The following is a 57,671-nucleotide window of genomic DNA, read 5'->3' on the forward strand; positions in this document are numbered from 1 at the left end:
TGATTTCATTTCAAATGATTTATTCAAAAAAGTAAAAACCAAACAAGACTGGGAAGATTATCAGAAGAAATTCAGATCAAAAATAAAAGAATAATCATTCTGAAATATAGAATTAAGGCTTCCATTTTTTTGGAAGTCTTTTTTATTTTACCGAAATTCGAGCTTTTATTTTTTCATTCAAAACACGGATAAAAAACTCGAAAGCGATATCTCGAAAGCCGGAAAATGACTTTAGAAACATCTATAGAATTCGTCAAAGGAATCGGTCCTGAAAGAGCCAAACTCATCAAAATTGTGTTGGGCATTTCTACAGTGGAAGATCTTTTACAATTTTATCCTATTCGCTACATCGACAAAAATAAAGTTTACAAAACCTCCCAGCTTCAGGAAAGCAATCTTGAAATTCAGCTGAAAGGAAAAATAAGCAACGTTCAGGAAATCCTTACCGGAAAGGTAAAAAGACTTACAGCCAAATTTAATGACGATACCGGAAGTATGGATCTGGTTTGGTTTCAATACTCAAAATGGTTGAAAGAACAGCTTCCCGTCAATAGAGAGGTTTTTATTTTTGGAAAGATCAATGCATTCAACAATCAATTTTCGATGCCACATCCCGAAATTGAATTAGATGAAAACAAAGAAAAAGACAATAGATTAAGACCTATTTATCCAAGTTCTGAAAAATTGACCAAAAGAGGTTTAAATCAAAAATTTTTTCAGGTAATTCTGAGAAACATCTGTAAAGAAATTCCGAATCTTATTCAGGAAAATCTTCCGGAATATTTGATTGGTTCGATGAAATTTCTATCAAGACAACAGACTTATTTAAATGTTCATTTCCCAGAAAACCTAGCGTATTTTGAGAAAGCAAATTTTAGATTAAAATTCGAAGAATCTTTCTTTTTTCAATTGGGTTTTGGCTTAAAAAAAGCACATCACAAAACAAAGTCACAGGGAAACCCATTTCCGATTGTTGGCGATTATTTTACAGGATTTTATGAAAATCATCTTCCGTTTGAGCTGACAAATGCTCAAAAGAGAGTTCTAAAGGAAATCAGAATGGATATGAAAAAGCCCATTCAGATGAATCGTCTTTTACAGGGTGATGTAGGTTCAGGAAAAACGATGGTAGCATTATTAACGATGCTGATTGCTTTAGACAACGGTTTTCAAAGCTGTTTGATGGCACCGACTGAAATTCTTGCCCAACAACATTACAACGGCATTAAAGACTTGCTGAAAGACACCGAAATTAAAGTCAATCTGCTCACTGGTTCGGTAAAAGCTTCCGCAAGAAAGATCATTCATGAAGAGCTTGAAAATGGCGAACTTTCAATTTTGGTGGGGACTCACGCTGTTTTGGAAGACAAAGTGAAATTTAAAAACCTTGGACTGGCAATTATTGATGAGCAACATCGATTTGGTGTCGCTCAAAGAGCTAAACTTTGGGCAAAAAATAAGATTCCGCCACATATTTTGGTAATGACCGCAACTCCGATTCCGAGAACTTTGGCAATGAGTTTTTATTCGGATCTCGACGTTTCTGTGATTGATGAAATGCCGGTTGGAAGAAAAGCCATCATTACGGCTCATCGAAGAGAAAAAGACAGAGGTTATGTGTATCATTTCTGTCATGAAGAAATTCGCAAAGGCAGACAAATTTATTTTGTTTATCCCTTGATTGAAGAATCTGAAACTTTAGATTATAAAAACCTGATGGAAGGTTTGGAGCATATCATGGATAATTTTTCCCATTACAACGTTACAATGCTTCACGGGAAAATGAAACCTGATGAAAAAGACGCTGCTATGAATTATTTTGCTTCGGGAAAATCGCAGATTATGGTTGCTACAACGGTAATTGAAGTTGGGGTCAATGTGCCTAACGCTTCGGTTATGGTTATTGAAAGTGCTGAAAGATTTGGCCTTTCTCAGCTTCATCAGCTTCGCGGAAGAGTCGGAAGAGGCGCCGAACAAAGCTATTGTATCTTAATGACTTCGGATAAAATGTCTGCCGAAAGCCGAACGAGAATAAAAACAATGACAGAAACTAACGATGGTTTTAAAATTTCTGAAGTTGATATGCAGCTGCGTGGTCCCGGTGATATTTTGGGAACTCAGCAAAGCGGTGTTGTCGATTTTAAAAGACTCGATTTAGTGAATGACTCCGCAATCATTAAAAACACTAAAAATATGGTTGAAAAGATCCTGGAAAAAGACCCATTACTTTCAAGACCAGAACATCAGATTATCAAAAATTACTATCTTCAATATTATAAAGGAAAAAATAAGTGGAGTAAAATCTCTTAATAACTTTTTAGAAAAAAATATAACGTTTGTCACTTCGTAAGAATCTAATTTATTTAGCATAGATGCTTCCGGCATGACAAAAAGGTTGCTTATTTAAATGTTCTTATAATTTTCTCCATTAAAAAATCATCCATTACATAACCTTTTCCAATATCAAAAACGCCTTCGTCGTAAACTTTATAGCCTTGAGACTCGTAGAATTTCTTCGCTGAATTGTATTTATTTACATTTAAAATAACTCTTTCATCACCAAATTCTTTTGCTTTCTGATGCAAAAACTCCAGCGTTTTTTTGCCTAAACCCTTTCCTTTGCTTTCCGGAATAAGATAAATTCTGTGAAGTTTTGTCGTATTTTCTTCATAATGGTTTTCATAGCCTAAAAACCCATCGAATACATTTGAATTTTCATCAAAAACCAGGAAATAATGATAATTTGGGCTTTTCAGGTGTGCTGAAATTTCATCTTCAGAATACATCGTATTGAGCATATATTCCATCTGTTCTTTTGAAAGTATTTCTGCGTAAGCTTTTTCCCACGATCTTTTTGCTAAATCCTGAATCAGCGGAATATCTTTTTCTGTTGCTTTAATTAATTTCATAATATTCTGTAATTAAAAAAGTGAAAAGCACTACACTTTTCACTTTAAATATTTATAGTTTAAGAATTCACAATTGACTGTTGACAATTCACCCTCTTAAATTTTTGCCATTTCAGCTTTTATTTTTGCATAAAGTCCTTCTGAAGCAGCAACCAATGGAAGTCTCAAATAGTTTTTGATAATTCCTTTTTCTGCTAAAACAACTTTAATTCCGCAAGGATTTCCTTCTGCAAAAATCAATCTTGTAATGTCAACAAGTTTGTTATGAATTTCGTACGCTTCTTTTACTTTCCCATCAAAAGCCAGCTGAACCATTGTAGAAAATTCTTTCGGATAACCTTGTCCGATTACAGAAATCACACCGTTTCCACCTGCTAAAGTTACAGGAAGTGTGTATTCATCATCCCCGGAAACCAGATTGAAGCCTTCAGGCTTTTTTCTAAGAATATCAAAATACTGAAGAATATTTGGTGCAGCTTCTTTAATTAAGAATAAATTCGGGAATTCATTTGCCAAACGCAAAGTAGTTTCCGCTTCAACGTTTTGTCCGGTTCGTGAAGGAACATTGTAAATGATAATATTCTTTCCGGTAGAAGCCAACATTTTATAATGCTGATAAAGCCCTTCCTGATTTGGTTTGTTATAATAAGGAGACACCGATAAAACTGCCGTAAAATCTGACAAATCGGTTTCTTCGATTTGCTGTTTGACTTCAAGAGTATTGTTTCCGCCAATTCCTAAAACCAAAGGAAGACGTTTATTATTCACCTTAATGATATGCTCAACTACCTGTTTCTTCTCCTCTGAAGAAAGTGTAGCCGCTTCCGCAGTAGTTCCTAATACCACCAAATAGTTGGTTCCGTTTTCGATATTAAACTCAACAAGTTTTGTCAAACTTTCGAAATCTACGGATAAATCTTCATTAAAGGGTGTTACCAAAGCAACACCTACTCCTTTTAAAATGCTCATCTGTTCGAATTATTTTCTCCAAATTTAATAATTTCATACAAGAATTTACAATATTTAATCCTGTTTTATTATACATATAATTATATTTGCATATACTAAAGATATTATGCAAAATAAATTCTTGTTATTAGGAATTGCCTTTTTTTCTCTCACGGCCTGTAAAACGACATCGTTGCAGGTTGCCAATGTGCAGACACAAAAGAATATTTCTATTAATAAAGACTTGAAGGACGATGAAGATTTTGCGAAATTTATCGAGCCTTATACAGAGAAACTCAACAAAGAGATGAATCAAAAAATCTCTTATACCCAAGTAGATTTAACTAAAGAAGGAGACAACAGCAATCTGGGAAATCTTTTAGCAGATTATACCTTTGACGGAGCAGACGTTTGGGTAAAAGCCAATCTTAATAAAAACGTAGACGCTGCCCTGATCAATATCGGGGGAATCCGTACAACGATCGGGAAAGGCGATATTCTTCTGAAAAATGTTTTTGAAGTAATGCCTTTTGAAAATGAAGTGATCATTGTAAAAATGAAAGGTTCAGATTTGCAGGGATTGTTTAATTATTATGCAAAAACTCAGGTAAATAATCCTGTTTCTCATTTATATATCGAAACCAACAACGGGCAATTAACCAGAACTTTGATTAATGGGAAAGAGGTAAATCCAACTCAGGATTATTATATCGCTACTTCTGATTATCTGGCTTTGGGTGGTGATAATATGAAATTTTTCAGCAAAGGAGAATCGATTCCTACAGGAATTAAATTGAGAGATTTATTTATCGATTATTTTAAGAAAAATACTGAAATCAATCCGAAGGAAGATATTCGTTTAAATTTTATTGGGAAGAAATAATGAACAGAAAGAGTTTTTTAAAAACAATAGGTGGCGGAACTTTAGCAATGACTTTAGCTCCCAATTTGATGATGGCGGAAGAATTAAGTTTAAATTCTTTCAAATCTGCTCACAAATTAACAATTCTTCACACCAACGATCAACACAGCAGAATTGAACCTTTTGACGAAAGCTATACCAAAAATCCTAATCAGGGTGGTTTTGCGAGAAGAGCAAGTTTAATACAGAAAATAAGAAGCGAAGAAAGTAATCTTTTGCTGCTGGATTCCGGAGATATTTTTCAGGGAACACCTTATTTTAATTTTTTTGGTGGTGAACTGGAGTTTAAGCTGATGTCGATGATGAAGTATGATGCGTCAACGATGGGAAATCATGATTTTGACAATGGTTTAGATGGTTTTTTAAAGGTTTTGCCTAATGCCGAGTTTCCTTTTATCTGTTCGAATTATGATTTTAAAAACACAATTCTTGACGGAAAAACTTCGCAGTATAAAATATTCAACAAGAACGGAATTAAGGTCGGAATTTTTGGCGTAGGAATTCAACTGGATGGATTAGTCGGCAAAAAACAATATGGAGAAACCGTTTGGTCTGACCCGATTGATGTGGCTCAGCATTATTCTAATTTCCTGAAAAATGAGAAAAAATGCGACCTTGTGATTTGCCTTTCTCACATCGGATATGACTACAAAGACGATCCTGAAAAAATAAACGATAAAATTTTAGCTTCAAAAACAGAAAATATTGACTTAATTTTGGGTGGTCACACCCACACTTTTTTACCGGAGCCCCAGACTTTTAAAAACAGACAAGGAAAAAATGTTTTAGTAAACCAAGTAGGTTGGGCGGGTCTACTTTTAGGCAGAATAGATTTCTTTTTTGATTCAAACAAAAATGTAAAACAGATTTCCTGGAATAATCAGGCAATCGACAGCAGTATAACAGTATAATATGAAAAAAATCTCATTACTTTCTTTTGGTATTTTCGCATCGGTGCAGTTTGTAAATGCGCAAAATATTTCTTCAAAAAAATGGTCAGACTTGTTTTCCTACAACAATGTTTTGGCGATGAAAGAAGATAACGGAAAAATCGTTGCCGCCACAGAAAACGGGATTTTTTATTATACAATTTCAACAGGGGAAATCACAAAACTTTCTAAAGCCAATGGCCTTCATGATGTGAAAATTTCTGCTTTTGATTATAATCCACAGACGAAAATTGGTTTGGTGGGTTACCAAAACGGAGCATTAGACGTCATCACTCCGCAAGGCGTAACGTATGTTGTAGACATTCCAATCGCAACAGGATACAACGGAAGCAAAAAGATTAATCATATCTCAATTACCGGAGACCGTGCAACGGTTTCTGTAGGGTATGGTGTATCTATTTTTGATTTAAAAAAGAAAGAATTTGGCGATTCTTCATTCTTTATCACCGGAGGCGTTTTTCAAGCAAGCAATGAAGCAACTATTTTGGGAAATAAAGTTTTTTCCGTTACCAATACCGGATTAAAAACTCATGAACTTAATACAACTTTTCCAGTTTTTTCAACCTGGACAACCGAACTGGCAGGAAACTTTACTGATATCGATTCGGAATCAGCTTTAGCTTTTTCATCTGCAACAGCAACTTATATTTATAATAACGGAACATCAACTCCTCTTGCGCAAACTTTTGGAGGTATCAATGATGTCGTTGTAAATTCAAATAATATTATCATTACAGATGGTAGCAGAATTTACACGTATAACACGAATGGGAATTTCGCTGGCAGCACAAGTGTAGGAGAAGCTTGTAATACAGCAACAACAATCGGCTCTAAAGTATACTGCGGAACTAAAGTATCCGGAGTTAAAACTGATGATAATATTTCATACAAACCAGATGGCCCTTATTTTAATGATTCTTATAAAATAAGATTGTTTAATGATAATCAGCTGTTAGTTTCAACAGGAATTAGAGCAAATGGATATAATGAGCCGCAAATAAACCCCAAAAATCCGGGATTCTATTATTTTACAGGAACAGAGTGGATTTATTCTTCCTATTTTGTAGGAAGCCCTACAGTATTTAATATAATCGATGCTTTTCCTGATCCTGCCAATCCTGGCGAGATATTTTTTTCAAATTATAATTTTAATCCTGGATACGGTATCTATAAAATGAAATATAATTCAAGTTCTAAAGATCTCGAATTTGTAAAACGTTATGATCTAGCTGCCGAAAATCAGTTTGTTCGTAGACCTGTCGGTTTTACTTCTGATGATCAAAATAATATTTTCGCAACAATTGGGTATTCAGGTCCTACAGCTGCGTTAGCGCATTATGACAGAGCAACAGATAATTTTTTATTAAAAGATTTAAATGTCAGTGCAGGTATTCAATATCCTGTTTTTAGTAATGATTTGTTGTGGATTCCCATCCCAAGAACAACTAATTTTTTAGTTTATGACACAAAAAAGACAGCAAGTTTTTCTGATGACACTCAATATTATTTAGAACAGTCAAACGGTCTTCCTGATCGTACAGTCTCTTTTGCGATGGACAAATCCGGAGATGCATGGATTGGTTGTCAAAGTGGATTAAGAATTTTACCAAATGCAGCATCTGAAGTAAAAAACAATCCGCAATTAGAACCTATCGTCGTTGAACAAGGTGGGCTTGCTGAAGAGCTTTTCAGAGACTCTCCAATTTTACACATTGAAGTAGATGGCGGAAACCAAAAATGGGTATCTGTAGAAGATGGAGGTGTCTATTATTTGTCTGCTTCAGGCGAACAAACCATCAAGCATTTTACAAAAGATAATTCTCCACTCCCAACGAATACCATTACAGATATTAAAGTTGATAAAAAAATCGGCAAAGTTTATTTTGTAACCTTTGACGGAATTGTTACCTATCAGGGTGATGTTGCAGACGTGACTTCAGATTTTGGAAATGTTCTCGTTTATCCTAATCCTGTTGTTTATTCTCAGTTTAAAGGAAATGTAACTATTAAAGGATTAGCTGAAAAAACTAATATCAGAATTACCGATGCTGCAGGAAACTTAGTACATTCTGCCATTGCAAGAACAGGATATTACGAATGGAATCTTAATAACCAAAAAGGCAAAAGAGTGGCTTCGGGAATTTATTTTGTTTTGATGACCAATGAAGATGGTTCAGATAAAGCTACGGCGAAAATAGCGGTAGTCAATTGATGATTTTACAAAGCGGATTTTTACTTTCATATATAAAATATGGAGAAAACGATGCCGTTCTCCATTGTTTCACCGAAGAAGATGGTTTTCAGACCTATTTTTTAAAAGGGATTTACAGTAAAAAGAATAAGAAGAAAGCATTTTTGCTGCCTTTAAATAAGCTTAATTTTTCTGTCAGCGCTGGAAAAAGCAGTGGAATTCAAACGGTATCTAGATTTGAAATTGTAGAAATAAATGATGTTTACACCGACATTAAAGCCAATACGGTTATATTTTTTATTGCAGATTTTTTGAATCAGATTTTAAGAAACGAAAATAAAAATCAGATCATCTTTCATACTATTGAAGAATTTATCCTTGAGCTCAGCCGGCAAAATTACCGTTCTCATATTATTCTTCTCATTAAGATCTTAAAAATTCAGGGAGTTGCACCACTTTTAGGAGAAGGAAACTATCTTGATCCCGAAACAGGAACTTTCTCAGATGTTGGAACACACCATTTTTTTGACAGTGAGAACTCTCTTTTATGGAAATTAATTTTATCCTCTAATGATCCTTATGAAATAAAGATTCCACAAGCCTTAAGGAAAAAGTTTTTAGACAGCCTGCTTATTTATTATCATTACCACATTACCGATTTTAAAACACCTAATTCACTCGAAATTATTCAGCAGATTTTCGAATAAATTATCCACCATTTGAGAAGCTTTCCAGGCTGGTCATTCCACCGTCTATGAAAATACTGGTTCCGGAAATATAATCAGCCAAATCGCTGGCTAAAAATGCAGCCAAATTTCCTACATCTTCAGGCTGGCCAATTCTGTTGTATGGAATAAGCTTCATCAAATCATTCATCGCTTCCGGAGTTTCCCACGCATCTTTATTAATTGGTGTCTGAATGGCTCCCGGACAAATTGAATTGACTCTGATTTTATCTGCACCATGCTCCTGAGCCAAAGTTTGCATCAACATTTTTATGGCACCTTTACTTGCCGCATAATTGGCGTGACCTGCCCAAGGAATAATCTCATGTACCGAACTGATGTGGATTATTTTGCCGCAGGCAACTGAACGTTTTGTATCTATTCCGCGACGGAGAAATTCTTTGATGGCTTCTCTGGAACATAAAAACTGGCCTCTAAGATTCACGCCCATTACGGTGTCCCAATCTTCCAAAGTCATATCGATAAATTTAGCATCTTTCTGAATGCCGGCATTATTAACCAGAATATCAACGGTTCCGTATTCTGAAATGACGTCTGCAAACATCTTTATCACCTGATCTTCTTTAGAAACATCACAACGATAAACCATTCCGTTTCCGCCGTTTTTTTGAATTTCGTCTAAAACTTTTTGAGCCTCATCTTTAGATTTTTCAGATGAATGATTGATAATTACTGTAGCTCCGGCCGAAGCGATAGATTTTGCAATTCCGGTTCCGATTCCGCTTGAGGCGCCTGTGATGATGGCAACCTGATTTTTTAGTGAAACTTCCATATTTTGATTTAATGATGTCTAAAATCAATTGAAAGTATCACGCCAAACTGAAGATTATATTTTTAAATTAATCTAAATTTTTAAACATTACAAACTGGGGACCGCTCCTCCCTTCGATCTTTTTACCATCAAAAATATATCCTGTTTTTAGATAAATCTGAAAAGCAAGATCATTTCTTTCATTAACAGATAAAACAACTTCATTGCAGTCTTTAAAATGTTCTTTGATAAAATGATCCAATACAATCATCACAGATTTGCCAATTCCATTCCCCTGAAATTCAGGATTTATAGACAATGATCGAAGCAAAACCGAATCAGCATTATCGGTAAGTGCCAATTTATCATCTCCAAAATCTAAGACACAAAAGCCAGCCACCCTTTCCTCATAGAAAATCGTAATTGGATAGGCAAAAAAATCATCATTTTGATTTCTTGCCTCAATTCTTTCTAATGCCTGTTTGGGTAAAGCTGAAAACTGCGCCTGAATTTCATCAAGTTCATAATTTAATTCAGGTAAATCTTTCGGTTCAAAAAATTGTAAGTCGACCATGGTTTAGTGGTGATAAATATCGTTATACATTACTCCCGCTCTTATCTCTACAGGCAGTTTATTTTCTTCGGGAACGATCGGACAATTGTAATCATAAGCGTTATATGCACAAAAAGGCTGATAAGATTGGTTAAAGTCTAGAACAATCGTATTTCCTTTCGGAATCTTTAAATCCATATATTTACCGCCACCATAAGTTTCTTTCTGATTGGTTTCGTCACGGAAAGGTAAGAAAAGATAATCTTTATATTTTTCCATTTTCATCAGATCTAAACTTTGATAAATGGTCAAAGTATAAGATTTTCCCTCAATTGTAAAGTGGGCTTTTCCAAATTCCTGATATGATTTTGATTTTCCAGAAGAAGTCGGCAGATCGAAGGGTTCAGGATTTTCATTTTTAACAAAATCAGCAGTTATGCGGTATTTCAAATCAATCGGAAAGAAAGGATGTGCCTTGAAGTTTTCAAAATTATCGCCTCGCAATGGTGTTTCTTTTTTGTTGAGGTATTCTTTATTTAAATCTGATTGAAACTTTTTGATTTCTTTAATTTCCTTTGAATTGTTTCCCAAAGAATTGTTTGTTTTCATTTTCTGAGAAAACATTAAAAGAGGAATAACAGCGAACAAGAACAATATAATTTTCTTCATTTTAGTTTAATTAAGTTGGCAAAAGACTCCAAATTACACTTCGGTTTTTAAATAGTAACCAAAATTTTATTCCGAAATTTTTATACGGTAAATATCAGATGAATTTCTTTTAATTGATTTCACAAAAAAACCTCCTTCTTCGGGAATTATTTCTTTAAAATCAAAACTTGTGCAATCTTTTGGCAAACCTGAAAAAACCAATGTAAACCAAAAATCTTTCATAAATGGAACGACTGTCCAATTGGGATAAATGGTAATATTTTCTGCGTGTATCAATTTGCTTTTGTGGCTGGAAGTGTTATCTACAAGGTAAGTCGTGTTCCAAATTCTGATTAAATTTCCCAAAAAAGGTGATGCCGGAAAACAGCAATGTACAATCACCTGCTTTTCTTCTTCAATTTTCGTCTGAAGAGATTCAAGGATTTCCTTTGCAATAATCGGTTTTGAGATAACTTCCATCGTGATATGAGTAATGGTTGATAGATAATGAATAATAAGTAACCTTGCAAAATTACTTATTACCCATTACTTATTGCTTATATTTAATGCTTAAGCTCTAATTTTTCTTTGCTGTACGCTCTGGTTTTTTTTGCCAACTCAGGATTTTCGGATAATTTTTGTCCGTATGAAGGAATCATTTCCATTAATTTATCTCTCCATTCTCCTTTAAGTTTTTCAGAAAAACATTTTTCTAAAACATTTAACATGGCAAAAACTGCAGTTGATGCTCCGGGAGAAGCGCCCAACAGAGAAGCAATAGTTCCTTTATCATTAACGACAACCTCGGTTCCGAATTCTAATTTACCACCCAATTTATCGTCTTTTTTAATAATTTGAACTCGTTGTCCGGCAACTTTCAATTCCCAGTCTTCTTCATTTGCATCTTTTATAAACTCTCTTAAATGCTGTATTCTCTGAGCTTTCGTCATCGCAACCTGCTGAACCAGATATTTTGTTAAAGGAAGATTATGCCACCAAGCTCCGAATAATGAGCGAAGATTTTTTGTATTGACACTTTCCGGTAAATCAAGATAGCTTCCTTCTTTCAAAAATTTAGTCGAAAATCCTGCAAAAGGCCCGAAAAGTAACGCTTTCTTACCATCAATTATTCTTAAATCTAAATGCGGAACAGACATTGGTGGTGCATCAACTGTTGCCTGCGTATAAACTTTTGCCTGATGTTGTGCTACTAATTCCTGATTGTGGGTAACCAACCACTGTCCGGATACAGGAAAGCCTCCATATCCTTCACTTTCTTTAATATCTGAGCTGTCGAGTAATGGCAATGCATAGCCTCCTGCTCCTATAAAAACAAAATCTGCAACAACTTCCTGTTTATGGCTTTTGATGCGGTCTTTTACTTTCATTTCCCACTTTCCATCTTCTCTTGGATCGACGTCTTTCACTTCATGATATAAGAAAACTTCCACATGAGAATCTTCTACAAGATGGCGACCCATTTTTCGGGTAAGACTACCAAAATTTACATCGGTTCCGAGATCCATTTTTGTAGCTGCTAAAACTTCAGACTGATTTCTTTTGCTCATCACCAAAGGAATCCATTCTCTCAATGTATCATGATCGGTAGAAAATTCCATTTCTGAAAACAAAGGCGAATTGATGAGTGCGTCATGTCTTTTGCGAAGATATTCTGCATCTTTCTCCCCAAAAACCAAACTCATGTGAGCACAAGAATTGATAAATTCCTGAGGATTCTGAATGTATTTTTTGTCAACCAAATAAGACCAGAACTGCTTTGAAATTTCAAACTGTTCTGCAATTTTTTCAGCTTTTGAAATATCTATACTTCCATCTTCATTTTCGGGTGTATAATTGAGTTCACAGAATGCAGAATGCCCTGTTCCCGCATTGTTCCATGCAGCGGTACTTTCTTTGGCAAACCTTCCCAGTCTTTCAAAAATAGCAATATCTAAATTGGGATCAAATTCGTGAAGTAAAGTTGCTAGCGTTACGCTCATAATTCCGCCGCCGATCAATACTACATCGTATTTTGGCTTTGGTGTTCTGTTTGTAATTGTATGTGGCATTGTGTGAATTTTAATACGAATTTCGGGAAAAGTTTTATATTAAAATAAGATTTCACTATTTAATTCAATCACAAAAATAAAATTATTAGCAACCGAATAATGATGATGGAAATTATCATTTCAAATCATAGAGATGATATATTTAGTAAAAAACATCAATGAATATCACCGATGCCTTATATTTTCTAAAATGAAATTGATCCTAATTCAATTTTGCCGTCAATTTTTTAAACTGTTTTTCAGCGTTTTTACCTTCATACAAAATCGCATAAATAGTATCAATAATTGGTAACTCCAGTTTTTTCTGTTTTGCTGTTTTGTAAATAGAATCTGCAGCGTAATATCCTTCAGCAACCATGTTCATCGACTGAATTGCAGATTTCACCGTATATCCTTTTCCGATAAGGTTTCCTAAATTTCGGTTTCTTGAAAACAATGAATATGCTGTAACCAGTAAATCTCCCAAATAAGCACTTTCGTTAACATCTCTCGGTGCCTCGTAAATCGCTTCAAGGAAAGTTTCCATCTCACGAATCGCATTTGATACAAATACAGCTGTAAAGTTATCTCCGTAACCCAAACCGCTTGCAATACCTGCTCCGATGGCAAAAATATTTTTCAGAATAGCACTGTATTCGTTTCCTAAAATATCTTTACTTGAATTTACCTTGATAAAATCTGAATTGAAAATATTAACCAGTTTTTGAGAAGTTTCATCTTCAACGGTGGCCACCGTAAGATAAGAAAGCCTTTCCATTGCGACTTCTTCAGCATGACAAGGTCCTGCAATTACTGCCTGATTTCTAAATCCTATCTGAAATTCTTCTTTCAAGTAATGGGCAACCACATCATTCACTTTAGGAATAATCCCTTTAATGGCTGAGACAAAAATTTTGTCTTTGTATTCGCATGTCATTTTATCTAAAGTATCTGAAAGATAAATAGACGGAGTCGCCAAAACAACAACATCACAAGCTGTAACCAACTCGTTGACATCGGTCGTCAGTTTTAAATTTTTAAGATTAAAATTAACTGCTGTAAGATAAGTCGGGTTGTGACCGCGCAGTTCGATTGCTCCTTTTACAAACTCATTTCTTACACACCAATGCACTGTTTTGCAGTTTTCGACAAGCATTTTTACAATAGCCGTTGCAAAACTTCCGCTACCTACAACGCCAACCGCAACGTCATTTTTGGTCTTTTTAGAAATAGAAGAATCTGAGTTGGTTTTCTTTTTCGCCATAATTGAAATCTGAAATGCAAATATATTAAAACCGAAAGATATCAAAACTTTCTCTCATCTAATATAAATCATTTTTGGAAACTTTATCATTGTCACACAATTAAACACTTAATCTTACGTTTATTACAAGTATTTCTAAATTTTCGTTAAGAATAATCCTGAAAGTTTATTTTTACTTAAATTTGCCCCCTTAAAACCTTTTTAAATTCTAAGAGAAAGAAAAATGAAGAAATTTTTAGGCAGCAAAAAGAAAGTAACAGTTCTTATCGGAGGACTTTCACTGGTCGTTTTTGCACAAAGTATTTTCATTGCCAAATTGTTTTCGGAGAAAGATGACAAAAACTATGAAGTAAATTTGGTGAAAATAAATACAGAAAAAGACAGCGTTGATTATCTGAAAATGAAAACAGATCTTGGTTTGGTAGATCAAACGGTATCTCAACTGAATTCTTTTCTAAAATCAAAAGATATTAAGAACGAAAAATTGATGGTTCTTGATAACGACAGTATTTCAAACTCAATTTATCTGGCAAAACAATCAAACAGATACAGCCAATATCTGATGGATTTGCAGAAAAAACTGATGCAGATACCTTTAGGAATGCCGACGGAAGGCTATATTTCATCAAACTTCGGGATCCGAAAAAACCCTATTCCTTTTAAAACCGTTTATGCATCTGTAAAACCTGCAACCTCTTCTCCAGCCGCCGTCGCAGCAACTCCCAAACCGGAAGTAAAAGCAGAACCGATAGAAAAAATTATAGAAGTAACCGACAGCTACGGAAATAAGAGAGAAATAAAAGTCATGGTGACACCAAAGACAGCAAGTACAGCTGCTCCTTCTCATACAGCGACTAAAAATGTAGCGGTATCTAAAGCTCCAACAGAAAAAAATAATCCTCCTGCAGAAGCTGATCAAATGCAGTTTCACAAAGGTTTAGACATTGCAGTTCCTTTTGGATCTGACGTTGTCGCAACAGCAGCCGGAACTGTAATTTTCTCAGGACAGAAAGGCGGCTATGGAAATTGCGTCATCGTGTCTCACGGAAATGGATTGGCAACACTTTACGGTCATCTTTCAAAATTGGTTGCAAAAACCAATGAAAAAATTAAAGTCGGGCAAGTGATTGCAAAATCAGGAAATTCCGGGCGTTCTACAGGGCCGCATTTGCACTATGAAGTACACAAAAACAATGCTCCGGTGAATCCGAAGTTGTTTATGAATCTGTAAATAATAATTTATTTGGATAAAAATTTCGGCGGCACCTTTGGTGCCGCCGAAATTTTGTCTTGCATTAAATTATATTCGTCGGATTTTATCCGACGCTTTGATAAGTCGTCCCTTTGGGACTTTCAAGATAATTAATAAGCTGCTGTGAACCTTTCACGGATGTGATTGTTTTGTTCTAATTCATCAACCAAAACCACGGCAACATCTTCTACAGAAAGTACACTTCTTCCTTCTTCATTGAATACAGGATTTTCAAGAGCAGTTCTGTATTTTCCGGTTCTGATTCCTGCTGTTCCGGGATGCATTTCAATTGCGGGGCTGAAAAAAGTCCAGTCTAAAGTTGTATTTTCTTTGATTTTATTTAGATAATCTCTTGCTGCAGTTGCTCCGGGTTTGATATCTGCCGGAAAATCCGGTCCGTCAACCAATTGATTTCCGTCAATGAATAAACTTCCTGCTCCACCAACCGTTATAAATCTCTTTACACCCGATTTTTCAACTGCTTTTTCGATATTGATTGATCCATTTAGGAAATCATTATAAAGATTAGGATTCGTCCAACCTGCGTTGAATGTGTTGATTACAGCATCATTTCCTTTCAAGGCTTCCGCTAAATCATCTACATTATTTACATCGACACTTTTTGCTTTTACCGTTTCAGTTTCGTTTACTTTAGATACGTCTCTTACGATTGCTTCTACTTCAAAACCTCTGTTTACCAATTCTTTTACTACTTGTGTTCCCACAAAACCGGTTGCACCGATTACTGCTACTTTTTTGCTCATACTTTTTTTATTTAAATTAATTGTAATACATTTTGTTACATTTTAGACTAAAAAATTTTAATCGAAATGACCGGTAAATTCTTTTAATGTTTTATCTCCCAAAAACTGACAAACCAACAGATCTGTTTCTGTAAAAAGCTGCCCCAAATGGGTGTTTATACTTTTACCGACAGGACAAGCCGGATTGGGATCGTTATTTTTTTTTCCTAAAACATCAGAGTTTTTTACCGCTGAATAAATCTCAGAAATACTGATCTCGGAAGCATTTTTCGCTAACTGGCTTCCTCCTTCTTTGCCTTTTCGACTGATAATCAATCCTGCTTTTTTTAAAACACCAATTTCTTTACGAACAATTACAGGATTTACATTGATGCTGCCTGCAAGCCAATCAGAAGTGATCCAATCCTGAGGGAATTTTGACAACAGTGTCATGATGTGTATTGCCGTAGCGAATCTTGTATTATTCATTCTAATTGTTCAGCAAAGATACAAATATTTTAATTGTAACAAAATTAATTACAATTAAAATTTAATTTAACTGTAATTAATTACCTGAAAGATCATTTGGTTTCAATCTCAACAATTCTTCTTCCGATATCGCCAAAGTATTGATTGATGATTGTTTCATAAATTTTGTAGCCGTCATCTACATTCGTAAAAATTACGAGACCTTTTTTCGTCTTTGGTAGAACGATCGCAAATGTGTTTACTCCTTTATCAGAACCGGTGTGCGAAAGTGAAATATCATTATTCCCCAAATCATAAATCTCAAAACCGAGCCCGTAATATTTATTTTTTTTAGTTTCGACCTGCTTGCTTTTCATCTCTTCAAAAACTTTACGTGACAGCAATTTACTATCCATTACGGCAATCAAAAAATTACTGTAATCTTCCACAGAAGTCATCAAATCATCTGCCGCATTGGGAGTTTTATTTTTTACAATATCGTAGGGTTTTCCGTTTTTGTCATACCCGATTACAATTCTGTCAGCATCTTTTTTATCGTTCCAGATATAACTTGTATCGTTCATATTTAATGGTTTAAAAACCATCTCCTTAGCTAAATCTTCCAGACTTTTACCGAATTTTTTTTCAATTGCTTTTCGCAGATATTCAAAACCTTCACCGGAATACTGATATTTTGTTCCGGGATCAAAATCAAAACTTAGCTTTTGATCTTTATTCGCCCACCTCCAATTTGCAAAGCCGGTCTGATGGCTTAAAACAAATCTTGTTGTTAATTTTTTGTGTCGAGGGTCTTTTGCAACATTAGGATCTGTAAAATATTTGTAAAGCGGCTCATCAAGATCCCATTTTCCGAGACTTACTAAATGTAAAACCGTCATTGCAGTTACAGGTTTAGTTAAAGATGCCACATTAAAAAGTGAATTGTAAGATGCAGAAATTTTATCATTTAATTTTCCATAAACTTTTATTTGTGTTAATTTTCCATTTTCAATAATACCCAATCCTAAAGTAGGGATATGATTATCTTTCAATAGCTTTTCCAAATTATCTGGAATTTTTGCCTTATTAGGATCACCATGATCGTAGCTCAAAACATCGCTCATTAACCAGTTTCCGTCTTTTTTTGTCCAAACCGATGTGAATTTTGCTTGTCCGCCCAAAACATCTTCTTTATTTTTTTCTCGCGTAAAAAACTGATGTTCTCCCGTTTGTATTGCACCATACAGTTCGCCATTATTATACAAAGGAAAAACTTCCAGACTGCTTTCGATAACTTTACGAATTGGTTTTTGATTTGGGTTGGAACAAATATTTTGTTTCGTTCTTTCCAAGAATAATTTTTTATCCTGAAAGCCACCATTATCATGATAGAATTTCAGATTATCATCAACCGATTTTTCCAGATATGCTATATCACAATTATTGAAACCACGTTCAAAAAAAAGACTGTCCTGTTTCTTTAATTCTAAAAATAATGGTGAATTTTTATCGATTTGAGCGTTTACAATTCCGAAGAAAAAGAAGAGAATAAAAATACTGATGCTGATCTTTTGTGTCATTGAATTATTTTTGACAAAGATTCAGAATAAATTGATTTTAAGTCAAAAAATAAACCCGACAAAAACCCGACAATCAACTGTAATTTTTATATAAAACTGAAATTCAACTTATAACGAAGGCCTTGTTTCTTATCGATTTCATAAGCATTTCTCAAAATAATATAAACGTTTGTCAATACTAAGACAATCATCGTGATCATAACAGAGACTGAACCTAATTTTAATAAGGCAATTAACATAAAAATAATCGGTGAAATAATCGCTAAAAATATTTGAAGAGAAATTATTTGTTTTATAATTGGAGATTTCTCTTTTGTGAAAAACATAATCAATAATGGCAGCAAAAAATTAGCAATCGGCAGCCATGCAAACGGAAGTGAAGAAAGATTAATTATTTTGATTAAACCAGAATTAAAAAGAGAGTGATTTTCTTCTGTCGTGTCGATTACTTCATCAATTACAATTTCTTCTTTTATCGTCTTTGAAGTCAATAAGTCATTCTCAGAAACATCAAGACTTTCTGCCAAAGTTTTTAATGTATACCCTTTTGGAGTGGTTCCAGCTTCAATTCGTTGAATGGTTCTTACCGAAATCCCCGACTTTTCGGCTAATTCTTCCTGAGTAAGGTTTCTCTTTTCACGGATTTTTTTTAATTCAGACATTATTTACAAGTAGATTACAGCAAATTTACAGATTCAAACTTTCATTCTGCTTTACAAAATCAGTTTATCTAAATCTAAAAGCAAATAATTAATCGTCTGATTAATCGTACGAGTTGCCGACTGCATCTGATTGAGCATTGCCGCACGATTGTGAAGATCATCAGCTCGATAAAGCCCTCCATCTTTGAAAATTACTGAATGATCTGCAGCATTTTTATCATCATCAAACTGATAATGCAGCCATCGTTGTTTCATGCTCGAAATAACTGAATGCTCTTCTTTATTTGAAAACCTCTTTTCGGTGTACATATACCAGATGAAAGGTGGGAAATTAGGTGATTCCAGCTTTTCGTTCCAGATGTCTCTCAATAAATTTCTTTGATGTATAAATTCTACTTTTTTACCTTTCGGATTTAAAGTTGCCAAACCAAAACCTGCTCCCAAAGCACCTCCGGAAATATCAATCGCACTACTCCACCCTTCATCTTTTACAATTCCACCTGCAATGGAGGCTACAGCTCCGGCTGCAATTGAATATAAAATGAGCTTATTATTCCTGGAATCATTTAAATTATCTACATAATTTCCAATTTGTGCGACACGTTCTCCTTCACAGTCAAATTCTGCAGCAACGGCGTCCAATTCGGTCAATGCAATGGTTATTTTACTATTGATTTTCATCTTCAGCTGTAAAACTTTTACCTGAGAACTCAATGATGAATCTTTTTTTAGTTTAACAATCTCATTTACTTCATCCAGATTATCCAAAGCATTTAAAATCAAAATACTCTGATCAGAAAAAATGCCTTTCAGCTGCCGATTGGCCGAAATAATAGAATCTGAATTATAAGAAGGTAATTTATTTTCATAATTATACTTAAAAGGCGCTTTGCAATAGCTGTCTCTCAAAGTAAGAATATTCTGCTTTATCGCCTGGTTTTTCTTTGAAACGCAGGAAGTCAATAAAATAAAAGCGGCAAAAATAAAATATAGTTTCTTCATTAAAACTCAATTACAAAAAAAATAACCTTAAATACTAAGATAAAACAAATAAAAAAAATCCACCTGATAACAGATAGATTTTAATTTATTTTTAAGGTTTAGATTTATTTAATATCTAATAATTCTACCTGAAATACCAATGTTGAATTGGGACCGATTTCTTTGCTAATTTGCTGATCTCCATATGCCAAATGCGGTGGAATAATCAATCTCCATTTGCTTCCTACAGGCATCAACTGTAGTGCTTCTGTCCATCCTTTGATTACTTTATTCAACGGAAATGAAGCAGGTGTTCCTCTTTTCACAGAGCTGTCGAATACTTTTCCGGCAATTGTTGTTCCGTGATAATGACATTTAACCATTGATTTTGGGCCTGGCTTCGGTCCATCGCCTTCAGTAATGATTTCGTACTGCAACCCGCTTGGTAATTGCACTACGCTTTCTCTTTTACCGTATTCAAACATATATTCCTGACCGTCTTTCAGGTTCTTTTCTGCCAATTCCTTCTTTTTCTTAAATAACAAATCTGCTACTCCCATAATTTTTTTTACAAAGATAGGGTTTATGCATAAATGATAAATCATAATTGATACTTGAAATAAATATATCATAAATGATAAACTTCCAGCTTCAAACATCGAGCCTCCAGTCTTTTACTATCGCTTCAGTTTACAGCACAAAAAACATTAAAAAATGCTTAATATTCTCGTAACGTAGATTTAAAAACTTGGCGTTATAATTGAATTTTAAAAACTATATGCCAAATCCGTTAAGATATAATAAGAACTTTGAGAAGCTCAGCTATGAAGAAAAACAGCTATTTGAAGAAACTAAAAAGAGTATTGCCGATTTTGTAGAGTACTCTTCCACGATAAGTGATGTGAATTACGCTACACGAAATGCTCATGCCAAAACGTATGCTGTTTTGAATGGCACATTTATCATCAGCAAAGATATTCCGAATGACTTAAAACATGTTTTTGACAGTGATCAATACGAGATTACCGCAAGATTGTCTAATGCACATCCGAAGATTAATAAAAACAGAAAAGATATTCCCGCTTACGGTTTTGCCATTAAAATAAAAGATGATTCCGGAAGAACGATATCCAACTATCCTTTGGTGAATTTCCCTTTGTTTCCGGTGAATTCTGTTTCTGTATTTTTGAAATTGTTTACTTCTCTCAATCGCTTTTTTGTAAAAAAATGGAGCAACTTATTTCCGCTTTTAAAGCAGATTTATAAAATAATTCCTTATACATTAAACCCATCATTTCTGAAAAACGTCTGGAAATTTATTTTAAACAAAAATAACTTCATTCTGTCATTTGATTTTCATTCAGTGGGAGTTTATCGTTTTGATGATAAAATGATTAAGATAAAAGTAAGCCCCAAACACGTGCAGAAAAATTTTGGTAGAAATCAATCTGTAAAAGAGGCTGTTGAAACTTTCTTCGGAACTCATGATTTCGCTGCAAATGTCTACATTCAGTTTTGCTATGATCTGAAAGACCAGCCAATCAACAAGCTTAATATCGAATGGAAAAACTCTCCTTTCATCAAAATTGGAGAAATTAAAATTGATAAGAACTCATTATTAAATCCTAAAGGGTGCGAGAATGAACTTCTGTCTTTTAATCCTTTTGATAGTGCCGAAATTTTTCAGCCAGTCGGAAAGATTCAGAAGCTCAGAGATGAAGCTTATAAAGTATCGCTTCAGACTAGAAAGAAGATTAATAAGCTTTTGAAATATAGGTAAAGTCGATAGTTGATAGTTGATAGTTGATAGTTGATAGTTGATAGTTGATAGCGAAAATAAGAAATAAAAAAGGCTTTACGATTTGTAAAGCCTTGTATGTTTAAATTTTATTTTAGTTATTCTTTTACTTCATCATCTTTCTTATCGGGAAACATGATAGAAATAAGTACCGAAAGCACCAAAACTCCACCTACAATTCCTAACGAAACCGGAGATGAAATATGATACCAAGGTGCAATCAACATCTTAACACCGATAAATGCTAAAATAATTGCCAAGCCATAAGGTAGTTTGCTGAACATGTAAATGAAGTTTGCCAGCAAGAAATACAGAGATCTTAATCCTAAAATTGCAAAAATATTTGATGTATAAAGGATGAAAGGATCTTTTGAGATCGCAAAAATAGCCGGGATAGAATCTACTGCAAAAAGTACATCTGTAAATTCAATTACTGCGACAACCACTAAAAGCGGTGTTGCCATTTTGATTCCGTTTTGAACGGTAAAAAACTTGTCTCCATCATAGTTATCTGAAACCTTCCAGAAACTCTTGATTAATTTCGCACCTGCTGTATCGCTGTAATCTTCATCGTCATCATCTCCGCCGTCACCCCAAGATTTAATCCCTGCATAGATAAGGAATAGCCCAAAAAGTGTCATTACAACATTGATTTTTACTGGATGACCAAAGACATTCATCTCTGGTAAATACGTTAAATCGATCAATTCAACTCCGGCAAAAATAAAGATCGCTCTGAAAATAAGCGCCCCGATAATTCCCCAGAACAGAACTTTGTGATGTAAGAATTTCGGTACTTTAAAAAATCCGAAAACCAATATAAATACGAAGAGATTATCTACCGACAGTGCTTTCTCAATCCAATACGCTGCCTGATATTGAGTGAATTTTTCTACCGCTAAAGCGTGACTTGCAGGAGTGCCATCTGTATTGAAAACCCAATAGACCACTCCGGAAAAAATCATAGACAGCGAGATCCAAACTACTGACCATATGGTAGCCTCTTTTGAAGAAACTTCATGACTTTTTTTGTTGAATACCCCCAAATCGAGAAGTAACATGATAACAACCGTTATCGCAAATCCCCAGACCAAACCGGGATGCAGCTCTAAAATACTTTGATGTTGATCCACTTTAATTATGTTTATTATATGATAAAAGCAATAGCCGTAAATATACAGTTATTGCTAATAATTGTGTGTCTAAAATAATACAATTTCAGACATTATTTTATGATTTTACAAATATTTTTGCTGAACGGTCTGTACCGTCTGCTCTAGTTTTTTATCTGAAGTAGCATCTCCGATAGCGTTGAATTTCCATTCACCATTTCTCTTATAGAAAACTCCCATCACCATTGATACATGTCCGCTGAAAGATTTATCATTGGCAATATCATATTTAGCAAAAACTTCTCTTACGTTGGTAGGTGTGCCTTCGTAAATTCTGATTGATGCAAAAGGAATCGTTCCAAAATCTTGTCCTCTGTAGCTGTGCAAAACCATTGCTACGTGCTCAACTGCAGGATCTAAATTAGCAAAATCTACTGTGATTACTTCGTTATCTAAACCGTCGTCACCATTCACGTCACCGGTTAAATCATCACCGCTGTGCTTTACAGAACCGTTTTTAGATTTTAGGTTTCCGAAATAAATGACTTCGGTTGCATTTTTGGTTGAATCATATAAAATACAGCTTCCATCTAAGTCTACTGCTTCTTTTGAAGTTCCACCGAAGAAACCTTTCTTCTCGATAGCGCCCCAGTTGATTCCCACACAAGCCTGGGAAAGTGTAGTTCCGTTTTCTTTGGTAAGGTTTATTCTCTGACCTTTTTGTAAGTTAATAGCCATTATTTCTTTTTGTTTAGTTATTTTTTGAAAATTATAAAAAGTGAAGAATTGAAAAATTCACAATTGACTTTTCACTTTTTTAATTATTTAAATTTAAATTAAGCATTGCCCGAAGAATATTCGTTTCTTCGTTCACATCAAATATCTTGCTCATAATATCAAGGCTCTCAATATTTCTGAGATAATCTTTTAAAACCAATTCTACCTCCGGCGAAAGCTCTTTTTTCTTAAATTCCATCGTTTCGTTGAGGTCTTCGTTTTTTCTTTTCAGCTGATTGATAATTGTAATCTGATTAGATTCGTTTTCATCGGTATTTAATGCCGCTAAATCTTCATCATCAATCAAATACATTTTTTTTTCTTCTACATTAAAAATGAAATGCTCATCAGACTGAAAAATCTTAAACAGCTCATATTCATCTCGTTCAATACGATAACCGCAGACAAAACGCACTTTAAAATTCTGTATATTGAGTTTCCCCAACAATTTTCTTTCGATACAGTAATCCTGATACTGGTAAAACGGAACAGATCGAGGTTTCAGTTTTTCATGTTCCACTTCTGTTCTGTAAAATTCTGCGGCATATTTTTTATGGAAATACAGCACATCATTCCAGTTTAGGGTTGCTCTGTTTTCTGTAAGATCTTTATACAGATTTCTCAGATGTTCAGAAAAAAGTCCGCTATAGATCTTCCTGTCGGTTTCAAAACTGTCGGTCTTTTTCTCTTCAAAAGCAGCAATATATCGGTTGTTGATATTAATTTCGTTAATAACAGCCAGCTGATCGTTTTCCTTTTTCTTTTTTATTTTGGTCAACAATTCGATAAGACTGTCGGTATATTGCAGGTGAAAAAGCTCTAATTTATTGAAATCTAACGTCTGATTTTCGTTGAATAAATTATGAATGATATCTGTTTTGATATAAATCGCAATGATATCAATATTTTCAAAGAAATTAGCGAGAAGTTTAAGCCTTGTTAATCTTCTTTTGCTTTGAGACATTATGATTGCAACCTCTTCATTCACCGCTTTACCGTCTTATTACCCTCTGATATTTGCTTTTAATTCGCTTTCCAACGTCTGAAGATCCTGATCCAGTTTTCTTCTGCTTTCGGTACCTTGTTTCTGAATCTGTTTCACTTCATTCAAGGTATTAATCAACATTGCAGTAGTTTCTTTCAACGTTTCAGCAGAAACAATCGTCTGTTCGTTTGCTCTTGCTACATTTCTTGAATTCTGACCCAAACGTTCTGCATTTTTCTTTAGAATATCTTCAGTTGTTTGCGAAACTTTCTGCTGAATCTCAATATTCTGCTGTTGTCTGTGCATTGCAACTGCTAAAGAAAGCTGGTTCTTCCAAACCGGTAAAGTTGTCGTAAGAATCGTCTGTGCTTTTTCAGCAATCGAAACGTTGTTATTCTGCACCAATCTGATTTGAGGAAGTGATTGCATCATGATTAAACGAACCACTTTCAGATCAGCCAATCTTCTGTCTAGTCTGTTGATAAAATCTCTTTTATCAGCAATCTGATAGTCTGCGAAATTCTGCACATTCGCTTCCATATTTGCTAATTCCAAAGCCGCTTTTTCCATTCTTAAATTTCCGGCAATCACCAGATCTTCAATAGCTTTAATGGAATTCACATTGCTGTCGAAAATAGTCTGTAAAACCGCATTATCTTTAGTTGAAGTGATAATTCCTGCGTTTACTTTATGTGAAATCTGGTCGATATTATTCGTGATCTTATCATATTTAGCGAAAAGATTATCAACCTGCGTCAACATCTTTTTCATAAAAGGAATTTTGCTTAAAAAACCTTTTACTCCGCCGTTATTGATTTCGTCTACGTCTACATAGTTCAGCTCGACCAATAAATTATTGATCAGTTCTCCTACTTCACCAGAATTTGATCTTCTTACGTTGCTTAAGAAACTATCACTTTGGTTGGCAAGTGTTTTCTGTAATTCGGAACCGAAGTTGACGATAGATCCCGGATTGGTTTCGTCAATTGCGTTAGCAACCATTTCGTATTTTGCACGATCCTGCTGCTGAATCTGATTTAAATTCACGTTTCCATCTCTATCCATCAAAACTGCAGGAGCTGCAGGATCAGGTTGAAGAGATTGACTCATAGATGGTGTCGGATCAAAACTTTTCAGTGGTTCAATTGATCCCAGTGGATCGTTTTGGTTATTCTGATTATCCATAATACTAATTATTGATACATTGATACAAATTTATCCAGACCGTCTCTTTGCCCGCTTCCTACCGCTTCGAATTTCCATTCACCATTTCTGTTGTAGATTCTTCCAAATTCTACAGCAGTTTCAATAGAGAAATCTTCATCTAATTCATACTTTAAAATCTCTTCATTGGTTTCTGTATTGAAAATTCTGATAAAAGAATTTCTTACCTGTCCGAAGTTTTGTCTTCTTGCATCTGCATCGTGAATAGTTACCACAACAGTGATTTCTTGTACGGCAGCATCAATTTTCGTTAAATCGATCTTGATTTGCTCATCATCACCATCACCGTCACCTGTAAGATTATCACCAGAGTGAATTACAGCTTTATCAGGAGATTCAAGGTTGTTATAAAAGATAAAATGGTTATCAGAAACCAATTTTTTGCTGTCATTCAACAGGAATAAAGAAGCATCCAGGTCAAAAGCTCCACCTGTTGAAGTATTATTTACGTCCCATCCTAAACCTATGGTAAATTTTGGTGCATTTATATTTTCTCTTTGTCCTTTCTGTAAGTTAATTGCCATAATATATTTCTGTTTGTGTTAAAGTATTTATGTTATTTTCGTATTCTTTTATTAAATGATAATTATTGCTGATGGCCAGCTCAATTAAATCATCTGTATGCTGTTTTTTTACATTTGAGGTAAGATACTCAAAATTTTCGGAATTTAGCCCTAAAATATATTTTACAATTCTCGTATTAAACTGAAAACTTTCTTTAGCCATCACCTTTACAACGTCCTGAACATCTTTCACCGTATAATAATTAAAGAAGTTTTCAATGGTAGGATCGATGTCAAAATTCGTCAGTTCAGCGTAATACATAAACAGGAAATCTGCGTTTACTGCATACTGATCGAGAATTTTATTTACCGTATATTCATGACTTCCCGTGATTTTGATATCATCGATAAAAATACACAGTTTTTCTCTCAAAAAATCTTTATCTAAATAGTAAGTATCGTTTGCAATCAGGTTTTTACGGTCTTCAAAACTGAGATTTCCGTAATCCGTTGTATAGGTATGATTTCTATTGATTTTTGAAATGATACTCGACTTTTTTCCTTTCTGAAAAAGATAAAAGTCAAGATGTTTTTTAAAATAAAAACAAAGGAAATTGGAAGCGGTAGGAATCGCCATGTACGGACTCGGCAATACTACAATTTCTTTATCAGTATCTAAAATCTCCTGATGCTGGCCGATAAACCCTTCAAAAAGTTCTTTTGCAAATTTTTCTGCAAAAAATTTATCTCCATATTTGAAATAGCTATATTCGGCAGGCGAAAAAGTAAACTCTTCCGCAGAATCTATTTTATGTAAACTGTAACGCTTGTTCATATTATATTTGGTGTTTGAGTAGGTGTGCACTGAATCCGAAATCTTTTGCGCCTTTATAATCAGCAATCGGATTATCGCCAATATGCAAAATCTGATCCATTTGAAGTTCCTGATTTCTGATCTGATTTTTCACTTCCTGAAAAACCAAAGGATTGGGTTTAGAGCATTTAATCTCGTCAGAATAAATATGGAAATCAATGTATTGATCGAGATTTTCATTAATCAAAAACTTACGCATAGTTTTACCTTTGATAAAACCTGTATTGCTCAGAATATTGATTGTTTTTCCCTGGTTTTTAATTTCATCAAAAAAATTATGTAATTCTTTAAAAATCACGACAGGTTTATATTCTAAAAACAAATCTTCACTTTTTTGATAAAACTCTTTGAAATTATCCTGATTCAGTTGTTTTATATCAACATTTAATGAATTTAAAATCAATAAATAAATCTCAAACGTATCCACATTTCCACCGATTACCTCATTAATAGCATTACAGAGATCATCATAATATTTTACTGCTTTTGCAACTTCTTCAATAGGTTTGTCCACGTTAAAAAAAGAGGAAAAAAGCTCCACTCTTTTTGTTTTAAATTCAGGGTGAGATTTTATTAAAGTAAGCCACAGATCAAACGAAAAATGATCGTGTCTGTGAATGTCAATATCTGTTTTCAAAATATTATAAGTTAATTATGTTAGCCTTTATTGAAAAAGATTTTTAAATATTTTTACATCTTTTAATCATCATGATGTGTTTTAATAATCAATTCCTCTCAAAGATAAAATTTTTCATTCAATCTTGATTTTTTTTAAGATTTTTTAAGATTTTAATTAAAGACGAAACAACAGCGATTTTACTTTTACTAAAAAATATTGCCAAAATTTTTGTCATTTAAATATTTTTTATAATTTCGTAACCGATTAAGAATCAACAATGTCAACAAAAATGATAAATATTATAACTTTAAGCAATCCTATCAGAGCTGTGTACTTTGGTAGCACTAAATATTTTATCTGAATAACGATCGACCTTTACGAAACAATATATTGAAGGCCTATCTGTTCAGATAGGTCTTTTTTGCTACCCTACTTTTCAGCTTTTATATTCGAAAAACTTCTGTTGTTCGGTGATAAATTTTGGAAATTTTCTTTTAAGTGCAAGTTTTATTAGAGTTAAATCTTTGCGCGTAAAAATAAAAAAAAACATCACTAAACACCATTTCAGAAGTTTAAAAATCAATTATTTAAATTAAAAAAAATGAAATACAACACACGAAATTTAGGAATAATAGCACACGTCGACGCCGGAAAAACCACACTCACGGAAAGATTACTTTATTACACAGGAATGATCCATAAAATCGGAAACGTAGACGATGGGAATACCACAATGGATAAAGATATTCAGGAGAAAAGTCGAGGAATTACCATTTCATCTGCAGCAATTTCCACACAATGGAAAAAAGATTATAATGTTTTCAATATCAATATTATTGACACTCCTGGACACATTGATTTTGCAGTGGAAGTTGAACGTTCTTTACGAGTTTTAGACAGCGTTGTTGCCGTTCTTTGTGCTTCTTCGGGAGTTCAGCCACAAACGGAAAACGTTTGGTTCCAAGCCGAAAAACATGGAATTTCAAAAATCTGTTTCATCAATAAAATGGACAGAATAGGAGCTGATTTCTTTGTTGTTTTAAATGAAATCAGAACAAAACTAAATGCAGTTCCTTTAGCTTTGCAAGTTCCGATTGGTTCTGAAGATAATTTTGAAGGAGTCATTGATTTGATTAAACAAAAAGCGTTGTATTGGATCGATGAAAGTGGCGAAACGATTATTGAAAAGGAAATTCCTGAAAATCACAAAACGGAAGCTGACGAATTCAGAATAAAACTAATGGAAACATTAGCCGAATTTGATGAAATTTTCTTTGTAAAATTTATGGATTCCGAAACTCAAATTTCTGAAGAAGTGATTATTGAAGCGATACAAAGAACTTGCCAGTCAAGAAGTTTAGTTCCTGTTTTATGTGGCTCTGCTTTCAAAAACAAAGGCGTTCAACCATTGCTTGATGCAATTGTAAGTTATCTTCCTGCTCCAAATCAATTGTCTCCTATTAAAGGGAAAGATGCAAAAACAGAAGAAACAATCGAACTTAAAAGAACCGAAGAAGAAACTTTCTCCGGATTGGTTTTCAAGGTTGTAATTGATAAACATATGGGAAAACTGGCGATGCTGAGAATTTATTCTGGAAAAATCAATTCTGGAGACACTGTTTTAAATGTGAGAACAGGTGAAAGTTTCAGAATTTCGAGAATTTTACAGATGCAGTCGGACAAAACGTTAACCATTGAAGAAGGAAAATCGGGAGACATTGTTGCTTTAACAGGAATAAAAGATGCGAAAACAGGAGATTCTTTATCATCTGTCGAAAGACCAGTTTTGCTTGAATCAATCACGATTCCTGCTTCGGTTATCCGGGTTTCAATTGAGCCTAAAACGAATGCTGATGAAAAATCTTTCGGTTTGGTTTTAGCAAAAATTCAGGAAGAAGATCCTTCGTTGTTTGTTGAAAGAAACAAACAAACTGGAGAAACTTTATTGAGTGGTTTAGGCGAATTGCATCTTGAAGTTACTTTAGAAAAAATCCGATTAAATCACGGAATTGAAATTAATCAGGGAAAACCTAAGGTTTCTTATCGAGAAATTTTAACCGAGACCAGAAGACACAGAGAGAAACTTTCAAAACAAAACGGTGGAAGCGGACAATTTGCTGACATTACTTTTCAAATCGGACCTCGTGAAGACAACGAAATCGGTTTGGAATTTATTAATCAAATTAAAGGCGGAGTAATTCCGAATGAGTTTATCCCTTCGATTGAAAAAGGTTTCAGAGAAGCCATGGAAAACGGAGCTTTGAGCGGAAATCCTTTGGAAAGTATGAAAATCACACTTTTGGATGGATCCACTCACAGTAATGATTCTCATGCTTTAGATTTTGAAATTGCTGCAAGAGACGGTTTCAGAGAAGTTGCAAAACAATGTAAACCGAAATTATTGGAACCGATCATGCAGGTTGAAATTCAAAGCATTGAAGAATATACCGGAGTTGTGACGGCAGATATCAACAAACGAAGAGGAATAATCACTTCAATTGATGAAAAATCAGGAAGAAAAATCTTCGCAGCGGAAATTCCTTTAGCTTCAACTTTCGGATATATTTCGGATCTGAGAACATTGACAAGCGGTAGAGCTTCGATCAGCATGAAATTGTCGCACTATGCTTTGGTGCCAGATTTCATTGCAAATACATTAATAACCTAAACACGAGGGCTGCGAACTTTATTTTGCAGTCCTTGTTTGGGTTATAGAGTCACTGGTGATTTATGATTTTGTTCTCTAGCTGATTTTGCAGATTAAGCAGATTTTTCAGTAGTTTAATGTACCATCATTATGTTGATCGTATTTTATACGATCCTTTTTTAAATCATCCCTTCGGGACTACAGGCTCTCAAACACTAAAAACCTCTCACTCTACCTCCTCCTTACTTATCAGGCATTACTTTGTAAGTAGGATCATCCTGAATATTAACTTCGATTACTGCTTCTGCATTTTTCAACATTTTTCGGCAGTCTTCGCTAAGATGTTTTAAGTACAGTTTTTTATTGAGCTGGCTGTACTTTTTTGAAAGCTTATCTAAAGCATCAATAGCGCTCATATCGACAATTCTGCTTTCTTTAAAGTCTATAATAACTTCAGCGGGATCGTTTGCCGGATCAAATTTATCTGTAAAAGCTGTTACAGAACCGAAAAACAAGGGTCCGAAAATTTCGTAATGTTTTACACCTTTTTCATCAATATGCTTTCTTGCACGAATTCTTTTGGCATTATCCCATGCAAAAACCAACGCTGCAATAATTACACCTACCAAAACCGCTAATGCTAAATTATGAAGAACAATGGTGATTAAAGCAACCGTTATTCCGACAAAAATATCAGATTTAGGCATCTTGTTGACAATTCGTATTGAAACCCACTGAAAAGTACTGATTGCCACCATCATCATGACTCCAACCAAAGCTGCCATTGGAATTTTTTCGATAAACGGTGCACCGACGAGAATGATAATTAAAATAGTGATTGCTGCAATAATTCCTGAAAGTCTGGCTCTGGAACCTGCATTTAGATTAACTAAAGTCTGCGCAACCATTGCACAACCTCCCATTCCTCCAAAAAAGCCGTTGGTAATATTGGCCAAACCCTGAGCAACAGATTCTTTATTGGCGCTTCCTTTTGAATTGGTGATTTCATCAACCATTGATAAAGTCAGCAAAGATTCGATCAAACCGACACCCGCCATAATTAAAGCGTAAGGAAAAATGATTTGCAAAGTTTCCAAAGAAAAAGGAAGTTTAGGAATATGAAAACTTGGTAAACTGCCACTTATATTCGCAATATCGGCGACTGTTTTAGTATTAATCCCGAAGCCTAAAACGATTCCAAAAACAACTAATATCGCAACTAAAGAAGCGGGAACCACTTTTGTGATTTTTGGAAAGAAATAAACAATAGCAATCGTTAAAGCCGTTAATCCCAACATAATATATAAGGATGAACCATGCAGCCAGCTTACAACTCCGCTTGCATCAACAATTTTGAATTGCTCGACCTGAGCCATAAAAATGATAACCGCCAACCCATTCAAAAAACCATACATTACAGGTTGCGGAATTAATCTTACAAATTTACCTAATTTGAAAACACCTACTAAAAGCTGTAAAATTCCTGCTAAAATTACAGTTGCAAATAAATATTCTATTCCGTGTGACTTAATCAGAGCTATCAAAACAACAATTGTGGCTCCTGCTCCACCGGAAACCATCCCGGGACGGCCACCTAAAACCGCAGTAACCAAGCCCATCATGAACGCTGCATAAAGCCCTGTTAACGGAGAAAGCCCTGCCAGAATTGCAAATGAAAGCGATTCCGGAATCATGGTCATTGCAACAGTAAACCCTGCCAGCAATTCATTTTTATAATTTATTTTTTTTGAAAAGTCAAATAAGGCGAGAGACTGCATAAACAATTTTATAATATTATTAAAGATTATATAAATTCCTTATCAAACCAGATAAGAAGTAAACTTCACGAAATATCCGCAAAACAGAATTTATTTTTCTTTTGGCAAAAATAAGACTTCTCATCAATTATCAGATTAACAGTGAAAAATATTCATCAGCGCCCTAAACTGTATCGCATTGAAAATGTATAAGAAAGAAGCAATATGAATTTTAATTTTCTCTTTTAAAAGTATTTTTTAACAATCTATTTTCAACATAAATTAATTATTATTAACATTTATCTAAACAAACAATAGTGATTTCTCGGTATTTTTTTTTAATTTTGAGGGATAAACAAGAAAATTTTTAATTAAAAGTTGATCATATTATTTTAAAACACTCATAGAAACATCTGTATAGAACTAATAAATTTTAAGCTTTATGAATTTTTTATAAAAATAGTCTCCTGAAATTTTAAATGATCTGTATATCTTGTTTACAACCCAATCACAAAACACAAATTACTGAAAATCAATTTTTTACAATAAATCAACGGTTGATATTGTAAAGTAATGAAGTAGCCACTTTTTTGAGCAATTCAAAAGTATGTAGGAATTTTCATATTTTTTTACACAGCGCTCATATTCATTCCTTTACTACCCAAAATGCGATTAATTTAAAAAAAAGCCATTATTAGTAAATGTTATATAAAAACATACATATAGGAAAGTATATCAAGGAGATGGTAGATCATAAAAATATTCCTATAGAAAGAATCTGCAATTTTCTTGCGAAAGATGAAGAATTTGTAGAGAAAGTATATGAAAGCAAATCTGTAGAAACTGATATTCTTTTGAGATGGAGCAAGCTTTTGGAATATGATTTTTTCAGACTATACAGTTCACATTTGATATTATACGCACCTCCTGCAGCAGTAAATAAAACCGATGCACCAAAGAGCGAAAAAACGCCACAGTTTAGGAAAAATATTTACACTCAGGAAATAAAAAATTTCATCCTAGACAAAATTGAATCCGGAGAAATGACGCAGGCCGATGTCATCAAAGAATATTCTATTCCGAAGAGCACATTGCATCGCTGGATTCAAAAGAAAAGATAAACACCACGAAACACACAATATTTTATGAGACCAAATTACAACAGGATCTACCAAGATCTCTTACAGCAGCAGCACCCGGAAAAGCTGAAATGCCCTAAAATAAGGGAACAGCTGTGCAAACTAGACTCTACAGAAGATATTTTAAAGCTGAACGAGAAGCTTTTTAAGCAAAACAAAGAGACTTCAAAAACGAATCAGCAGCTTAAAACGTACGACAAGAAGACCATGATGAAACTTCTGAACTATCAAAAAAAACATGGTTTTTCTACAAGTTTTATGTCGACAAAGTACAACATTAGCAGAACGACTTTTGCAAAATGGAGAAAATTGTTAGAAGAAGAATTACAAAGTGATTCAGGCAAATAGCAAAAAAAACACTACTTTGAGTAGTGTTTTTTTGTTTTTAGTTTTTATTTAAAACATCTTTTATACCATCAAGACCTTCGCTGAACTGCGCCAATAATGCAATCACCTGGGTCATTCGGTCATTTTCACCCAAGCCTTTGAGCGTCTTATTTTTCACAAATGTTTTCTTGATCTCCTGCCAACGCAAAGTTTCATCTTCCGAAAGAATATTCATCAGCTCTTTCAATTTAAGCATATTAGATTCTGCTCCTGTTGTCAACGTTTGAGATTCATTTTGGTAATGATTTAAAACAATCTGCGTTACTTCTTCCTCTTTTAAAATCGGCTGAATCTGCGTGATGAGTTTATTCATATTTCGGTAAGAACCTTGTAGTTTGAAAGACGGTTCGTTACGATAATCATCAGACATCGCTGCAGAAACAATGTATTGCTTATTAACTTTCAAAACGATATTTCTTACTTTCAAGATATTTTCCAGCACCTTTCTAAAATCTGAAATTTCATTCGAACTAAAGTTTCCTGACAAATCTACAGTTGGCGAATTAGATTTAATACTTTCATACAGATGATATAGATTTTCCATTCCAAACTGGGTCAGTCGGGTAAGATAATCATTTGACATTAAAGAATTTTCAATCAAACTCAAATCAAATAATTCAGTTTTACTGCCAGAAATTTCACCTAAATTATAAGTATCGGAACGGTTTGCCAACATATCAGGAATTTTGAATTTCTCACCGCTTTCAGTGTAAGGATTTCCGGCCATCACAAGACAAAAACGTTTTGATCTTAAATCATACGTTTTGCTTTCACCATTATAAATTCCTTCAATTTTTCGCTGTCCGTCTGCCAAAGAAATAAATTTTTGCAAAAACTCCGGATTACAATGTTGAATATCGTCGAGATATAACATCACATTATCACCCATTTCCAAAGCTAAATTCAGCTTTTCAAGTTCCTGTTTTGCTCCTGCATTTTTAGCTTCGCTCGGATCTGTGGAAACAATATCGTGACCGATTGACGGACCATTAATCTTCATGAAAACCAATCCCATTCGATCTGCCATATATTCCATCAATGTGGTTTTTCCGTAGCCTGGAGGTGAAACGAGAAGCAACATTCCCATTCTGTCGGTACGTTTATCATTCCCAACCGTTCCTAATTGTTTAGCCAAATTGGCTCCAATCAACGGAAAGTAAACATCATTAATCAATCTGTTTCGTACAAATGAACTTAAAACCTGAGATTTGAAAGTATCAATTTTCAGACTTTTCTTTTTATCATTCACCCATTTTGCTTTCAATTCCTGAAGCTGTTTGTATTTTGGAACAACCACTTCATTGAAATTAGACAAACGAGCTGTAAATTCATAATAATTTAAACTATAGTCAAGATCTTTTTCTATAGATTTCAAACCTTTAAGAACCGTTTCATAAGCGATATGAAGGATATTTTTAGCATCGAAATGCTGCGTTACAAAAAACACAGCCGTTTCTTTTTTAATATCATCTTCAAAATTTAATTCTGAATTAAATAAAAAGGCATTCAAAGCGCTTTCAGCAATAGAAAAACAAGCAGCAGGATATTTTTTCAACGCATCAAGCTGATCGATAAATTCGAGGTCTTTCCCTTTTTCTTTGAGATCTTTTAAAAATGAATTATATAACAAACCCGCTTTTTCTGAAACCAAAAACGCTGATTTGTTTTCTTTTCTTAAATAAAGTGCAGCATTCAGACAATTTACCTCAGCAAAAATATGATTAGCCAGAGCAAATGATTTTATCTCACTCGATAATTCATCATTAAGATACTGAAAGCCTTTATCCGTCGTAAATGATTTTGAAACCAATGCCGCAGCATCAAACTGTTTCTGATAATACTCTTTTTTTTCTTCACCCAGAAAATACCAGAATAATTGCGCTAAAGCTCTTTCTGTCGGGGTAAACTGCATCAACCCCAACTCATTATGCAGTTGCTGGAGTTTTGAAACGATCGTCAAGGCATCTTCATCGTGAATTCCTTTTACCAAACCTTCTCCAAAATGCTCAGTCATAAACTGCTGAATCATATTTCTGTTCTGCTCTTCTGTATTGATATTTTTATTCAGTGAAAAAACGTTCCATGCTAGATATTCGAAACGTTTTACCTTAGAATTTTCAGAAATATATTCCTGATTCCAAACTTCTTTGTAATCTGAAATGGTTTCAAAATTCAACGGTTCATAAAATCCGGTTCCTGTTAAATGATAATAATACTGCGCATTTCTCAACACCAAAGTAAGATCTAATTTCTGACGGTTTACAGCAAATTTGTAATCACCTAAAGCAATCACATTGTCACCGTCGGCATAGATTTCTTTTTTATCCTTAAGCTTTCTGACCGCTTCCTGTTGAGAAGTTTTCAATAAAGTCTGAATTTCTTCTGCCTTGGCTGAATCTTCAAACTCCATCAACTGTCGGGAAATATCTCTCACTTTCTCCACCATTAAATCGGTAGCAAAATATCCGTTGATTTCGTTTTCAGAATCAAAAGACTCGCCTTTCGTCTGAACTGATTTTAAAATTCTCTGCGCAGAATCATATAAACTCTGAGTACGCTTGTTTCGGAATTCTGTTAACTGAACTCTTTTATTTTGAAAATGCCCGTAAACTTCTTCCCTTTTTTCACCAATCTTCTCGATAAATTCATCAAAATCAACAAATTTTGTTTCCATTTCCTCCAGCTGGATGGAAAGTTTGGTTAAATATTCATCACATTTTTCGGGAGTTTGAGACAATTCAAGAAAATTGATCACCGACTGATCAAACAACGTCATTTGTGCCTGAAAATCCGCAGACAATTCCTTACCGGAAATTTCTCTTTTCCTTTTTGAAAGCTCTAATCTTTCCTGATTTAATCTTGCAAAAATCACCGAAATATTTTCAATAATCTGCGTAGATTGTGAAGTGTCTTCAATTTTTAAATTATTGACAATATCCACCAAAAGCTCAAGCTGTCCAGATAAATTATTGATTTCTTCCTCAATGGTTTTAGCATCGATTGCTTTCTGTAAGTTGATGATGTTTTCAGAAATTTGCTGCGCTCTGTTTTGATAAGGCAACAAAGAATCTTCCTGAAGCAGGAAATTCACACATGCATTTGAAAGTTCTTCTGAACGCTCTGAAAGTGATTTTTCTAAAGAATCAAGAATAGCAACATCCACATATTTCAAATCTCGTGCTCCGGTAATTTCACCACGTAAAGCTCTGATTTGCGAAAGCATATCAATATATTCCGTCAGTTGAGAATAGTTGATTCTTTTGGTATCATCTAAAATTTTCTCACAGGCCAATTTGATCTTCTCAACCGCTTCGGAAGTATTTTTCTTTTGCTCGACAACTTTTTCATATTCATTGATGGCAGAATGAGCAATATTCCTGATTTCTTTTAAAGGCTGATCGAGATTTTCAACCTCATCATCACCAAGGAAATAATAGGCATCCAAAATAGTAGTGGAAAGCTTGACAATATCGTCATACAAACCGCTGTAAGAATCTTTTTTATTTAAAAGTGTAATCAGCTCCTGGCTTTCCGCCATTACTCTTACAATATCTTTGTTCCCGATTTTATAGAGAAGTGTATCTGATTTTTCGGTATTCGGTAATAATTCTTTCGAATATGGAGTCTGCCAAATCTGAGCTAAATGATGTTTGGTGGTCTCAAGAGTTTCTCTTAGATAAATTAATCTTCCATCATTTAAAATAGAAAAACCGCTGCAACGAATAGGTGTCTCGATAGTTTGCGTAATGATATTGTACGAAATCAGCTGATAATTGTTGGTTTTATCATCATAAAAAACATACATGAAATTTTCACCATTCGGCTCCGGAATCGTTTTCAGATAATGAAGTCTATTCTGATCCTGAGAAATCACCTTTAGACCACCCGTCTGCAACGCATAACCGTTTGAGAAAAGCACCCCCTGATTTTCAGGAAGCAAAACTGTCGAAAATTTCAAAGTATCAACTCTTGAAACTATTTTTTCTTTATGATTATAAATAAAATAACGTTCAGATTCCTGATAAGGTTTAATTTTAAATAAAACCAAATTATCAAGATCACAAAAATGAATTTCAGCATCGTCGAGGTTCTGATCTTTATGAACAACATCTTCAGAATAAATTCCTTTCCCACTATCGGTATTGTCTTCAATTTTTATCGTGATATCACCGCCAATCGACTCTACAAAAACTTTATCAGCCAAAGAAACATGCGGAAACTTCCCTCCTCGCTGCATATCTCTCGTTGCTTTCGTCCATGCAAAACCATGTTGTGGCGGATAATTGACTTCTGAAGCACTTCGAGAATCAATATAAATTAGCTTGTCTTCTTTAATCAGCCATTTGAAAGCTTTGATGTCGGAAGTACTTTCAGACAACTGAAAAACCATATACAGATAGTTTTCGGTAAAATGAAAGCGCGCAAAAAAAGTATTTCTGTAATATTTATAGAGGTTTTTGAACTCGTCGATAAAAATTTCATCTCCAATTAATGAAGAATCCTTAGGTTCAAAACTGTTGTTATTTATTTTATATATAGAAAAAACATCGGTTATGTTGATTTCCGTCTGTAAACCTAAATGCGCATTCGAACCAAAGATCAAAATGTCATTCAGCGAAAAAATATCTTTGGCGACACAGTTGTGTTCCGTAGAAATTCTTTCATTGGCAATAAGTGAAAAATCTACACCGCCGAAAATGTCTTTACGGTTTTCGTTTAGCTTCTGAAGCCTTTGGATGAGGTCATTTTTTTGCTCATTCAAACGGTTCTGAATAATTTCGTATGTCCCTGAATTTAATTGTTCTGACATATTTTAGATATTAGATGTTAGATGCTAGATTTTAGACTAGCATCGTAATGTTAAAATGCTTTTAGAAACATTTATTTTTTAGAAAAAAACTCTCAAAGCATCATTGAAAATCACACAATGAGAGTTTTTAATTAATTTTATAGATAGGATTTTATCCTATCCTTTGTTAAATCGTCCCTTTGGGACTTTTTGTTCAATTTCAAATCATTTTCATTTATCTGATCGGTTTTTGCTCGATACCTAAATTTTTCGCCATATCCATTGCTCTGGACAGGAGTCCTTTTTCCTGCTGATTGGCGACACCGTTCAGTTTGAAGATAAGGCTTGCAATACTCATATTTTTGATATCTTCTGAGGAAATATTATATTTTTCAACCATTCCCATTACTTTGCCGATGATGTTTTCACCGTCACCCAGTAAATTTTCCTTTACCAAAGTCGCATTTTCACTGTGGCTGATGAATTTATCTAAACCTTTTCCTGCAGAAACCTGACGAATCACATTATCAAAGAAAGTATTATCTCCACCGACGATGTCAATTTTCGCAGACTTGAACGCTTCCGCAAGAACGCCAGCCTGAGCTTGAGCAATATCTTTCTGAATTGAGATTTGCGCCAATTCCACTTCTTTTTCTTTCGCCAAAGTCAATCTAAACTCTTCGTGATCTTTTCCTGCATCGTTCAGTTTTTTCATTGCTTCTGCTTTTTCGGTAATTCCGGCTGCTTCTGCAAATGCTTTTTCTTTAATAACTTCAGCCTGAGCGATACCTTCTTTTCTTTCAGCTTCTGCTTTTTTCTCGATAACAATCGATTCTACAATTCCCTGTCTTTCGGCTGCATCAGCTTTTGCATGTAACACCTGAGCTTCAGATAAACCAACCGTTGCTTCTTCCTTCGCTTTTGCATCGGCAATAATTTTACGCGCTTCTGCTTCTTTTTCCGCAGCATCTCTTTTCGCCTGAGCTTCGATGACGTACTTCTGAGCATCTTTTTCAGCAGATAATTTTCTGGATTCTGCGGCTCTCGTTTCTTGGATTAATTTCTTTTCAGCTTCCTGAGTCGCCAAAGTAATTTCCACTTGTTTTGTTCTGTCTGCTGTTTTGAAAGCTTCCAGATCTTTAATTCCCTGCTGCTCTTCAACTACGGTTTTCTCCATTGTCAAACGCTCACGAATCGCATCCTGAATATTTTTCTTCTCCAATTCGATTGCTTTTTCCTTTTCGATCTGAGCCAAAGAAACAATTCTTTCTCTTTCTGTCGCCTCAAGCATTTTATCTTTTTGCACTCTTTCGGTTTCTACCAGATCTGCACGTTCTTTATTTTTAGCTGCAATAACGACTTGTCTTTGTTTGTTTTCCTCGGCGATTTGAAGTTTTTCTTCTGTTGCGATGCGAACAGTTTCATATTTCAGACGTTCTTCTTCATCAACTTTAAGAATTTCGGCATTTTCACGGGCTTTGATATTTGCAACTTCTCTTTTCTGAGACTCTTCTTTTTCAGCCAGTTGTTTTTCAAGCTCTAAGATTGCTTCACGCGCTTCAACATTTTGCTTGGTAATCGTCTTTTCCTCATCTCTGCGAACCTGATTGGCTTTTATATTTTGATTAGCCGTCAATTCAGTGATTTTTTTAATCCCTTCAGAATCTAAAATATTGTCTTTATCTAAATTCTCGATTTTTGTCTGCTCTAAATAATCAATCGCACAGTCATCTAAAACATAACCATTCAAATCTGTTCCGATAATATCTAAAATTTCCTGACGGAATTCACTTCTTGCTTCATACAATTCAATAAATTCAAACTTTTTACCAACCGTTTTTAAAGCTTCAGAAAATTTGGCTTCAAATAATTCTCTCAACGTGTTGATATCAGAAGCTCTCTGACAACCAATCGTCTGCCCCACATTCACAATATCATCTGCCGATTTATTGACTCTGATAAAGAAAGCCACCTGAATATCGGCTCTCATATTATCTTTACAGATCAACCCAGCTTTTCCTTCTCTGGCGATTTCCAGTTTTTTAACCGAAATATCCATAGATTCCATTCGGTGAATGACCGGAATTACGATTCCCGCATTGAAGAAAACCTTCGTTCCTCCATAACCGGTTCTTAAAATAACGATTCCCTGAACGGTTTTTTTATACATTGATAAAATCCAGAAAATCAATCCGAGCGATGCTACCACAACGACAACAATCCCAACAATCAAAGGTGTATTCATATTTTTATAGTTTATTATTTTAATGTGTTTTTAATTTATTTAAATCATCAAAATCATTTCCCCAACCCTAAATGGAGTAATTTTGAAGAGGTTCTTAAGAAATTCTGCCTCCTTTTGGGACGGATAACAAAATTTCATCATGAGTCAATACTTTTAATTTTTAAAGAAAACAGTCTAGAATTTTAATAAAAAGTATCATAAAAAAAGCGATCATTATTTCATTGTTTAAAATCTTATTTCTTCTGCCACGTAATAAATTCTTTTCTCCCGATCTTCATCTACAATATACACAACCGTTCCGTGATTAATCACCTCTCCATCTTTACTTCTCACCATTAAAATCATGGGGTCATTTCCTATAAAAACTTCAAGCATTCCGGTTTTAACTCCATGAATTGTTGATTTCATTCTTCCTTGTCTGCCAAGAAAATCGTGAGAAACTTCACCTTTATGATTAATTTCTCTGAAGAAAGGATTCAAAGGTTTTAAAATTAATTTAGTCAACAACATGCTTACTAAAAATATAGGAATCACAAGTAAAGCAGAAACCCACAATCCTAAAGATAAAAATGCTTCGATATAAAATGAACCCAACCATGTTAACAAAAGTGACAATGTGAGAAAATAGGTAATCGGCACAATATCAAGATTCAGAAACTTCAAAAACTGAAGCCAGCCTGAGGCATCATCCGGAACATGAACATGACCATCCGGACTGTCTATATCTGCATCAAAATCAGCATCAATCCCGACATCAATATCCAAACCTGTGATAATGGTAAAAAGCCAATAAATCACAGACAAAATCAGCAGCACGCTCAAAACTGTATTAACCGGCGAAAAAGCTGTAGTTAAAAATTCATGATAGGTCATATGCGTTTTTTTTTAAAAATTAATCAATTCATAACAATTACCAATTTAAATAAAATATTTAAAGCATTATGATATAAAAACTTCACTTATTTACTTATTTTTGACTGATTGTACACAAATATAATAAAATTTAATCAAATTGCAAATATTATTAGCAAATTAATTAAATTTAATATTACATTTGCAAAAAACATTAGAACACATGAGTTTTTTCGGAGCTAATATTAAAACAATAAGACAGGCAAAAGGTTTAAGTCAACAAGCATTCGCAGATTTATTTGATTTAACCAGAGGCGTTATAGGCGCTTATGAAGAAGGAAGATCAGAACCTAAAATATCTACTCTGCTCACTGTTGTACATTACTTCAATCTTGATTTGGATAAATTTTTAACAGTTCCTTTAACTATTGATGATTTAAATAACCCGGAAAATTTAGAAAAATTCCAGTTATCTTTTAATTCTGATTTACCTTATCAAGAAAATAACATTGATAATAATATTAAATATAATTCACTGCAAAAAGCATTAGCAAATATTGATTTAATCTATGAATTCACAGGAAACACATTGCTTTTATCAAATTACAATCTAGGAGACTTCTTATTTTTAACAAAATCTAATATTTTAAAGCAAAACCCTGAAACGCTATTATATTTGGAAGAAGGAAATCTGAAATACCTTTCTTCGATTGCAAAAGAAAATTATTCTAAAAAAGAAGTGTATAAAATTTCCGGCTATCTTTCTTCTGAGCAAAAAAACATCCTCTCCAGTATTTTGGAAAGGATTGAAATTTTGGAAAAAAGAGGGAAATAAAATCTAACATTCTATTCTTCTATTTCTGACCTCGATGTCTGAGACTTCTGATTAAAAAGAAAACAGAAAATAAAAAAGTGCAGAGATAGACAATACTCAACGCCGTTTTGTCGACTGTCATAGTTCTAAAATCAATCTGCTTCCATAATGCACCCCCTACAATAATTGCGATGATGGCGAAGAAAAATGTTCCTCCTTTTTTATTTTCCATACTTGTTATTTTTTTTAGTTTTTTTGCCTCATAAACTTATGATTAAAAAAAACACAAAACATCATTTCTTTCAATAAAAAAATCCTCTCCGAATTTCGGAAAGGATAAAAGGTAAAAATCAAGAAAAGAATGCGGGGCACGTCAAGCCGGAGTCGAACCGGATAGCCTTGCCGGAGTTACCGGCTTCGCTATTCCTCCCCATGAGTGAGACGAAGTATCTTTTCTCTACGACACTTTTATTTTTTTAAACAAGGCAACAGTCAAAAGTGTATCGTGCTCTAACCAACTGAGCTACTCTCCCAATAGAAATTGTATTTTATTGGTGGAAGAGACGGGGCTCGAACCCGCGACCCCGTCGTGATATCGAAGTAACACTATTCTACGGCACTTGTTTTTTTTATTTTTAAATTTCTTCTTCAGCAATAAACGTTTTTGTGATAGGATGCCCTCTTGTTCCTTCTGGAAAATAATTTAGTCCAAAACCACTCCATCCGGAAGACCAATAAAGCATCATTTCTTTGAGGTAAGGAACATCTTTTGTTTTATTATACATTATATTTTCATCAAAAATCTCTTGCACTTCTGGCAATAATTCAGGATAAAACATTTGGTCTTCTTCATCAAAAATATCAATGTAAATATCAAGATGATTTCTAATTTCATTTAATAAACCCGTTCTAAAATCCCAACCTATTACTACAATATCAGAACCTCTAACAGAAAGAATTGGTTGCCACTCAAGATTTTCATCACTTACAACAAATACACTACCCGTCAACGGTAACAAACTTGGTACATTAGAAAACCATTTATCAAAAATTTCTTTTCTTTTTTCAGCAGATTTTGGTTTTATCCCCCATGATTTTAGCCAAACTTTATTCACAGAATCAATATCATCAAACATCCATTGATAAGGTTCTTTCATTGTTTTTAATATTTCTTCTTCATCTTCCAACCAATTGTAAAAGAAAGTACCTTCCTCAGAAATTATTTTGCCATCTTCTTCGTATTCGACAATTTCTTTTTTATCAATTGCATGTAGAATTTTCAGGAATTCACGATGTTCTGATGTAAATTTGATGGCATATTTTAATTCAATAGAATCAATCTGTTCCTCACTTAGCGGTTGCCATTTAGCACCGTAAAATCCTTTAAGACAATCATCTTCATTTGACCATAAAGTTTCTGTTCGTTCCCTTATCCAATATAAAAAATCTATAAAATTTACTGGTATTTCCACGTGATTTATTTTAATTAAAAAGAGGCAAATGGCAAGAAAACCACGAATAAGTTTTAACACTTATTTTCTGGATTTGAACCAATATCATAAGATTTACCGAAGTAGGTTTTCTTTACGGCACTCTTTATTTAAACTGAATTTAAAAGAGGTAACTCATTGAAAGACTTCCCAATTTTTTCCAAGATCGTTTGGACTCGAACCAAAATTACACCAAGAAGTAAGTCTTTTCAACGACACTCTTTATTGTTAAATCAAGGTAAAAAGTATAGAATCTTTCAGTGCTTTTGCTCTACCGGCTGAGCTACTCTTCCGTTTTTAAGGAAAAGGCAGGATTCGAACCCGCGACCCAAAGATTAATATCGAAGTATGATTCTAAAACGACACTTGATTTTTTTATATTTTTAAAACCGAGCAATTTTTAAAAAGAGTTTTAAATTCTATGTAAGGTCGAAGAAACTCTTTTTTACGGCATCGGATATTTTAAAGTAAGGTAAAAAATCAAACAGAGACTTACCGACAGAGCGGTACCAATTACGCCATCTCGGATTTCCGAGAACAGGATTCGAACCTGTATTGCTGTCCCCAAACGAAGAAATTCTGTTTTACGACACTTAATTATTTGTTATTTGTTATTTGTTATTTGTTATTTGTTATTGCAAAATTATTGCGTTAGTGCGCATTCTTTTTACGCAGTTGAAATTTATTTTGAATATTTATGTTTTGTTCGTTTTGCCTTGAAACAAAAGAACCAAAAATTCAAGACTTGGAAACTCCGGCTAAAAATAATCTATACTCTCTAAAAATTCTAAAACTTGCGCGAATTCAATATTTGTTTTTCGATTCGATATCTGTGTTGCGCTTCAAACAGTAGAATTTTCTTAACGTTCGTATAGCTTATTTTCTTAACGCCTACATTTCCTATGTCGATTATTTTACTCCTGTCATTAATTCCGAAATTTTTTCCGCATTATCAATTTTCATCTTTTTTAGAATTTCTGTAATTCTATGTTTAAATTTTATTTGGTGTTTTTTCATTTTATCTAATTCATTTTTCAATTCGGATTCATCAACTTCGAATATTACTTTTATATCTGTAAATTCTTTTACGTTTAAATCTGAATAATCTGAAAATTGAACTTTTCCGTTTTGCATTCTATAAAAAATCCACGGGTGACCTATCCATAAATCTGACCAATCGGAAGTGTTATTATCTAATATCCTTTGCCACTCATTTATATTTCCAATATCCCCGCAACAATTTGGCTCAATGAGTATTTTATCATTTTCGGTCAAAACAATGCCTCCATCAAAAATAGGAACTTCATCCTCAAACTTCTCTAAATCAATTTCCTGAAGATTTGTTTCTAAAATCATTTGTAAATTTTCTTCATCTATGGTTTCTATGTCGACTAAATAAGAATCTTTTTTTATAGTATGAAAACCAAGATCTAATTTAGAAATCACTTCTTCCCATTTTCTATACCAATCGTCTGCATCTGGATAATCAGAGGCTTCAGGCAGTTCATATTCTTCTTTTGAATATTTTAATGGGCTAACTTCTATTGTGTTAATGAGTTTTATCATAATTATCTTGCATTTACTAGCCCCGATTGCAACGGCATCCTTTTTCTGAAATGGCTTGAAAAAAGCGCTGGCGAAAAAGATATAGTGGAAAGCGGGATTAAGCTCCTAAATTACAGTAATATTCAGGATAAAAATCACACTCATCATTTATCACTTATAATTTATTGTAATTAAAGCAGTGCCTTTTACAGCACTACTTTTTTAATTATTTCTATTGCAGATTTTCGGTCTTCCAAAGCATTCAATACATCGAAAATTTTGTCGGACCAACCTGCGATTAGATAGACATCATTTTTCTTAACATCCAACGGTGGTTTTCCGTAACCTGCCAAATCAAACAGATACAATTTTGCATTCGGATTGATTTTTTTGTATCGGCTCCAAGAGTTTTCGAAAGCATTGGTAAATCCACCAGTATCCCACATTTGAGTATCGGTAAATAACATAATTTTGTCAACAATTTCTCGCTTGTTGATCAAATCTTCAAGCACAAGATGACCGTTTGTGGAATAACCCACTTCACCTTCCCGCTTGTAGAATGCATCTACGTTTCTCAGGATACCGTTTTTAGGCATTGGAACTCTTTTCCAACGGTCACCAAACATACCTGAAACCACATTTTTGCACTGTGACTGCAACATCATCGACATCAACAAACCGATATCGTACAACAAGACCTTAGATTTCGGAGAAATAGGCTTCTGCATCGATCCGGAAACGTCTGCTGCGATCACCACCGAAGTAGCGAAACCAAAACCTTTGATGTTTTTTGCACTCGCCATCACGGCATCTTCCAATGCTTCCAAAATTGATGACAAGTAAGGTGAATCGATCGTTTTCAATTCTCTATACGCAGCCAAAAATCTGAATGGCAATTGTTTTGAATTCCTCACCGCTTTTTCATCCGACAGATAGTTGCACACTTTGTACATCGCATCTGATGAAACTTTCGCTTCCAAGATATTTCGCAAGTTTCTCAACGTTGCCATATAACCCAGTTTGTTGCTGAAAATCAATTCTTCCCATTTGTTTTTGAAAGCTGCTTTTCTTTCTGCTTCATCAGCAAATTTTGTCTGACCTAAAACGGAAAGTTCAACTTCCCAAGTGTATGGAGTTTCCAACGCATCGTTTACGATTTTGTTGAAAATTGCCTGTTGATTTTCGTCTTTTGCTTTTGGGTGAACCAAAAACAAAGCGTCTTTTAAAGTAACTTCTGCTTTTCTGTTGTATTTTGCGAATTGGTATTCATCAAATTTGTTGAAAGATTTCACCAAACCTTTTTGAATTTGCTTTGAAAGTTTATTCAACTTTTTAGTTTCTGTTCTTTCATTTGCCAATTGGTAATACGCCAGCAATTCTGTGATTTCGTCTGCTCTTTGGATCACTCCGTCAACGGTTTTGCTTACCAAATTTGTACCTGAAGCTTGTTTTGCCAATTCGGTCGTCAAAACCAAAGGAATTGAACGCAAGTACATCTCTTTTCTCGCATAAACTGCCAATTTCGCAACGAAATCTGGTTCGTTTTTTTGAATCAGAGACTGGATTCTCGCCAATCTGTCATTTCCTTTTTCATAGGTTGTGTTTGATAATCCTGTTGTAACAACAGCACTATATAGCTCTTCTGCAGGTGTCATCGTATAAGCTTTTGCACCTTCGTAGTTGGTCACTACTTTATTTTCTTTTCTTAAAAAATTAAATTTCATGGTTACTGTTTTTTTGTTAAACATTTTGGAAGATTATCACTTCCTCTCTGATTTCTTATGCAAAGTAATAGTGGTCTTGCGCAGTGTTTTTGCGTAGTGAGAAGATTTTTAAAAAAGTTTTCATTTTGTTGGAAAATCGCAAAGACGTAAAGCTTTATTTTGTTACAAACTGTTTTTAAGAGGATTTTATCTGCGAAAAATTGATTGTGTTATCGTTGCGAGGGATGAAATGAAGAAGCAATTTTAAAAAGAGTTGTCTTTCCGTAGGAATTTCAGCAAAGTATTGGTAATTATTCAGATTCCACGCTACACTTCGTTTCGCTGTGAATGACAAAATAATGTTTGAATATTTAAAAACTAATAACCAAATACAATCTGTCTATCATTCATTTTATATAAAGGAATTACCCATTTGAAGTTTTTGAAAATTCGTTGTCTAGCTTTGTGTACATTAAAATTAAATTTATGATAAAAGGATTATATGAAACTCACGTTCAGGTAAGCAACTTGGAAAGCTCAGTAAAATTTTATACTGAAGTATTAGGATTGGAATTTGCTCATAAAGATGAAACTCGTCCGATTGTATTTTTATGGATCGGAAAAAACAAAGAAGCGATGCTTGGTTTGTGGGAACAGAAAGAAAATCTCCAAACGAGACATTTTGCCTTTTCTGCTGACAAAGAGGATATTTTGAACTATTCGGTTGAGTTTTTAAAAAATAAGAATTTAAAACCTTATAATTTTTTGAAAGACGGAATTGATGAGCCCATGGTTTTTGCATGGATGCCTGCATTGGCGATCTATTTTAATGATCCGGATGGAAATCAACTGGAATTTATTTCAATTCTGGAAGGTGATGGAAAACCGGAATTGGGAGTGATTTCTTATGAGGAATGGTTGAAAGAAAATTAAAAAAATCTTGCGATTTGTATGTTGATTTTAATTGGATTTTATCCAATCCTTTGCTAAATCGTCCCTTCGGGACTCTTTCTTGGTTATAACAAGTAAAGACAGATTTTCAAGATGAAAATCTGTCTTTGTTATTTAGCAAAAATTTCTTTCAGCTGAGAAACAATATTGCTATTTCCGGACACGGTGATATCTCCAATCTTGTCAGCGATTTTCTCCATATATTCCATTTCTTTCAGCTTCCAAAGCACTTCGTTTTCTTCCATCAATTTTGCGGTGTTCAGTAAACTTCTTGTGGAAGCTGTTTCCTCACGACGCATGATGCTGTTTGCCTGAGCTTTTTTCTCAGCGATCAAAACCTGATTCATGATTTCTTTCATTTCTCCTGTTAAAATCACGTCACGGATTCCGGCATCAGAAGCTTTTAAACCTAAATCTCCGGCTTTGTTTCCAAGATTTTCCAGAATTTCTTTACCTACAGAATCTTTTTTCACTAACAATTCGTCCAACGTTAAAGCTCCGACGAATTCACGCAAAGCCAACTGCATCAGAATATATAATTGCTTATCGTATTCTTTGTTATTCATCAATGCTTTCTCAATATTTTCTACTTGAAAACGCACATAAAAATTGATACGAAGCATCGCTTTATCCTTTGTCAACAATTCCTGACCGGCAATTTCCATTTGCTGCATTCTTGTATCAACTGCTTTAATTTCAATAGAAATTTCGTTATTCCAGAAGTAGTAAGTTCCGGCTTCCAAAACTTTTGACAGTTTTCCGTCAATTAGTAAAAGTCCTTTATATTGATTGGTCACAACAAATTTTCTTACAAAGTTTTTCAATTTTAAATTTTCCAAAATTGTTTTAGAAATTTTCTCTGTGATTTCTACTTTTGTCAGATCTATATTTTGAAATTCTCTATTCAAAACATCTTTCCAGAAAGCGTATTGCCCTACATTCAATACTTCTTTGAAAATACCGTTTTCATAGACCAGAACCATTTCGCCATCTTTTACCTCAACTACTTCTAGCATTGAAGCCAGACTTTCATTTTTAAGCAAAAGATTCAAATCTTCTCCTGCTTTAAACTGAGATTTCGTTTCATAGATTTCCACAGATTTACTTCCGAAAATCCAATAATTTCCTTCTTTTAAGATTTCAATTAAGTTTCGGTTTTTAAAAACCAAACCGATTTGGTATGCTTTAATTTGTACATTTCTTACCATCATATTTTATTTTAAGTGTTATTAAATATTAATTAAAAAAGGAAAACCTAAGATTCTCTCTTCCAAAAAATAGCGGAAGCAAAGTATTTCAAAAAAATTTATTTCAATTTTAGACTAACATTTTTAAACTTATTTTCTAATGAATCAGATTTTGGGCGTGTCCCTTTTCCATCGCTGAAAGCAACAGCTTGGGTCGCTACGTCCGCTTCTACTCCTCGTTCATCGGCTTTTGCCTCTTCACTGTGGGGTATCCGCTACCATCGCTCACGCAGAAAACCGTAGTTTTTAGAAAATTTGTCTAACAATCATTTATTCATCAATTAAATTTCATTTTCAGAAAAAAACTTTTCTTACAAGCTTTTTCAAAATTGTTGATTTAACAACCGATAAAATCTCAGAATTTTCCTCTGGGAAATGTTTTTTTAAGAGAAACATCAAAAACTCGACAGTCGGATACAGATTTTGAGCCTGTTTCCATTCAAACTACATTAAAAGTGTAGTGCTCTAGCCAACTGAGCTACTTCACCCGAAGTGAAGACAGGATTCGAACCTGTGCAAAAAATCTATTGTTCTACCACTTGAACTATATTCCCATTTTGGAAATAGAAGGACTCGAACCTTCAACCCATAGCGCATGGTGGAAGTTTTTTGGTAAACTTCTGAAACCTTCAAATCAAGTTGAACAGAATACAATCATGTTTCTCAACAAAGTATTCTGCAATGGTGATATACAGAAACACCCAACAAGACTTGTCTGATATTTTGACTAAAATCTTTTTTCAAAATTTTAGTGTTTGTCTTTTTGATAATGCAAAGTAAAAAGCTTATTGCGCAGTCTTTTTGCGTAGGAAAATTTATTTGAAATTATTTTATTTATTTAATTCATTGTTCTTCATCTGAGTAATATGTCTTTGAGCATGAAGCGAAAGAAAATAGATATATTCATACACATTGATTTTTCCTAATTCATTGACTGTCATTGTCGTTTTACAAAGAAGACCTTCGCCGTTTCTCATTAAATCTAAATAGTTTAAACATTGATGATATTGTTGAGAAATTACACTTCTGATTTCATCTAAACTTAATTCTCCTTTTGGTTCCATATGTCCAGGTCTTATCCATTCAAAAGCGCCGTATTCGCCGACTTTATCAAACTTTTCTTTATCGAAATTATAGTTTTTTATTTCAAGATTTAAATCGAGATTGCGATAATTCCGCATTGCTTTTTTCGCACCTTTTTCAATAAGAATCAACAAATAAAAGTTCGTCAGATAAATATGTTCTAAAATCTGCTGAACCGTCCAACCTCCATTTGAAGGCTGAAAATTCAACGTTTCTTTATTTTTCTCAAACCACCTGTCAACCTCATCAAAACTGAGTTTCAAATGGGTTTTTATATCCTGAATTAATCTAAAAATATCCATTGCTTTAACTTTTTAAAACTTGATACAATAATTTCGCTGTGTTGAAAGCATCGTCTGCTCCACTATGCGCACTCCCTTCAAATTTTATATTTCTTGCCTCAAGTTCTTTCAAAAGTCCGATTGGCTTTTCTCCGTTCATCAAACTTATCAGCACTTTCACATCAAGATAAGTTTCACTGAAAGGAAATTTAACATCAAATTCTTTACATTGACTTTCCATAATCGATTTATCAAATCCGCCATAACCAGCATATGTTCTTCGCAATGAATTGTATCTGTTTTTGATATTTGAACAAGCTTCTTTAAAAGAAATCCCTTCTTTCTCTAATTTTTCAGAAGTGATTCCCGTAAGTTGTGTACAGTATTCACTTACTTGCGATTGTGTCGGCTTTATCAAGTAACTTCTTTTATCTTCGATACTTCCGTCCGACATATTGAGTTTACAAATTCCGATTTCAATGATTTCTCTTTTTTGATTTTCGGGGATTTGTCCTTTTTCCCAACACGTGGCTTCAAGATCTATGACGATTACTTTGTCGTATAAAAACATTTTATTTATTTTTTGAAAATTACACCATCATATCAGCACAATTGGAACTTGCGAAAGCGTAAGGTTTTGCTTTAAATATATAACCCATTCCCAGAATATATCCCATTGCATCTTTCAAAGCGACGTTGGATTTAAAATCCGGATCGGTGTTAATGTCTGCGTGTACCTCCATTTCCACATCATAATTTTCCAGAATAGAGCAAATGGCGTAGGCGATTTCTACGGATTTGTTGACTTCGTTCAACATTCGCTCTTTGATACTGATATTCTGTATTTCTCTTTCTTTTCTGATAAAGGTAAACGCTCCTTTTCCCTCACGAATAAAGACAACTGCCGTAGCATAATTAATGGCATCACCATAAACGTGGGAGTCTGAACCCACACACACTTTCAGTCGGTGTCCATTTTTCTGTTCGCGGATGATGGCTTCTTCTACCAACTGTGTGATAGAATGTTGGAAAATTTTTCCGTTCATGTTTTGCCATGTTTGTTGTTGCGTTTCCATTTTTTCTACATGTTTGTTTAAATACTTATTTGTTAATAATGTCAATTATGAATAGTCAATTCGCTTTGCTTGTCAATTTTTTTAAGTTCACTTGTGAAACAAAATTCACGATTGACTATTCATCGTTTTGCGCTCCGAACTGGACTCGAACCAATACCATCAGTTTTGGAGACTGAGATGCTGCCATTACATTATCGAAGCAATTTTTGTTGATTCATCAGGACTCGAACCTGAACAACAAGAGTCAAAGTCTTGTGTGCTGACCAATTACACTATCAATCAATTTGCGGATCAGAATCGAATCGAACGATTACCTCTTGTTTTTCAGACAAACGTGCAGACCTTCTACACCACTGATCCTATTTTGTACGGGAAAAGGGAGTCGAACCCTTAATATCTTGAGCCTAAATCAAGTGCGTCTGCCAGTTCCGCCATTCCCGCAGGTTTTTATTGGTAATAAGTAATTGGTAATGAGTAATTTTCCAACTAATTTTTAACCCAATTTCTTTTGTGAAGAAAAATAAAGCCTGTCATTATTTTTTTAGTTTGATATAAGAACTTCTGCGCTCGACAAACTTTTATTTTTTCTTCGGAACTAATCTCATTTTAGTTATTTGAGATGGTTATGGGAGTCAAACCCACTCAGTTTTCACAACGGTTTTGCAGACCGCCCCGACTCTTCCACTTCGGCGAACCATCGTTTTTTTTAAACTAGTTGTTGGTTTCTAGTTGATAGTTTTTAGAAATATCAAGTTTCTAAATTCTAATTTCTAACATCTAAATTCTAATTTCTAACATCTAACTTCTAATTAAAAAATAAAGTCTGTCTTAATTTTTTGTTTGATATAAGAACTTCTGCGCTTTGACAAACTTTATTTTCACCTAAAAATTTATATTATGTTTAATTAATTTCCATCTTTCTGTTTAATTGAGTTAAGAAAAAGCCTGTCTATATTGTGTTTTTGGCGTATAGATCTTCTGCTCTCGACAAACTTTTTCTTTCTCTTTGAAACAATTAACATTTAGTTTTTTGCGATTCCGGAAAGATTCGAACTTTCAACTTCCGGTTTAACAGACCGGCGCTCTACCATTGAGCTACAGAATCATTTTTTGTAATTTCGGAAGGATTGTTCATGAATTTTATATTTAATTTTTTGTATTCACGAATCCTTCAGATTTCGAACCTTCAACCTTCGGCTTATGAAACCGATACTCTAACCCATTGAGCTACGAAATCTTTTATGTGAACTGCCAATTATCAATTCTCTTTGCTATCAATTTTCAAATTCACTTACGAAGTAAAATTCACTATTGACCATTCACATTATTGCACTCCATAAGGGAATCGAACTCTTATCTACTGCTCGAAAGGCAGCCGTCCAAACCATTAGACGAATGGAGCAAATTGCCTGGAAAGCAAGATTCGAACTTGCGACCTCCCGCGTCCAAGACGGGTAAACAACCACCGTTATCTTTCCAGTTTGCAGATTCACTTCAAAATTCTTTTCCGAGAGACAGTCGGATCGGAAATTTCCGTGAATCTTTGCGGTCTATGCGAGAATCGAACTCGCAGTACCTGAGCGACAGTCAGGTAGGTTACCATTACCTCAATAGACCTTTTTTTGCGGAGAGCAAAGGAATCGAACCTTCACTACTGTCGTAGAACTCATTAGCAGTAAGCCGCAACAAACCAATATCTGCCTACTCTCCTTTTGTGACCTCGACAGGGATCGAACCTGTAACCCTAGGTTTAGAAAACCGATGCTCTATCCAATTGAGCTACGAGATCTTTGTAACCCCAGAAAGATTTGAACTTTCAACCCCCGGTTTAAAAGACCGGTGCTCTAACCATTTGAGCTATGAGATTCTATTTGTAATCTTAGAAGGACTCGAACCTTCAACCTTCGGTGTCGTAAACCGATGCTCTATCCAATTGAGCTATAAGATTATTTTTTGTGAATTGTCAATCGTCAATTCGCTTTGCTTGTCAATTTTTAAAATCACTTGCGAGCAAAATTCACCATTATCTATTCACACTTTTGGGTATCTTCGGGGATCGAACCCTGTTCTCCGGTGCCACAAACCGGCGCTTTACCAAATAAGCTAAAGAAACCATAAAAAAAGCGCCTCTTTTCAGGAGGCGCTTTATATATTTTGACGTGTCGCTACATTAGCTGACCCATTTATATAAGCACCTTTTATCCACAAATTCACTATCAAGAATACATGCAAGTCCCATCGGCTTTTGTCCGTGTCGTCTTAAATACTGATTAGATATGTTATGTAATTGTTTCATTATATTCTTGTTTAAAATTGTTTTTTTGAAAAGATTAAAAACGTGTTGCTTTTAATTTTCGGTTGCAAAGTAAGTATGAATTTTTTTAACTCACAAATTTATTTTTCAATTAACTATTTGAAAATCAATTAATTATACTCAATTTTTGGAATATAGAATTTCTGTCCGTAATATTTTACAGATATCAATTTTACCTAAATGACTGTCTCTCATTGGTTTTCCTATCACGTCTTATTTTCTAATTATTTGTTCATTGTTATTTAAATTATTTTCACTTTTATGGTTATTTTTTTTCATTCTAAATAATTTCTACCCTAAAAACACAAAAAACGCCTCGATGACCGAGGCGTTTCTGCAGTATTTTGATTAAATCTTTACGAGTTTACAGTAAAAAATTTTCAAAGCAAGCACATTTCGCCTCATCAGATATCATCCATTCATATCCAAACGATCCCTTTATTACAGGGCGATCGCATAGATTTAAACTGATATGTACTCTTTGTATTGTCATAATTTTACTGAGGCAAAGATAATTGTTTTTCTTAAAAGTTTTTTTATTTTGTCATTGCGAACGAACGTGAAGCAATCTCTAATTATATCATATTTACTTTGAGACTCCTTCGTCGCTTTGCTCCTCGTAATGACAAATCAGCACTGTTATTAATTCCTAAACATTTTATTTCTTCCTGTTCTGTATCTCGAAATATCTTTTAAAATCACCTCATCTTTTGGATTGAAATGTTTCAGTTCATTGATGATTGAAGAATGGTTTTCTATATTTTCAGCAATGATTTCGTAGGCGATATTTCTTGTTGTTTCCTGTAATTTTGAATCTTTTTTAAACTCATGTTTCATCGCTTCCAGATAAATTATTTTCTTGTCGGATGGAGTTTTTAAATATAAATTTTGAATGGTCTGGTTTAAATCTTCAACGTTATTGATATTTACGAAATAGTTATTTAAACAATTAAAAGCATCTTTATTTTCTTCCCAACCTTGTAATAAAATTTTCTGTGCTTCTTCCGGAACATCCATTTTTTTGCGGTAGATAAGAGAAGCTTTCACCATCTGATCGTTATTTACATAATCATCAACAACCATTTGGTAATAAGAATTCGCATTTTTGGTATCATTAATTTGCATATAAAGATCACCCACTTTTTCTTTTTGTTCGAGCTCTTTATACAGTTCAATCGATTTTTGATATTGCTTTGCTTTTTCAAAACACGATGCAGCCTCCGATTTATTTTTTAATTTTTTAAGGTAGATCACGGCAGCTTCGTTATACAAACCACCATCTTCAAGCGTTTTTGCACCACGATAATTGTCATTCAGCAAATTCATATATACTTTTGCAGCTCTTGTATAATCTTTTTCGGCAATGTATTTTTCGGCTAATTCTTCGTACTTGTTTCTAATTCTGTCAAACAAAGAATTTTCAAGATAAAAATTTCCGCCACTTCCCTTTTTTCCTGAAGAATTTCCAGATTTTTCTTTATTTTCAAGAGCGATGACCACAAAAAATATAATTACTAAAACGACTATGAAAATGACCAAATTTCCAATAACACTCCAAAATGTTTTCTGAAAAAGCTCGGTAAAAATCGCAATGATTTTGATGATAGCCAATACAACGAGCGCTCTCAAAAACTTATCTATAAACTTCTGCTTATTCATTGTCTTCAGATTTTAAAATGGTTTTATCTTCCCGGAAAAGTCTGTACAAAAGAAGAGCTACACAAATAATCAACACCCAGACAAACCAATTATAGCCAAACATTTCAATGATCGGATAAAAAATATAGCTCAATAAAGCAATCAGAACAACCATTAGAAAAATTTTGATCCCTAAAGGAATATTCTCTCCGCCAAAATGTATTTTTTTCTTTTTAAAAAGGAATGAATACAATCCTACAGCACCCGCCATTAAAACTATCAGCCAAAAAATTTCTGATGCCGAAACTTTTTCAGAATCATTTGATTCGCCTTTATTTCCTTCGAGATATGCCTGCGAATTTTCATCCATTTCGGAAACTGGCGGCTCAATCGTTCCGTAGAGTTTGCCTAAAGAATCTGCCATCAAAATTTGCTTTTTATTGAGTACTTTACTTACAACACCTTTATCGGCCTGTATTCCGTTTCCTTCTTTTTTGAGTGAATCCGAAATTTTCTGCTTTAATTTTTCAGTATTTTGGGTAATTACTTTTACTATTTTTTTATTATAAATCGTTTTGAGTGAATCTTTAGTTTTTCCTTCATCAGTTCTGTATTTTTCAACATCTTTTTCAACATCAGTCATCGACTTTTCGTGATATTCTTTAGTCGCTTCAAGAAAATCACTCATCAATTTGCCTCTTCGCTTTCTGTAAATAGAATCAATTTTTATATCAATTTCGGTAACGCCAGATTTGAAAGCTAACATTTTTCCAATCTTGCCTTCCTGTTGAACTTTCCCTGAATTTACATGTTCCTCATTTTCAACTTTAATAAACTGAAAGCCAATTCTTGCTGCTACGATTAAAATAATTGCAACAAAAAATACCCAACGGTAATTTCCCGAACCTGAAGTTTCACCCGAAGAATTATCTCCACCACCAAAAAAGTTTTGAAACCAATTCCCAAACTTGAATTTGCCAAAACCATCACCTCTTGAAGTTCCCATTACATCCAACGGAACTCCCAATTCTACTGCTCTTTCAGGATATTTCTCAATATATTTTAAATATTTTTCGATTTCCTTTTTATTTCCTGCCATTACTTTTTTCATATCAAAAGGCAGGTTTTTCATCCATTCTTCCTCCGTTTGTGGCTTTTTAAGTGCTTCCATTATTTGGTCATCATCCATTTCCACCATAAAACTTTTAATTTCTTGGGGAATTGTTACTCCGTTCAATGGTTTTCTAATCTTATCTTCTGATTGTTTAGGATGATTAAGTAGTGAAATCCAATCAATTTCTTCATTTAATTTCACCAGACCAAAATCGGGATGCATCACCAAAAAATCAGCATTGATATTTTGCCAGTCTTCAGGATTGATTTTAGGATAAAAAGTTGTATTTTCAGGAATGAAAAGTTTGCCTTCGACACATTGAAAATAAGAATTCTTGCCAATTTCAGAAGGCGCCATATTTTTAAAAATCAAAAAGCATCCGTACAAAATATTGGGTTTGTTCGAAGGAATTGGAAATGACCGAACTTCATTTAAATCAATTCTTAAAATTTCCATTTCGTGCAACCATGTCAATGGTGAAGAACCTTTTATTAAAAGTCCTTTTTTAGGATAATTGTTTTTCGGAAAAGGTTTAATTCTCAGTTCCATATTCTACAATTTGATGAATAAATGGTTCTAAATAATCCAAAATCATATCTTCCATTTTTCTTATTTTCAGCAAAGTAGTTTCAGGCAAATAATATTCTGAGCCCCCAAACTCTGTATGACTCGCCAAAGCCAAATACCCAACTTCTGTCGATGGAATATAAAATTCAGGAACATTTTGATTACTGCTTTTAAAAGTCAGCATTCCACGGGAATCTGTAATAATTTCGCTGCCTTCGGAAAAGGTAAATCTATTTTTATTTTGCTGAGCATACATCTTCATCGGATATTTATTTCTGTAAAAAACCAATGAGTTATCATAATTTTTGGTCAGTTCATGATTAGAAATCACTAACCCAAGCTCAATATTGATTCCTACATTGTTGAAATTATTTAAAATTTTAACTCCAATATTATTCAGTTTATTGAGTTCGGTTTCAACTTTTGAATCATTTTTTGAAATATCCTTATGCATTTTAGATTCTTCAAGGGAGATATTCCCATCAATATTAATTTCTCCAATCCAAGAATTATCAAGACAATCT

Annotated in this window: 49 protein-coding genes and 13 tRNA genes (2 of these 62 only partly in view); 13 read left to right on the forward strand and 49 right to left on the reverse strand. The window is 34.0% G+C overall.

Features of this window, described 5'->3' with window-relative positions; all coding sequences use genetic code 11:
- Together OH814_RS11730 and recG are read left to right on the forward strand one after the other, a co-directional pair.
- On the forward strand, positions 1-94 hold the 3' portion of the coding sequence (locus OH814_RS11730) for a thioredoxin fold domain-containing protein (protein WP_308828273.1). It extends 440 nt beyond the left edge of the window; the window shows 94 of its 534 coding nt (coding positions 441-534); its start codon lies off the left edge, out of view; its stop codon occupies positions 92-94.
- A 131-nt stretch (positions 95-225) separates the two neighbouring features.
- Positions 226-2,310 (forward strand): ATP-dependent DNA helicase RecG, encoded by a 2,085-nt coding sequence (recG, locus tag OH814_RS11735; RefSeq protein ID WP_308828274.1) that lies wholly within the window; start codon positions 226-228, stop codon positions 2,308-2,310.
- 89 nt (positions 2,311-2,399) lie between these two features.
- Here the strand turns inward: recG and OH814_RS11740 are convergent, their stop codons facing one another.
- Complete coding sequence (locus tag OH814_RS11740; protein WP_308828275.1) at positions 2,400-2,909, reverse strand: GNAT family N-acetyltransferase; 510 nt, start codon at positions 2,907-2,909, stop codon at positions 2,400-2,402.
- A gap of 96 nt (positions 2,910-3,005) precedes the next feature.
- Positions 3,006-3,878, reverse strand: a complete 873-nt coding sequence (dapA, locus tag OH814_RS11745; protein ID WP_308828276.1) for a 4-hydroxy-tetrahydrodipicolinate synthase — start codon at positions 3,876-3,878, stop codon at positions 3,006-3,008.
- Between the two features lie 106 nt (positions 3,879-3,984).
- On the opposite strand from dapA, the gene OH814_RS11750 reads away from it, so the two are divergent.
- The 4 genes from OH814_RS11750 to recO are packed head-to-tail and all read left to right on the forward strand — an operon-like array spanning position 3,985 to position 8,627.
- Positions 3,985-4,740, forward strand: a complete 756-nt coding sequence (locus tag OH814_RS11750) for a 5'-nucleotidase C-terminal domain-containing protein (RefSeq protein ID WP_308828277.1) — start codon at positions 3,985-3,987, stop codon at positions 4,738-4,740.
- Complete coding sequence (locus OH814_RS11755; RefSeq protein WP_308828278.1) at positions 4,740-5,690, forward strand: metallophosphatase; 951 nt, start codon at positions 4,740-4,742, stop codon at positions 5,688-5,690. The genes OH814_RS11750 and OH814_RS11755 overlap by 1 nt, the downstream gene beginning before the upstream one ends.
- A 1-nt stretch (position 5,691) precedes the next feature.
- Positions 5,692-7,941: a T9SS type A sorting domain-containing protein gene (locus OH814_RS11760; protein ID WP_308828279.1), complete on the forward strand. Its 2,250-nt coding sequence runs from the start codon at positions 5,692-5,694 to the stop codon at positions 7,939-7,941.
- Positions 7,941-8,627, forward strand: coding sequence for a DNA repair protein RecO (gene recO, locus OH814_RS11765; RefSeq protein ID WP_308828280.1), 687 nt, complete (start codon positions 7,941-7,943; stop codon positions 8,625-8,627). The genes OH814_RS11760 and recO overlap by 1 nt, the downstream gene beginning before the upstream one ends.
- A gap of 1 nt (position 8,628) precedes the next feature.
- Here the strand turns inward: recO and OH814_RS11770 are convergent, their stop codons facing one another.
- The 6 genes from OH814_RS11770 to OH814_RS11795 form a co-directional block, all read right to left on the reverse strand.
- On the reverse strand, positions 8,629-9,438 hold the full coding sequence (locus OH814_RS11770) for a glucose 1-dehydrogenase (protein ID WP_308828281.1): 810 nt from the start codon (positions 9,436-9,438) through the stop codon (positions 8,629-8,631).
- A gap of 67 nt (positions 9,439-9,505) precedes the next feature.
- Complete coding sequence (locus OH814_RS11775) at positions 9,506-9,991, reverse strand: GNAT family N-acetyltransferase (protein WP_308828282.1); 486 nt, start codon at positions 9,989-9,991, stop codon at positions 9,506-9,508.
- Positions 9,992-9,994: 3 nt separating this feature from the next.
- Entirely contained in the window at positions 9,995-10,639 is a 645-nt protein-coding gene (locus OH814_RS11780; RefSeq protein ID WP_201135256.1) for a DUF1684 domain-containing protein, read from the reverse strand.
- A 66-nt stretch (positions 10,640-10,705) separates the two neighbouring features.
- Positions 10,706-11,098: a hypothetical protein gene (locus OH814_RS11785; protein WP_115620165.1), complete on the reverse strand. Its 393-nt coding sequence runs from the start codon at positions 11,096-11,098 to the stop codon at positions 10,706-10,708.
- A gap of 83 nt (positions 11,099-11,181) precedes the next feature.
- On the reverse strand, positions 11,182-12,687 hold the full coding sequence (mqo, locus tag OH814_RS11790; RefSeq protein WP_308828283.1) for a malate dehydrogenase (quinone): 1,506 nt from the start codon (positions 12,685-12,687) through the stop codon (positions 11,182-11,184).
- A 202-nt stretch (positions 12,688-12,889) separates the two neighbouring features.
- The gene (locus OH814_RS11795; protein ID WP_076562551.1) at positions 12,890-13,930 is read right to left on the reverse strand and encodes an NAD(P)H-dependent glycerol-3-phosphate dehydrogenase; all 1,041 of its coding nucleotides are present in this window, start codon (positions 13,928-13,930) and stop codon (positions 12,890-12,892) included.
- 223 nt (positions 13,931-14,153) lie between these two features.
- On the opposite strand from OH814_RS11795, the gene OH814_RS11800 reads away from it, so the two are divergent.
- Complete coding sequence (locus OH814_RS11800; RefSeq protein ID WP_308828284.1) at positions 14,154-15,161, forward strand: peptidoglycan DD-metalloendopeptidase family protein; 1,008 nt, start codon at positions 14,154-14,156, stop codon at positions 15,159-15,161.
- A 131-nt stretch (positions 15,162-15,292) separates the two neighbouring features.
- Here OH814_RS11800 and OH814_RS11805 read toward each other — a convergent pair whose 3' ends face one another.
- From OH814_RS11805 to OH814_RS11830, 6 genes are all read right to left on the reverse strand, one after another.
- Positions 15,293-15,946 (reverse strand): NAD(P)H-binding protein, encoded by a 654-nt coding sequence (locus tag OH814_RS11805; RefSeq protein ID WP_308828285.1) that lies wholly within the window; start codon positions 15,944-15,946, stop codon positions 15,293-15,295.
- A gap of 57 nt (positions 15,947-16,003) precedes the next feature.
- Positions 16,004-16,414, reverse strand: a complete 411-nt coding sequence (locus OH814_RS11810; protein ID WP_308828286.1) for an Rrf2 family transcriptional regulator — start codon at positions 16,412-16,414, stop codon at positions 16,004-16,006.
- A 92-nt stretch (positions 16,415-16,506) separates the two neighbouring features.
- Positions 16,507-17,973: a serine hydrolase gene (locus OH814_RS11815; protein ID WP_308828287.1), complete on the reverse strand. Its 1,467-nt coding sequence runs from the start codon at positions 17,971-17,973 to the stop codon at positions 16,507-16,509.
- An 86-nt stretch (positions 17,974-18,059) separates the two neighbouring features.
- On the reverse strand, positions 18,060-18,635 hold the full coding sequence (locus tag OH814_RS11820) for a helix-turn-helix domain-containing protein (RefSeq protein WP_308828288.1): 576 nt from the start codon (positions 18,633-18,635) through the stop codon (positions 18,060-18,062).
- 51 nt (positions 18,636-18,686) lie between these two features.
- Positions 18,687-19,637 (reverse strand): hypothetical protein, encoded by a 951-nt coding sequence (locus tag OH814_RS11825; protein WP_308828289.1) that lies wholly within the window; start codon positions 19,635-19,637, stop codon positions 18,687-18,689.
- Positions 19,638-19,741: 104 nt separating this feature from the next.
- Complete coding sequence (locus OH814_RS11830; protein ID WP_076562563.1) at positions 19,742-20,176, reverse strand: FKBP-type peptidyl-prolyl cis-trans isomerase; 435 nt, start codon at positions 20,174-20,176, stop codon at positions 19,742-19,744.
- 218 nt (positions 20,177-20,394) lie between these two features.
- Between OH814_RS11830 and OH814_RS11835 the strand changes: the two genes are divergently transcribed.
- Complete coding sequence (locus OH814_RS11835) at positions 20,395-21,396, forward strand: catalase (protein ID WP_308828290.1); 1,002 nt, start codon at positions 20,395-20,397, stop codon at positions 21,394-21,396.
- Between the two features lie 116 nt (positions 21,397-21,512).
- On the opposite strand, the gene OH814_RS11840 is transcribed toward OH814_RS11835, so the two are convergent.
- The 7 genes from OH814_RS11840 to OH814_RS11870 all read right to left on the reverse strand — a co-directional run bounded on the left by OH814_RS11840 (position 21,513) and on the right by OH814_RS11870 (position 27,526).
- Positions 21,513-22,547, reverse strand: coding sequence for a TerC/Alx family metal homeostasis membrane protein (locus OH814_RS11840; RefSeq protein WP_076562567.1), 1,035 nt, complete (start codon positions 22,545-22,547; stop codon positions 21,513-21,515).
- Positions 22,548-22,652: 105 nt separating this feature from the next.
- Positions 22,653-23,264 carry a TerD family protein gene (locus OH814_RS11845; RefSeq protein WP_076562602.1) on the reverse strand — a complete coding sequence of 204 codons (612 nt, stop codon included), beginning with the start codon at positions 23,262-23,264 and terminating at the stop codon, positions 22,653-22,655.
- Positions 23,265-23,343: 79 nt separating this feature from the next.
- Positions 23,344-24,267 carry a hypothetical protein gene (locus OH814_RS11850; RefSeq protein ID WP_308828291.1) on the reverse strand — a complete coding sequence of 308 codons (924 nt, stop codon included), beginning with the start codon at positions 24,265-24,267 and terminating at the stop codon, positions 23,344-23,346.
- Between the two features lie 39 nt (positions 24,268-24,306).
- Positions 24,307-25,473 (reverse strand): toxic anion resistance protein, encoded by a 1,167-nt coding sequence (locus tag OH814_RS11855; RefSeq protein WP_083677099.1) that lies wholly within the window; start codon positions 25,471-25,473, stop codon positions 24,307-24,309.
- An 8-nt stretch (positions 25,474-25,481) separates the two neighbouring features.
- Positions 25,482-26,036 carry a TerD family protein gene (locus OH814_RS11860; RefSeq protein WP_076562571.1) on the reverse strand — a complete coding sequence of 185 codons (555 nt, stop codon included), beginning with the start codon at positions 26,034-26,036 and terminating at the stop codon, positions 25,482-25,484.
- On the reverse strand, positions 26,026-26,850 hold the full coding sequence (locus OH814_RS11865) for a phosphoribosyltransferase family protein (protein WP_201135267.1): 825 nt from the start codon (positions 26,848-26,850) through the stop codon (positions 26,026-26,028). The genes OH814_RS11860 and OH814_RS11865 overlap by 11 nt, the downstream gene beginning before the upstream one ends.
- Before the next feature lies 1 nt (position 26,851).
- Entirely contained in the window at positions 26,852-27,526 is a 675-nt protein-coding gene (locus tag OH814_RS11870; protein ID WP_308828292.1) for an HAD family hydrolase, read from the reverse strand.
- Positions 27,527-28,109: 583 nt separating this feature from the next.
- On the opposite strand from OH814_RS11870, the gene fusA reads away from it, so the two are divergent.
- Positions 28,110-30,176, forward strand: a complete 2,067-nt coding sequence (gene fusA, locus OH814_RS11875; protein WP_308828293.1) for an elongation factor G — start codon at positions 28,110-28,112, stop codon at positions 30,174-30,176.
- A 221-nt stretch (positions 30,177-30,397) separates the two neighbouring features.
- Here the strand turns inward: fusA and OH814_RS11880 are convergent, their stop codons facing one another.
- Positions 30,398-31,933 carry a SulP family inorganic anion transporter gene (locus tag OH814_RS11880; RefSeq protein WP_308828294.1) on the reverse strand — a complete coding sequence of 512 codons (1,536 nt, stop codon included), beginning with the start codon at positions 31,931-31,933 and terminating at the stop codon, positions 30,398-30,400.
- A gap of 680 nt (positions 31,934-32,613) precedes the next feature.
- On the opposite strand from OH814_RS11880, the gene OH814_RS11885 reads away from it, so the two are divergent.
- Together OH814_RS11885 and OH814_RS11890 are read left to right on the forward strand one after the other, a co-directional pair.
- The gene (locus tag OH814_RS11885) at positions 32,614-33,033 is read left to right on the forward strand and encodes a transposase (RefSeq protein WP_123885972.1); all 420 of its coding nucleotides are present in this window, start codon (positions 32,614-32,616) and stop codon (positions 33,031-33,033) included.
- Between the two features lie 24 nt (positions 33,034-33,057).
- Complete coding sequence (locus OH814_RS11890) at positions 33,058-33,399, forward strand: hypothetical protein (RefSeq protein ID WP_076562581.1); 342 nt, start codon at positions 33,058-33,060, stop codon at positions 33,397-33,399.
- Between the two features lie 37 nt (positions 33,400-33,436).
- Here the strand turns inward: OH814_RS11890 and OH814_RS11895 are convergent, their stop codons facing one another.
- From OH814_RS11895 to OH814_RS11905, 3 genes are all read right to left on the reverse strand, one after another.
- On the reverse strand, positions 33,437-38,248 hold the full coding sequence (locus OH814_RS11895) for a DNA repair ATPase (RefSeq protein ID WP_308828295.1): 4,812 nt from the start codon (positions 38,246-38,248) through the stop codon (positions 33,437-33,439).
- Positions 38,249-38,462: 214 nt separating this feature from the next.
- Complete coding sequence (locus OH814_RS11900) at positions 38,463-40,472, reverse strand: SPFH domain-containing protein (protein WP_308828296.1); 2,010 nt, start codon at positions 40,470-40,472, stop codon at positions 38,463-38,465.
- 225 nt (positions 40,473-40,697) lie between these two features.
- A complete protein-coding gene (locus OH814_RS11905; protein WP_308828297.1) occupies positions 40,698-41,345 on the reverse strand; it encodes a hypothetical protein in 648 nt (215 codons plus the stop codon).
- 202 nt (positions 41,346-41,547) lie between these two features.
- On the opposite strand from OH814_RS11905, the gene OH814_RS11910 reads away from it, so the two are divergent.
- Positions 41,548-42,159 (forward strand): helix-turn-helix transcriptional regulator, encoded by a 612-nt coding sequence (locus tag OH814_RS11910; RefSeq protein WP_308828298.1) that lies wholly within the window; start codon positions 41,548-41,550, stop codon positions 42,157-42,159.
- Between the two features lie 19 nt (positions 42,160-42,178).
- On the opposite strand, the gene OH814_RS11915 is transcribed toward OH814_RS11910, so the two are convergent.
- The 4 genes from OH814_RS11915 to OH814_RS11930 all read right to left on the reverse strand — a co-directional run bounded on the left by OH814_RS11915 (position 42,179) and on the right by OH814_RS11930 (position 46,897).
- Entirely contained in the window at positions 42,179-42,370 is a 192-nt protein-coding gene (locus OH814_RS11915; protein ID WP_066680366.1) for a hypothetical protein, read from the reverse strand.
- Positions 42,371-42,773: 403 nt separating this feature from the next.
- Positions 42,774-43,610, reverse strand: a complete 837-nt coding sequence (locus OH814_RS11920) for a hypothetical protein (protein ID WP_308828299.1) — start codon at positions 43,608-43,610, stop codon at positions 42,774-42,776.
- A gap of 927 nt (positions 43,611-44,537) precedes the next feature.
- Positions 44,538-45,194, reverse strand: coding sequence for a hypothetical protein (locus OH814_RS11925; RefSeq protein WP_308828300.1), 657 nt, complete (start codon positions 45,192-45,194; stop codon positions 44,538-44,540).
- Between the two features lie 185 nt (positions 45,195-45,379).
- On the reverse strand, positions 45,380-46,897 hold the full coding sequence (locus tag OH814_RS11930) for a TROVE domain-containing protein (RefSeq protein WP_308828301.1): 1,518 nt from the start codon (positions 46,895-46,897) through the stop codon (positions 45,380-45,382).
- A gap of 465 nt (positions 46,898-47,362) precedes the next feature.
- Between OH814_RS11930 and OH814_RS11935 the strand changes: the two genes are divergently transcribed.
- Positions 47,363-47,809, forward strand: coding sequence for a VOC family protein (locus OH814_RS11935; protein WP_308828302.1), 447 nt, complete (start codon positions 47,363-47,365; stop codon positions 47,807-47,809).
- A 128-nt stretch (positions 47,810-47,937) separates the two neighbouring features.
- On the opposite strand, the gene OH814_RS11940 is transcribed toward OH814_RS11935, so the two are convergent.
- The 20 genes from OH814_RS11940 to OH814_RS12035 form a co-directional block, all read right to left on the reverse strand.
- The gene (locus OH814_RS11940; RefSeq protein ID WP_308828303.1) at positions 47,938-49,038 is read right to left on the reverse strand and encodes a slipin family protein; all 1,101 of its coding nucleotides are present in this window, start codon (positions 49,036-49,038) and stop codon (positions 47,938-47,940) included.
- 866 nt (positions 49,039-49,904) lie between these two features.
- Positions 49,905-50,459 carry a DinB family protein gene (locus OH814_RS11945; RefSeq protein WP_308828304.1) on the reverse strand — a complete coding sequence of 185 codons (555 nt, stop codon included), beginning with the start codon at positions 50,457-50,459 and terminating at the stop codon, positions 49,905-49,907.
- A gap of 4 nt (positions 50,460-50,463) precedes the next feature.
- Positions 50,464-51,009, reverse strand: a complete 546-nt coding sequence (locus OH814_RS11950; protein ID WP_308828305.1) for a 3'-5' exonuclease — start codon at positions 51,007-51,009, stop codon at positions 50,464-50,466.
- Between the two features lie 19 nt (positions 51,010-51,028).
- Positions 51,029-51,514: a ribonuclease H-like YkuK family protein gene (locus tag OH814_RS11955; protein ID WP_308828306.1), complete on the reverse strand. Its 486-nt coding sequence runs from the start codon at positions 51,512-51,514 to the stop codon at positions 51,029-51,031.
- Between the two features lie 130 nt (positions 51,515-51,644).
- A tRNA-Trp gene (locus OH814_RS11960) sits at positions 51,645-51,715 on the reverse strand.
- A gap of 8 nt (positions 51,716-51,723) precedes the next feature.
- Positions 51,724-51,796 (reverse strand) — tRNA-Gln (locus tag OH814_RS11965).
- A gap of 5 nt (positions 51,797-51,801) precedes the next feature.
- Positions 51,802-51,874: transfer RNA gene (locus OH814_RS11970), tRNA-Phe, on the reverse strand.
- Between the two features lie 7 nt (positions 51,875-51,881).
- Positions 51,882-51,955, reverse strand: a tRNA-Leu gene (locus OH814_RS11975).
- 592 nt (positions 51,956-52,547) lie between these two features.
- Positions 52,548-52,619: transfer RNA gene (locus OH814_RS11980), tRNA-Asn, on the reverse strand.
- A gap of 225 nt (positions 52,620-52,844) precedes the next feature.
- Positions 52,845-52,916 (reverse strand) — tRNA-Glu (locus OH814_RS11985).
- A gap of 6 nt (positions 52,917-52,922) precedes the next feature.
- Positions 52,923-52,994 (reverse strand) — tRNA-Pro (locus OH814_RS11990).
- A 66-nt stretch (positions 52,995-53,060) separates the two neighbouring features.
- Positions 53,061-53,131, reverse strand: a tRNA-Asp gene (locus OH814_RS11995).
- 8 nt (positions 53,132-53,139) lie between these two features.
- Positions 53,140-53,224 (reverse strand) — tRNA-Ser (locus tag OH814_RS12000).
- Positions 53,225-53,229: 5 nt separating this feature from the next.
- Positions 53,230-53,303 (reverse strand) — tRNA-Arg (locus tag OH814_RS12005).
- A gap of 4 nt (positions 53,304-53,307) precedes the next feature.
- Positions 53,308-53,381: transfer RNA gene (locus OH814_RS12010), tRNA-Lys, on the reverse strand.
- A 7-nt stretch (positions 53,382-53,388) separates the two neighbouring features.
- Positions 53,389-53,462 (reverse strand) — tRNA-Arg (locus OH814_RS12015).
- A 93-nt stretch (positions 53,463-53,555) separates the two neighbouring features.
- Positions 53,556-53,628, reverse strand: a tRNA-His gene (locus OH814_RS12020).
- Positions 53,629-54,470: 842 nt separating this feature from the next.
- Entirely contained in the window at positions 54,471-55,487 is a 1,017-nt protein-coding gene (locus OH814_RS12025; protein WP_308828307.1) for a hypothetical protein, read from the reverse strand.
- Positions 55,480-57,129: an APC family permease gene (locus OH814_RS12030; protein WP_308828308.1), complete on the reverse strand. Its 1,650-nt coding sequence runs from the start codon at positions 57,127-57,129 to the stop codon at positions 55,480-55,482. The genes OH814_RS12025 and OH814_RS12030 overlap by 8 nt, the downstream gene beginning before the upstream one ends.
- Positions 57,113-57,671: the end of a hypothetical protein gene (locus OH814_RS12035; protein WP_308828309.1), read on the reverse strand. 1,844 nt of this gene lie beyond the right edge of the window; the window shows 559 of its 2,403 coding nt (coding positions 1,845-2,403); its start codon lies off the right edge, out of view; it ends in the stop codon at positions 57,113-57,115. Before OH814_RS12035 ends, OH814_RS12030 begins: the two co-directional genes overlap by 17 nt.

This window comes from Chryseobacterium sp. CFS15, from assembly GCF_031118795.1.
Classification (GTDB): domain Bacteria; phylum Bacteroidota; class Bacteroidia; order Flavobacteriales; family Weeksellaceae; genus Chryseobacterium; species Chryseobacterium indoltheticum.

What these genes read in the sequence shown, in the direction of transcription:
- recG (WP_308828274.1), top strand. Translation starts at nt 226, where the DNA reads ATGACTTTAGAAACATCTATAGAATTCGTCAAAGGAATCGGTCCTGAA.
- OH814_RS11740 (WP_308828275.1), bottom strand. Translation starts at nt 2,909, where the DNA reads ATGAAATTAATTAAAGCAACAGAAAAAGATATTCCGCTGATTCAGGAT.
- dapA (WP_308828276.1), bottom strand. Translation starts at nt 3,878, where the DNA reads ATGAGCATTTTAAAAGGAGTAGGTGTTGCTTTGGTAACACCCTTTAAT.
- OH814_RS11750 (WP_308828277.1), top strand. Translation starts at nt 3,985, where the DNA reads ATGCAAAATAAATTCTTGTTATTAGGAATTGCCTTTTTTTCTCTCACG.
- OH814_RS11755 (WP_308828278.1), top strand. Translation starts at nt 4,740, where the DNA reads ATGAACAGAAAGAGTTTTTTAAAAACAATAGGTGGCGGAACTTTAGCA.
- OH814_RS11760 (WP_308828279.1), top strand. Translation starts at nt 5,692, where the DNA reads ATGAAAAAAATCTCATTACTTTCTTTTGGTATTTTCGCATCGGTGCAG.
- recO (WP_308828280.1), top strand. Translation starts at nt 7,941, where the DNA reads ATGATTTTACAAAGCGGATTTTTACTTTCATATATAAAATATGGAGAA.
- OH814_RS11770 (WP_308828281.1), bottom strand. Translation starts at nt 9,438, where the DNA reads ATGGAAGTTTCACTAAAAAATCAGGTTGCCATCATCACAGGCGCCTCA.
- OH814_RS11775 (WP_308828282.1), bottom strand. Translation starts at nt 9,991, where the DNA reads ATGGTCGACTTACAATTTTTTGAACCGAAAGATTTACCTGAATTAAAT.
- OH814_RS11780 (WP_201135256.1), bottom strand. Translation starts at nt 10,639, where the DNA reads ATGAAGAAAATTATATTGTTCTTGTTCGCTGTTATTCCTCTTTTAATG.
- OH814_RS11785 (WP_115620165.1), bottom strand. Translation starts at nt 11,098, where the DNA reads ATGGAAGTTATCTCAAAACCGATTATTGCAAAGGAAATCCTTGAATCT.
- mqo (WP_308828283.1), bottom strand. Translation starts at nt 12,687, where the DNA reads ATGCCACATACAATTACAAACAGAACACCAAAGCCAAAATACGATGTA.
- OH814_RS11795 (WP_076562551.1), bottom strand. Translation starts at nt 13,930, where the DNA reads ATGGCGAAAAAGAAAACCAACTCAGATTCTTCTATTTCTAAAAAGACC.
- OH814_RS11800 (WP_308828284.1), top strand. Translation starts at nt 14,154, where the DNA reads ATGAAGAAATTTTTAGGCAGCAAAAAGAAAGTAACAGTTCTTATCGGA.
- OH814_RS11805 (WP_308828285.1), bottom strand. Translation starts at nt 15,946, where the DNA reads ATGAGCAAAAAAGTAGCAGTAATCGGTGCAACCGGTTTTGTGGGAACA.
- OH814_RS11810 (WP_308828286.1), bottom strand. Translation starts at nt 16,414, where the DNA reads ATGAATAATACAAGATTCGCTACGGCAATACACATCATGACACTGTTG.
- OH814_RS11815 (WP_308828287.1), bottom strand. Translation starts at nt 17,973, where the DNA reads ATGACACAAAAGATCAGCATCAGTATTTTTATTCTCTTCTTTTTCTTC.
- OH814_RS11820 (WP_308828288.1), bottom strand. Translation starts at nt 18,635, where the DNA reads ATGTCTGAATTAAAAAAAATCCGTGAAAAGAGAAACCTTACTCAGGAA.
- OH814_RS11825 (WP_308828289.1), bottom strand. Translation starts at nt 19,637, where the DNA reads ATGAAGAAACTATATTTTATTTTTGCCGCTTTTATTTTATTGACTTCC.
- OH814_RS11830 (WP_076562563.1), bottom strand. Translation starts at nt 20,176, where the DNA reads ATGGGAGTAGCAGATTTGTTATTTAAGAAAAAGAAGGAATTGGCAGAA.
- OH814_RS11835 (WP_308828290.1), top strand. Translation starts at nt 20,395, where the DNA reads ATGCCAAATCCGTTAAGATATAATAAGAACTTTGAGAAGCTCAGCTAT.
- OH814_RS11845 (WP_076562602.1), bottom strand. Translation starts at nt 23,264, where the DNA reads ATGGCTATTAACTTACAAAAAGGTCAGAGAATAAACCTTACCAAAGAA.
- OH814_RS11850 (WP_308828291.1), bottom strand. Translation starts at nt 24,267, where the DNA reads ATGTCTCAAAGCAAAAGAAGATTAACAAGGCTTAAACTTCTCGCTAAT.
- OH814_RS11855 (WP_083677099.1), bottom strand. Translation starts at nt 25,473, where the DNA reads ATGGATAATCAGAATAACCAAAACGATCCACTGGGATCAATTGAACCA.
- OH814_RS11860 (WP_076562571.1), bottom strand. Translation starts at nt 26,036, where the DNA reads ATGGCAATTAACTTACAGAAAGGACAAAGAGAAAATATAAATGCACCA.
- OH814_RS11865 (WP_201135267.1), bottom strand. Translation starts at nt 26,850, where the DNA reads ATGAACAAGCGTTACAGTTTACATAAAATAGATTCTGCGGAAGAGTTT.
- fusA (WP_308828293.1), top strand. Translation starts at nt 28,110, where the DNA reads ATGAAATACAACACACGAAATTTAGGAATAATAGCACACGTCGACGCC.
- OH814_RS11880 (WP_308828294.1), bottom strand. Translation starts at nt 31,933, where the DNA reads ATGCAGTCTCTCGCCTTATTTGACTTTTCAAAAAAAATAAATTATAAA.
- OH814_RS11885 (WP_123885972.1), top strand. Translation starts at nt 32,614, where the DNA reads ATGTTATATAAAAACATACATATAGGAAAGTATATCAAGGAGATGGTA.
- OH814_RS11890 (WP_076562581.1), top strand. Translation starts at nt 33,058, where the DNA reads ATGAGACCAAATTACAACAGGATCTACCAAGATCTCTTACAGCAGCAG.
- OH814_RS11895 (WP_308828295.1), bottom strand. Translation starts at nt 38,248, where the DNA reads ATGTCAGAACAATTAAATTCAGGGACATACGAAATTATTCAGAACCGT.
- OH814_RS11900 (WP_308828296.1), bottom strand. Translation starts at nt 40,472, where the DNA reads ATGAATACACCTTTGATTGTTGGGATTGTTGTCGTTGTGGTAGCATCG.
- OH814_RS11905 (WP_308828297.1), bottom strand. Translation starts at nt 41,345, where the DNA reads ATGACCTATCATGAATTTTTAACTACAGCTTTTTCGCCGGTTAATACA.
- OH814_RS11910 (WP_308828298.1), top strand. Translation starts at nt 41,548, where the DNA reads ATGAGTTTTTTCGGAGCTAATATTAAAACAATAAGACAGGCAAAAGGT.
- OH814_RS11915 (WP_066680366.1), bottom strand. Translation starts at nt 42,370, where the DNA reads ATGGAAAATAAAAAAGGAGGAACATTTTTCTTCGCCATCATCGCAATT.
- OH814_RS11925 (WP_308828300.1), bottom strand. Translation starts at nt 45,194, where the DNA reads ATGATAAAACTCATTAACACAATAGAAGTTAGCCCATTAAAATATTCA.
- OH814_RS11930 (WP_308828301.1), bottom strand. Translation starts at nt 46,897, where the DNA reads ATGAAATTTAATTTTTTAAGAAAAGAAAATAAAGTAGTGACCAACTAC.
- OH814_RS11935 (WP_308828302.1), top strand. Translation starts at nt 47,363, where the DNA reads ATGATAAAAGGATTATATGAAACTCACGTTCAGGTAAGCAACTTGGAA.
- OH814_RS11940 (WP_308828303.1), bottom strand. Translation starts at nt 49,038, where the DNA reads ATGATGGTAAGAAATGTACAAATTAAAGCATACCAAATCGGTTTGGTT.
- OH814_RS11945 (WP_308828304.1), bottom strand. Translation starts at nt 50,459, where the DNA reads ATGGATATTTTTAGATTAATTCAGGATATAAAAACCCATTTGAAACTC.
- OH814_RS11950 (WP_308828305.1), bottom strand. Translation starts at nt 51,009, where the DNA reads ATGTTTTTATACGACAAAGTAATCGTCATAGATCTTGAAGCCACGTGT.
- OH814_RS11955 (WP_308828306.1), bottom strand. Translation starts at nt 51,514, where the DNA reads ATGGAAACGCAACAACAAACATGGCAAAACATGAACGGAAAAATTTTC.
- OH814_RS12025 (WP_308828307.1), bottom strand. Translation starts at nt 55,487, where the DNA reads ATGAATAAGCAGAAGTTTATAGATAAGTTTTTGAGAGCGCTCGTTGTA.
- OH814_RS12030 (WP_308828308.1), bottom strand. Translation starts at nt 57,129, where the DNA reads ATGGAACTGAGAATTAAACCTTTTCCGAAAAACAATTATCCTAAAAAA.